We start from the raw sequence: 55,623 nt of genomic DNA, 5'->3' as shown, positions 1-55,623 counted from the left end.
GGATTAAATCTTTGGACGAACTTTAACTTTGAATCCTTCGTAAATTTTGTCATACAAAAAACTGCACCTCCAATTGTGGAATGGCTTTTTTATTTTCAAAAGTTGAATGTAATATTTTGTTCATATTCCGTTCATAAACTTTGTGTAAAATGATTGCAGCGAATATGGAAAGTTTACAGCAGGAGGAATAAAATGAAGAAATTATATAATGCAGCATTTATTTACTTAATTATAGGTTTATTATATAGATAGGAGTGGATAGTATGATAGCACTTTTATCAAGTATTGTAGCAGTTTGTATGGCGGTTGGTGTCATGTTTCTTCGCTTTAAAGCAGCGAAAAAACCGGTAACGAAAAAGAAAATTATATTACCGCCAATTTTTATGAGTACTGGCGCAATGATGTACTTCTTACCGGAGTTTCGATTAACATCGTTAGAAATAGTAGAGGCGATTAGTATAGGACTTATTTTCTCTATATTTCTTATTAAAACAACTAAGTTTGAAATAAGAAACGAACATATATATATGAAACCGTCAAAAGCATTCATATTTATTTTAGTAGGCTTATTGGCTGTACGAGTAGCGTTAAAATCGTATTTAAGTCAATCAATTGATTTAGCAGAGTTAAGCGGAATGTTTTTCTTACTTGCATTTGCGATGATTGTGTCGTGGAGAATTGCGATGTATCGCTCATATGTTAAATTGGAAAAGACAATAAAAAGAGCTGGAATTTCTAAATAGGAATTCCGGCTCTTTTTATGTTTTATACGATTGTTTTTTTAGCTTTGATTTCATTTGCTTAATTTTAAACGTATTTGAGCATCTTGTAATGCGGCTGGTGTAACGTTAAGACCATGTTGATCAACAATTTTTGTGTTTAATAAAATGGAATCTAAGCTTCCACGAAATGTTTTTGTATAGTTTTGACGCAGCATTTGTTGTTCTTGTTTTTCATCAACTGTTAATCCAGATGCTTTTTCTTTTTTTGATAATTCGTTAATACGGAATAAAATGTTTTTCATTTGATTCACCTCTAGTTTTAATTAATTACATTAGTTACTTACTAATGTATAGTTATTGTAACGTATCTTTTAATAAGTGTCAATGCTTATAAACATTCATTGTTTTGTAAGTGTGTGGGGTGATAAAGAATGAAAAAACTACAAATACTTGAAATAGGGAAGATGTTAATATACAATACCTAAGTAGGGTATATAAAGTTATTATTTTACTTTATGAGAGTAATAAGCAAAAAGGAGTATGTAATAATGAATGCAGTAATTTCAAAGAAAGAAACAATCATCTCATATACGATTGCTATTTTATTTATTTTAGCCATGGTAATAGCAGGTGTGTTATTAAATGATCCAGAAGTCATTTTGCCGGAAATAGCGGCAATGGCAATCGCTTTATGGGCATACCGTGAGCCGGGATGGCTAAGACAACCAGAAAAAATCTTTATTGCACCGTCAATAACAGCTGTAATTGGTTTTATGGTGAATCAAATGGATATAGCCTATTTAGGGAAAGTAAGCTTAACGCTTGTATTGATGATGCTGTTTTTACGTGTTATTCAGTCCAATTTAGCACCATCTATTGCGACAGGTTTATTACCATTAGTAACAAATGCGACGGAATGGTCATTTGTTATCTCAGTCTTCGTTTTGACATTTATTTTAATGATTGGTGTTCTTATTTTTAAATTGAATAACGGTATTGAGCGAAAAGTGAATATACAGTATAAATATATGACTGTATTTCTAATACTAAATTTCGTTTGGATCAGTTTATGTTGGATAACTGGTTATGAACAATTAGCGGTTATTCCGCCAATTCTAGTCGTTGTGTATGAATCACTTCAAAAACCGATGTACAATGAAAAAATGGCATTTAAACAAATAGTAGTATTAACTACATCAGCAACTGTTGGAACTTTATTGTATTTTGCAATTGATTCATGGATTGTAGTTGCTTTATTCAATATGATATTAATGCTTATTTTATTAAAAATAGTTGGAGTACGTATTCCAGCAGCGTATGCATTTCCCTTACTTCCGCTCGTATTTCCTGATGAAATGATAAAAATGTTACCAGTAGGTTCATTCATTGCAGGGGTATTTTTATTTGGTGCAGTACTATTGTATAAGAAGTGGGAGATGAAACAAAAGGGCATGCAGAAGAGTGAAATATAATTTGTAAAAAAGGTAAGTTCAAATCACTTGAACTTACCTTTTTTATTTATACCCAATATAAGGATATATCATAAATTCCGACTAAAATGAGTAGTACCCCTGCTATAAGTTGAATGTGTTTTCCTATTTTTCGGCTCTTTTTAAGTAGTGCTCCATTTAATCCAAGGTAGGAAATGATGAACATTAATATAACGATAGGGAGAGCAGTTCCTATCGAAAAGAATGTCGGAAACAAGTAACCATAATTATATGAGAAAGATAAAGGGATTAACGTTCCGAAAAATAGAACGAACATAGTCGGACAGAAAGCTAAGGAAAAGAAGAATCCAAGTAAAAATGAGCCAACCTCATTTTGTTTTCGTATAAATTTGATCGAGAAGAAACTTCTTCCTTTTATAATACCTGCCAACATTAGCCCCATTAAAATTAATAAAGGTCCAATTATTTTTCGTAACCATGGGAAATACAAAGTTAATATTTGCTGAATCTCTTTTCCTAAAAACCATACTAATAGTCCAAGTGTCGTAAAAGCTATTATTTTTCCTAAAATGAATAACAATATATGTTTCCATGCATGTCCCTTTTGTAAAGATTGATTCCCATAAAGTGTAATAGCGCTAATGTTTCCTGTTAATTGGCAAGGAGCAAGGGTACCTACAATGCCTAATAAAAATGCAAATAAAAGAGGAATTGATTTCGTAGTATTCGCGACATCCATTAAAGGAGACATGAGTTGATAACTCCACTCGCTAATTGTTGAAAACACGTTATATTCACCTTTCTAATTAAATTGAAATGCTCCTTCTTTCGTAATCTGCTTCCAAGTTTTCCCCTCATCTGTAGAAAGGAACACATTTGCTTTCATTGTAGCAAATACTATTTCAGATGAATTTTGAGGATTTTGTGATATGTACATAATTGCATCTTTAGAATCTAAAGATGGAGTTTGTATGTTTGTTTCTTCATTTGTAGCAATTGATTTCTTCGTTATCATTTGCTTATTGATAGGGGCGTAAAAAACATCTTCATTACTTAATGTAACTGCTGTCGATTCAAGTGATGTAGTGAATAGTTCAAATGTATTTCCGTAATCTGTAGATAAGTAAACACCATCTTTAGCACTTACCGCGACTACACTAGATTGATCAGGATGTACGGAAAAGGAATGAATTGTACTTGAAAGACCTTTTAACTTACTATTTTTCCAATCTTGTCCGTTGTTCGTACTGAAATAAAAACCTTGTTGTAATTTAGAATTTGGACGCTCATTGTATAAATAAATTGCTTCCGTATTATATCCAACAGCAAGGTTGTGAAAATCAGATTCTCCATAAAACGCTAGCTTCTCGAGGGTATTACCGCCATCAGAACTTTTCATTAATCCTAAAGGATTTTTTAAATTTGCACCTGGTTCAGGATGGCCGCTGGCAAAGAATCCGTTCTTTGTTGCCTGAAACCCCATATAATCATGTAGCTCAGTCTTAGTTTCAAACCATTTTCCATTTTGATAAACTTTTATACCACTGTGAGTGGCAATAGAAACTCCGGGCATATTTCCTGCATAGCCAATTCCATGAATGTGCTCGATTTTTCCAGATGTAGTTTCCTTATAGAAGTTTTGCGGACTCGTATTTACTGTTTCTGTATGTTTTCGTTGAGATTGCACCGTGTCTTTCTTCACTGGTGCTGTTTCGGCGTTGCTAGAACATCCTGTAATGATGAATAAAGAAGTAATTGCTATCCCTGTTGCTACATAATATTTCAAAGTTGTAGCTCCTTTCCTATATATGAGATTTTAAGTATATGGAATAAATGTCAAGAAATTGTGGAGTGGTATGCATCATTTAGATTGGAATGGGCTCTAGTAATGAAAATTTTCCTTTTTATATGAGTACTATCAATTGACGAAAAATTATAACAATAATAAAATGAATTGTATTGGGTAATTAGATTTACAAGTATACATAGAACGCTAGGGGGATTATTATGAAATCAACATTTTTTGCTCAAAATAGAGAACGATTAGTAAACACATTACCAGATGAATCTATTACTATTTTATTTGCTGGACAAGCACCTCATATGTCAGCGGATGCACATTATAAATTTGTGCCGAATCGAAATTTTTACTATGTAACAGGAATCGAGGAACCAAATGTTATTTTCATGTTGAAGAAGTTTGGAAATAGTGTTGAAGAAACACTGTTCATTGAAAAATCGGATCCAGTCATGGAAAAATGGGTCGGTAAAACAGTTTCTAACAAAGAAGCAGAGAAAATTTCAGGTATAAAGAAAGTTGTATATTTAGATAGCTTTGAAAAGACAATGTCAAATATACTTTTTACAGAAAATGTGAAGCATCTATATTTAGATTTAGAGCGTCGTGAGTGGAATGGTACGGAGACAAAAACGCTTGCTTTTGCTAAACATGTAAGAGAACAGTATCCACACGTTTTAGTTGGTAATGTATATCCGAATATTTGTGAATTACGAGTGTTTAAAACAGAAGAAGAAATTGAAATCATAAAAGAAGCAATTGCTGTAACGAAAGAGGGTATTTACAACGTACTTAAGCATGCAAAAGCAGACATGATGGAGTATGAATTAGAAGCTCAGTTTGATTTCACATTGAAGTCATCTGGTATTAAGCATCATGCATTCAATACAATTTTGGCAAGTGGGAAAAATGCTACAGTTCTTCATTATGAAGACAATGATGCACAAATTCAAAATGGTGATTTAGTACTGCTAGATTTAGGCGCTCAAAAAGACTACTATAACGCTGATATTAGTTATACATTCCCGGCAAATGGAACATTCTCTAGTCGCCAAAAACAAATGTATAATATTGTATTAAAAGCATTGAAAGAAACAACGAAACTCATTAAGCCAGGAGTAAAGTTTGCTGCATTAAATGAGCATACAAAAAAGGTACTAGCAGAAGAGTGTAAAGAAATTGGTTTAATTCAAGAAGACGAAGAGTTATCAAAATACTATTATCATGGTGTTAGCCATTTCCTTGGTTTAGATACGCATGATGTAGGAACATATAAAGATAGAGTGTTAGAAGAAGGCATGGTTATAACAATTGAACCTGGTCTTTATATTGAAGAAGAAGCAATTGGAATTCGTATTGAAGATGACATTCTTGTAACGAAAGACGGACATGAAAACTTGTCAAAAGATATTATTAGAGAAGTTGAAGAGATTGAAGCGTTTATGAGAGAAAACAATGTAAATATAAAAAAAGATGAAGTTGTTACGAAATAACCATTAGAAGAGGCGCTCAATTTTGGGCGTCTTTTTATTTAGCTCATTGCATATCTCCATATTTTCTTGAAAATCATTTTTTATAATGATTTTGAAAAAGAAAAAGGAGGGGTTTCCATGAAGAGATTTGTGTTAACGGCAGTTACAGTCTCTGTCATATCTTTAATTGCTGCATGTTCTGCGACCACAAATACAACAAATGATCATAAAAATATGAACGATAAAAAAACACCACAGACTGAAACGGCTACAAAACCATTGAAAGTTGAAATAGGACCAGAAGTTACTTTAATAGCGAAAGAAGAAAAGCAAAAATTAAGTAACGGTGTTATTGTTCCAGTCTGGACATTTAATGGCTCATCTCCTGGTCCAGAAATTCGGGTGAAAAAAGGCGAAAAGGTGAAAGTGACATTAAAAAATGAACTATCTGCACCAGTATCTATTCATTGGCATGGGTATCCTGTCCCAAATAATATGGATGGAATTCCAGGTGTGACGCAAGATGCGATTGAATCTGGAAAAAGTTTCACCTATGAGTTTGAAGCGAACGTACCAGGAACGTATTGGTATCATTCACATCAAGATTCTGTAAATCAATTAGATAGAGGTTTGTATGGAGCGCTCATTGTAGAAGATACAAAGGAAAAATATGATAAAGATTACACAGTAATGTTAGATGAATGGGTAACAGATAAAGAAGAGATTAATAAACAGTTAAAAGAAATGACAAAAGGGCAAAAAGGTAATAAATCTAAGGATAATGAAAATACGAAAAAGAATGAAGATAAGAACGGCATGGATCATTCCGGTATGGACATGGGCAGTGATAAAAAAGACTCTAGTAATATGACAGGAATGGACCATGGAAATATGAAGATGGAAGGCCATGATATGAGTATGTATGACTTATTCACAATCAATGGTAAAAGCGGGGATTTAGTAGAACCATTAAAAGTGAATAAGGGGGATAAAGTCCGTCTTCGACTCGTTAATGCTGGTTATCTATCACATGATATACACGTTCACGGTCATGATATAAAAGTAATTGCGACAGATGGTCAACCAATAAACGATCCAAAAGTTATAAAGGATCAAGTAATTTCAATCGCACCTGGTGAACGTTATGATATTGAATTTACTGCTAATAATCCTGGGAAATGGTATGTTGAAGACCATTCAGCAAATAAAGGTGCAAAAGGAATGAAAGCTGTTATTGAATATGATGGCAGCAAAGAGATGAAAGATAAAGCAGATGAAAAAGAAAAATTATCGAAATTAGATATGACGAAATATGGTGCTAAAAAACTAGGTAGTTTCACGTTAAATCAGCAGTATACTGCCACATATAATATGGACTTGAATACGCAAATGAATGGAAATGAAATGGTATATACAATTAACGGAAAGGTATTTCCAGACATTGACCCGATTCCAGTAAAAAAGGGTGATTTAGTAAAAGTAAAATTGGTAAATCGTTCTAAAATGGACGATCATCCGATGCATTTACATGGTCACTTCTTCCAGGTGTTGAGTAAAGATGGAAAACCGATAGAAGGTTCTCCAATTGTGAAAGATACTTTGAACCTAAAACCAGGTGAAGAATATGAAGTAGCCTTTGTAGCAGATAATCCGGGTGATTGGATGTTCCACTGTCATGATTTACACCATGCTTCCGCCGGGATGGTAACAGAAGTGAAATATACAGATTATAAATCTGATTATGTTCCAAACCCAAACATTCCTAATAAGCCAGAATAAAATGAAGCAGTTATCCTATGGATAGCTGCTTATTCATTTTCGGTGCAAGTGTCAATGTATATGTTGATCATGCCCGGGTGAAGATGGGGGAGTATGATCTGGGAATGTCACGAATACGGCAACGATAATTGCTACACTAATTGAAAGTAATAACAAAAAACGCCTTTGGATAAAAGCAGAAAAGGTTTCTGATAAAAGTTGAATTATACATGACATAGTTATTGTTATCGTAAGTAAGAGACTAATGAACAGTATACTATGAGCTTGTTGAGCATTTAACATTTCTGTAATCATTGCTCCCATCATACTTGCCATTAATCCAGAGAACATTCCTTCTAAAGCAGTAAATAGGTGAAAACGTAGACCGACTAAAAAACCGATACAACCACTAATCAAAATAGCAAGCAATGTAGAATATAATAATTCTCCTTTAAAAAGAATACCTAAATAAAAACCTATACTTAAACCCATACTCATACTAAAAGACATAATAAATACCATATACTCCATTAGGGTACCGTTACGTTTAGAAATATATGATGTAATAAGAATCGAGATACAACAAAGTGTTAAGGCAGTCGATGTGTAAGCGAACATTATGATACCTCCCTGTCCTATCGTTCATTTCATCATATGTTCGTATGGAGATTACTTATGCTTATTTATATCTGCATATTATCTGCACAATTTAATAAATGTAAGTAAGTAGGTGCTTGATTTTTTGAGCATCTTTTTTATTTGTAAGCATGAGAAAGAAATTGTTATATAATGAGTTTCTATTGTGAAGCCATAAAGAATAAGCGTATAATATTATAGTTATCCCATTACTGGGAGTAACCCGCGAATGATAAATAAGATTGTTCTTTTATCATCGCCTCTAAACAGATAGACAATGAAAGTAACACTGGAATACAGATAGGGAGTTATAAAATGAAATTAATTATTGCCGAGAAACCAGATCAAGGTTTGGCTCTTGTTTCACAATTTAAATATCGCCGGAAAGATGGATATTTAGAAGTAGAAGCGAATGAGTTATTTCCAAATGGAGCGTACTGTACATGGGCAATTGGTCATTTGACGCAGTTATGTAATCCAGAACATTATCACGCTGAGTGGAAGAAATGGTCACTAAATACGTTACCGATGATTCCAGAGCGTTTTCAGTTTGAGGTAACAAAGTCAAAGTATAAGCAATTTAACGTTGTGAAACAGTTGTTACATAACCCTCAGGTAACAGAAATTATTCACGCGGGCGATGCTGGTCGCGAAGGGGAATTAATCGTACGAAACATTATAAATCTTTGTAACGTGCAAAAGCCGATGAAACGTCTTTGGATTTCATCTTTAACGAAACAAGCTATATATCAGGGATTTAAAAATTTATTAGATGAAGCAGATACAATCAATACGTACTATGAGGCGTATACAAGGTCATGTGCGGATTGGGTCGTTGGTATGAATGCGTCACGTGTCTTTAGTATTTTGCTAAAGAAAAAAGGAATGAACGATGTATTTTCAGCTGGTCGTGTACAAACACCGACACTCGCATTAATTGTAAAGCGTGAAAAAGAAATAGAAAACTTTAAGTCTGAGCCGTTTTGGGAAGTGTTCGCAACCTTTAATATAGAAGGAAAGAAGTATGAGGGGAAATGGGAGAAGGATAGTGAATCCCGCTTAAAAGACCCTGATATGGCAAATAAAATTGCAGCATTTTGCCAAGGTAAACCGGCTGTAGTAAAAGAAATGAAAACGGAGCGTAAAGAGTTTCAGCCCCCGTTTTTATTTAATTTATCAGCACTGCAAGCGACAGCTAATAAAGCTTTTAAATTTTCACCGAAAAAGACGCTTGATATAACACAAGCACTATATCAAAAAGGGATAGTTTCTTATCCGCGTTCGGATTCTAACTATGTTACACAAGGAGAAGCAGCGACGTTCCCTGATATTTTACAGAAGTTAAGTCAGTTTGATGAATATAAAGGTTTATTGCCAGCACCAATTGAATCGATTATGAATAATAAGCGTTATGTGAATGAAAAAAAAGTTACAGATCACTATGCAATTATACCGACAGAGCAAGTTACAAATCCAAGCAAACTATCAGGTGATGAAAAGAAAATTTACGATATGATCGTAAGAAGACTGATTGCGGCGCATTATGAAGTAGCAATCTTTGACTACACAACGATTACAACTCTTGTAGACGAACGTGCTGAATTCATTTCAAAAGGAAAACAGCAAATTCAAGAAGGTTGGCGTAAAGTTATTTTCCAAGACGATAAAGATGACGAAACAATTCTTCCAATTGTCGCAGAAGGTGAACAAGGAAAAGTTGTAAAGGTGAAAGTGAAAGAAGGAAAAACACAGCCGCCGAAGCGTTATACAGAAGGACAACTTATTACGTTAATGAAAACGGCCGGTAAGTATTTAGAAAATGAAGAGCTGGAGAAAGTATTAAAGAAAACAGAAGGTTTAGGTACTGAGGCAACGCGTGCAGGTATTATTACTATGCTGAAAGACCGTAAATATATAGATGTGCAGAAGAACCAAGTGTATGCAACCGATAAAGGGAAAGTATTAATTACCGCAATCGGTGATAAAATACTAGCTTCACCAGAAATGACAGCGAAATGGGAGCAACGCCTTGCGGAAATTGGTGAAGGCACAGCATCACCAGCTACATTTATGGAACAAACGAAAAAGCTATCAGCTAAAATTATTGAAGATGCAGTGGAAATGTCAGAGAAATGGGATTTTACTGGATTACATGTTGAATCGATTGAGCGAAAAGGATCGAAATTTACAACAGGTAAAAAGGTTGGTAGCTGTAAAAAATGTGATGGCGATGTGATCGATAAGTCAACGTTTTACGGTTGTTCTAATTACAACACGACACAATGTGACTTTACAATCTCAAAGAAAATATTAAGCAAAACAATTTCGCAAAAGAATATGACAAAACTTTTAAAAGGTGAAAAGACCGATTTAATAAAAGGCTTTAAAAAAGGCGAGAAAACATTTGATGCGATGTTAGAGTGGAAAGATAATAAGATTAATTTTGTGTTTGAGAATTAAGTGGTTTCAACAAATAAAAAAATATGATAATTAAACTGTATCCTATAGAATAGACACTTAAAAAAGTCTATTCTATAGGATGTTTTTTTGAATAAGTAGTACTATATATTTTTATTTAAAATAAAATATACAATAAAAAAATCTTTGTAATTGATAAATATTTATTGTAAAACAATAAATTGTGTATTAAAATCAATATCATAATAAATCAGTGAGGTGCTTTTTATAGAAAGTTAACAACGCTGTTTTTTATTAGAGGAGGTAAAACTATGAACAATCACAATTTGATTATTGAAAATATGGATAACCCTCATGAGTTGGAGAGAATGTATAGAAAAGACCCGAAAGCTTTTAAAAAGTCATTCTCACAAGTATGGGATGAAAACCCTGATTCTCAGCTTCTAGCTGCTTGGTATGAAAGATTGAGTTTCAAGGAGACGGCAAATAAAGAAAAAATATCGCTGTTTCAAAAAGGTTTCTTATTCATGGGCATGTTAGCTATTCTAGCTGGGCTAAGCACTAGAATCATTTTCCACTTTGTCGAGCAGGAAGCAATTGCTCCAATTAACTTGGCTTTTGGTGTAATTCCCTTTATTGCTGCTTATTTTATTTACAATAATACTCCGAAAAAAAGTATTATTTACTTACTTGCAGCGTTGTTCCTAATTGCCGGGTTGTATCTTAATATATTGCCATTAAATTATAAAGACAGCAGTATCCTTGCGTATTTACATCTTCCTATATTGTTATGGGTCTTATTGGGGCTTGCGTTTACGGGAAATGAATATTCAAAAGGTAGTACAAGATTAGCATATATTAAATTTAATTTAGAATACGGTCTTCTCTATGCGAGCATGGCAGTGAGCGGAATGATACTAGCATTATTCACCATGCGATTATTTAGCTTTGTTGACTTGGATATAGGAGAGTTCTATTTTAGTAATGTTGTTTTATTTGGAGCTGCCGCTCTCGCTGTAGTGGCTGCATACTTAGTATCATTGAATCTTAAACTTGCTAAAAATATTACACCATACATATCTAAAATTTTTAGTCCTCTCGTCCTGATCACATTGTTTATTTATCTTATAACGGTAATTTGGGTCGGGAAAAATCCATTCTTGGATCGTAATTTCCTAATGGCCTTTAACGGAATACTCCTTGGTGTATTGGCTGTTACTATATTTTCTATCGTTGAGAGTGATTCAGACGAGAAAAAGAGCATTTCAGATTATATAAATTTTTCCTTAATTGTTCTGGCACTTATTATTGACACTGTCGCATTGTCAGCCATCGTATTCAGACTTTCTTCTTACGGGATTACACCTAATAGACTTGCTGTTTTAGGTGTAAACATACTGATCTGGGCAAATCTCATTTGGATTATGTTTTCCTATATGCGTTTTCTACAAAACAAATCAGGACCAACAGCTATCCAAGATGCTGTTACGAAGTATTTGCCAATCTACGGACTTTGGGCAGCTTTCGTTATATTTACTTTTCCTATAATGTTTAATTAGAAGGGTTTTGTTAATGTAACGACAAGCTAATTGTCTATAACGTATAAAATCCTTAGAGCTGATAATTATCATTACTTCTATAATTTCTCGACAATAAAAAAACGTCCTAAAGTAGGACGTTTTTTTATGTATATTGCTGTTTTTTCTTAATAAGTAACAACACTTGTGAAACACAGGCAAGTACTGGCAGTTCAATCAACGGTCCAATAACAAGTGCAAGTGCGATAAGGGGCTCGTCTGGAAAAGCTGTTACAGCGATAGCGAGTGCAACAGGTGAATTTCTTGCTAATGTTGTTAAGCTTAGACTTACTGTATCTTTATAAGATAAACGCATCATGCGACCGATAAATTGTCCTAGTACAAAATTAATGATGAAGAACAATAGAACAGGAATGAGTAATAGTAAAACGACGTTCATATTTTGTAGTAAATATTTACCTTGTGATGCAAACATCGCTACGATTGCTAAACTTAAAAATACAATTTGCGCAGGGCTGAAAAACGGAATGAGTTTATTCTCGAGTGTTTCAGTTTTTTTCAGTTTATTCATAATGAACTTTGTAGCGTGTGCAAGTACAAATGGTAAGACGATTACGATAACAATACTTTCTACTAAAACAGAAACCGCTACAGTCTTCATGACACCAGCAAATAAAAATAAATAAATGGGAAGGAGCAGTACTTGCAATATTAAATTTACAGGCAAAATTGAAGTAGAAAGTGCTACATTTCCTTTTGCTATTTCAGTAAAGATTAAGTACCAATCTGTGCAAGGGGTAACCATTAACATAATAAATCCAACCCAAAGTGCTGGATGATCAGAAAGAAATAGTGCTCCTAACCCCCAAGCGAGTAAAGGTGTCCATACAAAATTAATAGTAAGGCTCGTTCCTGCAAATTTTAAATTGCGGAACCCATTTTTTATTTCTGTCAATGGGATGCTGAGGAATAATCCATACAGCATGAAAAATAAGAAGGGGACAATAAATTGTTCTGCATACATATATATCAAATTAAATTGTCCGAGTACGATGCCGCATGTAACAGCAAAAAGAATAATAAAAGTTTGAATCTTTTCTAAAGTGCTCATGAGTAAATCCTTTCTGAATATGAATTGCCCTCTCTACATTCATTATACAAATAATAAAGTTACAATGGGTGTATGAATTGTATTTATTATTTTTAATTCGAGATATTATTTTTTATTTAAAGTTACTCGACTAAAGTAAGTGATTATATTACAATTACTTACATAAGGTAATTAAATAACAAAAAGTATTAATTGTTTTACTTAAGGTATCAATTGGAACTTTTTATCCCGCATTAATGGGCAGTAAGACCCCCACCTCAGAATTCAGCGAAAGCAAAGAAGTTAGGCGGAGATCAACTGCCCATAAAAGCCCGATTGGTTCAACTAATAATCAGTGGGGGATGAAGAACTCCCCCACTGATTAAAGTTTCACTTTATTAGAATAAGAATTTTTATGATGATGAATAATGAATATGATAAGAAAGTTTAGGTGAAGAAAATGGGATTATTTAGCTCATTATTTGGTAAAAAAGAAGAAAATAACAATGTAGAGGAGAATAAAACAATGTCAAAAGTATTATTTGTAAAAGCAAACGATCGTCCAGCGGAGCAAGCAGTTAGTTCAAGAATGTATGAAACATTTGTAAGTGCTTATAAAGAAGCGAACCCAAATACAGAAATTACGGAGTTAGATTTATTTGCATTAGATCTTCCGTATTATGGAAATGTCGCTATTTCAGGTGGATATAAACGTAGCCAAGGAATGGAATTAACAGCAGAAGAAGAGAAGGCTGTAGCAACAGTAGATCAATATTTAAATCAGTTTTTAGAAGCTGATAAAGTTGTATTTGCGTTCCCACTATGGAACTTCACGGTACCAGCGCCATTAATCACATATATTTCATACTTATCTCAAGCTGGAAAAACATTTAAATATACAGCAAATGGCCCAGTAGGTTTAGCTGGCGATAAGAAAGTCGTTGTATTAGGTGCGCGTGGTTCAGATTACTCTTCAGAACAAATGGCTCCTATGGAAATGGCAGTTAATTATGTAACGAATGTGCTTGGGTTCTGGGGAATTACAAATCCAGAGACTGTTGTAATTGAAGGGCACAATCAATATCCAGATCGTTCACAACAAATTGTTGAAGAAGGTTTAGAGACCGTTAAAAAAGTAGCGGCGAAATTTTAATTGATAGTAAATGTAAAAAACCAACATGGATGACCATGTTGGTTTTTTAGTCTATTTCTATGTTAAAAAATGTATATTTATAAAATAAAAGAAAAGTTTGAAAATAGTATTGCAAAATATTATATTTCAAACTATAATGAGGTCAAGAATAGTTGATACTTAAGTTAAATATTCAGAAAATTCAATTAGTTAAAAATGGAAATGAGATAAAAGGATTGGAATGGAGGTTATATTATGACGAACAAAGTACCGTTTTCGTTCATAGTAGTTATTGGATTAATGTTATTCGCACTATTTTTTGGAGCAGGAAATTTAATATTCCCGGCAATGCTTGGTCAATCGGCAGGAGAGAATGTATGGATTGCTAACGCTGGATTTTTAGTAACAGGTGTAGGTTTACCGTTGCTAGGAGTATTAGCATTTGGTATTTCAGGTAAAGAGGATTTACAATCGTTAGCAAGCCGGGTGCATCCAGTATTCGGAATTGTATTTACGACAATTTTATACTTAGCAATTGGTCCGTTATTCGCTATTCCTAGAACAGGCAGTGTTTCTTATGAAATTGGTATTAAGCCGTTTGTAACAGAAGGTTTCAGTTCTACAGCACTTATTCTTTTTACAATTGTATTCTTTAGCATTACTTGTTTTTTTTCGCTAAATCCCGCGAAAATTGTCGATATTGTAGGGAAAATCTTAACGCCAATTAAATTAACGTTCATTGGAATTTTAGTAGTATTTGCTTTTATTCATCCAATGGGAGAAATGCAAGCACCTGCAGAGGCGTATACATCACATGCGTTCTTTAAAGGATTCCAAGAAGGTTACTTAACAATGGATACGTTAGCATCATTCGTATTTGGTATTATCATCATAAATGCGATTAAAGAAAAGGGCGCAAAAACAAAAAAAGATATTATGATTGTTTGTGCAAAAGCAACGTTGATTGCTGCATCTATTTTAGCAATGATCTACTCAGCACTTTCATTTATGGGAGCTTCAAGTGTTGCAAAACTTGGTCATTTAGATAACGGTGGTGCAGTATTAGCAAAAGTTTCAAATTATTATTTCGGGTCATACGGTGGAATTATATTAGGAATTATGGTTATAGCAGCATGTTTAACTACTAGTGTTGGACTAGTCTCAGCTTGTTCTTCATTCTTCCATAAGCTATTCCCGAACATTTCATATAAAAAGATTGCAATTGTATTATCAGTGTTCAGTGCAGTTGTTGCGAATGTAGGTTTAACACAATTAATCGCAATTTCTGTTCCAGTATTAATCGCAATTTATCCATTAGCAATCGTATTAATTTTCCTAACACTCCTTCATCCATTATTTAAAGGACGAGCAGAAGTGTATCAAGGTAGCTTATTAATAACATTTATTGTAAGTATGTTTGATGGATTAAATGCAGCTGGTATGAAATTAGCAGTAGTGAACGATATTCTTACTAAGTTACTTCCAATGCATGAAGTTGGATTAGGTTGGATTTTACCAGCACTTATTGGCGGACTGATCGGATACGGCATTAGCATTGTGAAAGTAAAAAATGAAGTTCAACCAACAGCTAGTGAGAATAAGAAAATAGGTTAAATAAAAAAGTTATAGAACTTGTTTCTATAACTTTTTTTGTTACTATTAATAATGAAAGAAAATAAAGTAGTAGGGGAAATATAATGAAAAAAACAATTGATCATATCGGCATCGCAGTTCGAGATATAGAAAGTACGATACGTTTTTATGAAAAGGTGTTGTTAGGAACTTTAATAGATCGTTACGTAAGTGAAGCTCCTGGTGTGGAAAGCGAAGTAGCCATTCTTGAAGTGGATGGAGATAGAATTGAATTACTTGCGCCTACGAATAATACGACATCTCCAATTGCACGATTTATAAAACAAAAAGGTAAAGGTGTTCATCACGTTGCGTATCGTGTCGATGATTTAGATGTAGCTTTAGAAGAGTTAAAAGAACAAGGTATTCGAACGTTAGAGCATACACTTCGAATTAATAAGCACGGTAGAAGATTAATATATCTTAACCCAGCGGATACAGAGGGAACAATCATTGAGTATTGTGATTATCCAGAAGAGAAGTAAAGAAATTTTATGATGGAAGAAGGGTATTGCGTAATAACGTAATACCTTTTTTATTTATGTATTTCACACTTTTTTCACAAATGATTCACGATAACTTTTCTTCTTTAGGAACTTACATAAATATATTTTATGATATAATAACAATCTGCTTTAAAAATGTAAGTTGTATCCATGAAGGTAGTTACTATTGTATTGGAAGTTAAGAGGTGAGATAGAAATAAAAAGTTACACTGTATAGAAATTTTTATTTAATCAGGTTAATATTTCGTCGGAGAAGGAAACTTGGGAAGTCTAAGGAATGAAAAGATAGTGATGAGGAAGAAGTGAAATGATTGTGAAAGTAATGAGAAGGTTAGGGGCATGGCTATTAATTGCGTGTGTACTTATCATATTGATACCCAAAAGTGCATCTGCTCATGCGTACGTTGTGAAATCAAACCCTGCTGAAAATGAAACGTTGAAGAAAGCACCATCTGTAGTGAAAATTGAATTTGATGAGGATATACAAGTTTCGCATTTTAATACATTGTTTGTAAGAGATACCTCAGGTACAAGAGTAGATTTAAAAGATGCTCATATCGATAAGAAAAACAAAAAAATATTAGAAGTAGGCTTAAAAGAAAACTTGAAAAACGGACTCTACTCTATTCAGTGGAAAGTGATTTCTGCTGACGGGCATCCTATTCAAGGAGTTATTCCGTTCCGAATTGGGTCAGAGGAAGCGGGAGCAGACGATATACAAGTAGAAGAGATGGGGTATGTCCCGAAAATAGATATGATTATGGAACGTGGAGTTTTATATACAAGTTTCTCACTATTTATAGGAGTGCTATTCTTTAATCTTATTATGTATAAAGGGAATGCAACCTCGGTTCGATCAAGAAGTAAGAACATAATATGGATCTCATTATTGGGTATATTGATTAGCTTATTATTCAATCTACCATTGCAAGCGAAAATAAATGCTGATGTTTCATGGTTAGAAGCATTCGATCCATTACTATTAAAAGAAACATTACAGCTTTCTGTTTTTGGATATGTATGGATTACTCAAATGGTTCTTATTAGTTCGCTTATAATTGTTACTTATTTTGCGATGAAGTGTGAGAAGTTGTCGTCGTTTAAAGTATGGAGCATTCCAATACTATTGTTTATCGGGATACTTGTTATGAAAGCCTTTAATAGTCATGCATTTGGTTTAAAGTTTAAAGAGATTGCGGTCGTTATGGACTTTCTACATTTATTTGCAGCTTCATTATGGATTGGCGGTCTATCAACCATTATTCTTCTTTTACGTAAAGAGGATGACAAGTGGAGTATGTATTGGGATATGATTAAGCGTTTTTCGCCGTGGGCAACAGGTGCTGTCATCGTGATTTTAATAACAGGTCTTTTTAACAGTACATTCTTTATACCAACAATCCACTCGTTATTTGATACGAAGTATGGATTAGCTTTATTAGCGAAGATACTATTATTCATTTTCATGGGGATATTAGGAATTGTTCATTATGTGAAAGGAAAAATGAGAGCACAGCAAGGGTTAGGCGCTACGGTGAAAGTAGAGTTTATCGTTGGAATAATCATTTTCGTAATCGTAGCTTTTATGACAAACGTACAAACACCGCCGATGCCACCTACTGGACCTTTTACAGAGAGTAAACAATTAGATAATGGATATGAACTTACTTTACATGTAAGTCCTAATAAAGTAGGACAAAATACATTCCATATTACTTTAAAGGATGAGAACGGACAACCTGTTACTGATATGGAGCAAATTATTTTAACTACACAATCATTGGATATGAACATGGGAAAAGGTTCATTTAAAGTTTCGGCCGTGTCACCAGGAGAATATGAAGCGGAAGGTATGTATATTAATATGACAGGAAACTGGAATATAAAAGTGCATGGATTAACAAAATCTCTTGATAGCTTTGATACGGATTATAAATTTATTGTAGGCGGCAGATAAAGAGAAGGTATAGATAAAAAGGAGCTAATAGAAAATGAAACGTATAAAAAAATTTGGCACAACAATGATCGCAACAATAATTGCAATGGGGATTTTTTCGTTACCTGTTAGTGCGCACGTCACTGTGAAACCAGAAGCTTCGGACGTTAATTCTTGGGAGACTTACACGATAAAAGTACCAGTTGAGAAGAATGTAGCAACGACAAAAGTTACATTGAAAATACCGTCTGGAGTAAAGTTCCAACAGTATGAACCAGTGCCAGGATGGAAAGTGGAAGAGCAGAAAGATAATGCTGGAAAAGTTAAAACTGTAGTATGGGAAGCAACAGGAGAGGGGATTTTACCCGGTCAGTTCCAGCGATTTACTTTCGTCGCTAAAAATCCGGATAAAGAACAAAAAATAGCTTGGGATGCATATCAACAATATAAAGACGGAGAAATTGTTGAATGGACAGGCGATGAAAAAGCTGAAAAACCACATTCACTTACTACAATTGCAAAAGGTACGTCATTAACAGGGGAACATGGTGAAGTGTCTAATGTAGAAAAGAATGAAGGTACTAGTAATATGCAATTGATAGCAATTGCCCTATCTATTTTGGCGATTGTATCTTCGGTAGTTGCGTGTGTTTTTGTAGTACGTCGTAAAAGGTAAGTAAGGGTGAAAAAGAGCCTACAAACAGCAGGCTCTTTTTCATTTTTATTTCACTTCAACCTGCTGCCTTACAGCAAGTGTTTTCGGCTTTATATTTACGAAACAAATACTCACAACAATAAATAATAGTCCGATGAATAAGCTAATAGTAATGGCCTCATGTAAAAAAATTGAACTTACAATAATAGCGATTAGTGGAATGAGGAATGTATAAGCCCCAACTTTACTTGCTTCACCGGCTCCAACAAGAGTGAAGTATGCAAGCCATCCCATTGCAATTACAAAGAATGAAATAAAGAGTAGAACACTAACAAACGGTATACTCCAAGCAATACTAGACCAGCTTTCAAACTCTGATCCAAATCCAATTAAGCAAAGCCCGCCAATAATAAGCTGCAGTGTTACCATCCAAATGGAATTAACGCGGTGCCCAGTCTTCTTAATAAATACTGTTCCAAGTGCCCAGCCAATCGCGCATCCTATCGCGAGAAGGATTCCTATAATAGAAATATGTCCAGTTAAACTACTAGAGCTAATGACACCTACGCCAATAAATCCAAGAACAAGCCCGAAAATTTTTAAGCCGTACATAGATTCTTCAAGCCAAATCCATGAGAAAATGCCGAGTAAAACAGGTTGTAGAAATACAATGGCGGAAAATAACCCAGCGGGCATATATTGAAGGCCTACAGTTTGTAATCCGTAAAATATAATGATGTTAAGTAAAGAAGAAATAACGTATAAATGCCAAGTTTCTTTTAAGTGTAACTCTTTGTATTTCGGTAATGCGAAAAGAAGTAAAATGAATCCTCCAATTAAAGTTCGAACGCCTGCAAATAAAACGGGTGGTGTATAATGCAGGGCAAACTTAGATAAAGGCCAATTGATTCCCCACATGAAAACGAGAAAGGTAAGGATTATGGCCGTCTTAGTTCGAGAAAGCTGTGTCACGGTAAGACCTCCTTGTTGTTATTCATTTCACTATGATATGATATCGACTGTAATAAATAAAATGAATCTTTTTTATAAGGAGTATAAGTGATTAGTTATGACCATTACACAACTGCAAGTATTAATAAAAACTGTTGAGTTAGGTAGTTTTACGAAGGCTGCTCGGGTGTTAAATATGACGCAGCCAGCTGTAAGTCATGCGATTTCAAGTATTGAGTCAGAGTTAGGAGTTACGATTCTTATACGTGATAAACGAAAAGGGCTAATCGTTACGGATGTAGGAAACAGAATTCTTGTGCATATTAGAGAGATTTTGAACGGTGTAGAGAAGATTGAACAAGAAGTTGCGATGGAGAAAGGACACGAAGTTGGGACGATTCGAATTGGGAGTTTTCCGAGTGCTTCTGCACATTTCTTACCCAAAATGATAAACCTTTTTAAGGAGAAGTATCCGAACTTAGAAGTCGTTCTTTGTGAAGGAACGATTAAAGAAGTTGAAGATTGGTTAGTATCGAGGGTTGTTGATATAGGAATTGTCATTTTGCCTAATAAAGAGATGGAGATTGTCCCATTAACGAAGGGGAAAATGGTTGCTATCTTAAGAGATGATCATCCTCTTTTTAAGAAGGACTCTATTGCAATTAGCGATTTAGAGAATGAACCGATCATATTATGTAAGGGTGGATACGAACCACCCATTATTGATATGTTTAAACAAGCCAACGTACCACTTCGGGCTGAGTATGTAATATCGACCGTTACTACAGCTTTAAATATGATTCAAGAAGGGTTAGGTATTGCAATATTAGCCGAATTATCTTTAACGAATTTACCACAGAATGTGCAAACGAGAGAATTGGAACCACAAGTATGGAGAGAAATTGCTTTAGCTGTTCCTTCATTAAAGGATTCCTCAATCGCTGTGCAGCTATTTATTGAAGAATTTCAAGCGCTATTTGCAGAATAAAAAGAGGTGTCTCATATATCATAATGGGACACTTTTTAATTTGCTTATAAAAAATCTATGAAAAGGATTGACTTATCTTTTTGTTGTAACTATAATGATTACATCGAGGTGGTGATCACGATGAAAATTAGTAGCCGCTTTTCTATAGCTGTTCATATTTTATCTATTTTGAAAAACAATCCATCTTCACTTTGTACTTCAGACTATATAGCTGAAAGTGTAAACACAAATCCAGTAGTCATTCGTAAAATGATGTCGTACTTGAAACAAGCTGGTTTTGTATATGTAAATCGCGGTCCAGGTGGTGCGGGATTATTAAAGGATTTACACGAAATCACATTGTTAGATGTATACCATGCAGTAAATGTAGTCGAAGAAGACAAACTATTTCATATTCACGAGCAACCAAATCCAGATTGTCCAATTGGAGCAAATATTCAAGGGGTGTTAGAAGTTATATTAATACAAGCGCAATCCGCGATGGAAGAAATTTTGAGAAATATTACGATGGGGCATTTGTTTGAAACTTTGCAAGAAAAAATGAATGCTTAAATCATATTTATATTTTTTTATTATTAATGTAACTGATTTGATTACAACTATAAAGGTAAGGTGTAAAAGTATGACTGTAAAAATGAAAGTATACTCAGATTTTATATGTCCATTTTGTTTTTTAGCAAAAGGTCCATTAGATGAAGTAGCGAAAGAGAAAGATGTAGAAATTGAATGGATGCCATTTGAATTACGTCCAAGTCCATATTCAAAAATAGATCCATGGAATGAGCCAGAAAAATTAGGCTCATGGGATGCTTTTATTCTTCCAACTGCGAAGAAGTTAGGAATCGATATGCGTTTGCCGCGTGTTTCACCGCATCCATATACACATTTAGCTTTCGAAGGATGTCAATTTGCGAAAGAACGTGGACTAGGAAATGAGTATCATCACCGCGTATTCACCGCATTTTTCCAAGAAGAGCAAAACATTGAAGATATTAATGTTTTAACAAAATTAGCGGTAGAAGTAGGTCTTCCTGAAGCTGAATTTAAAGATGCTTTAGTAACTCGTAAATATAAAGAAAAGCATCAAGAAGCAATTCAGCATGCATATGATGAAGCAAATATTATGGCTGTTCCAACTGTCATGATTGGAGATGAAGTCATTCAAGGGCTTGCTAGTAAAGAAACGCTACAAAGAGTCATCGATAAAGAAATTGAAAAGGATAAAACAAATTCATTTGAAGGTATGCAATGTAATACAGATGGATATTGCTAATTCGCTTGTTATGAAATAACAAAATAAATTATAAAACAAATATTTGGAGGAATTAACATGTCAGCAACTACAACAAATTTAAAAGAAGCAATCGTGAACCGTCGTTCTATTCGTAAAGTAACAAAAAACGATGCAATTACGAAAGAAAGAATTGAAGAAGTTTTACAAACAGCTTTACACGCACCAACATCTTTCAATATGCAAAGTGGTCGTATGGTTGTATTAATGGATGGAGAACATGAAAAGTTTTGGGATATTGTTAAAGAAACACTAAGAGCCCGCGTACCAGCAGAAAACTTTGAAGCGACTGTAGAAAGATTAAAAGGTTTCCATACAGGTGTTGGGACTGTGTTATTCTTTGAAGATCAAGCAACAGTAGAAAAAATGCAAGAAAATGCACCATTATATAAAGATCAGTTCCCATTCTGGTCTCATCAAGGAAATGCAATGTTACAGCATACTGTATGGATGTTATTATCGGCTGAAGGAATTGGTGCATCCCTGCAACACTACAATCCAATCGTAGATGCTGAAGTGAAAGAAACTTGGAACATTCCAGCGGAGTGGAGCTTAGTAGGACAAATGCCATTTGGTGAGCCAAATGAACAACCAGGAGAAAGAACTTTCTTACCTACTGAAGATGTAGTGAAATTTTATTAAGAAATTTAATATATAAAAAGTTAAATAAAAGGAGAGTACGTATTAGTCATATATGTACTCTCCTTTCGTATGCAATGTTAAACTCTTACTGCAAGAACGATTTCCTTCATATGAATCGAAGTTTTTCCTTACAATTAAAAATCTGTTATGTTTATTGTTTTGTAATGACAGTAAACATCCCCGTCATGTTTGGTGAGTAATCCTTAAAATCAAATTTTTCATAGAACGATTCTTTACCTTCTGATGCAAATAAACCGACAAACGCCTTATCAGGGACATTCTCATGTAAGTATGCAACTAAACGATGCATGATTTCTTTCCCGATACCATGTTTCTGATAATCCGGATGAACTACTATATCTTGAATATAGAAATAGATAGATCCGTCACCAACAATTCGCCCCATGCCAATTATTTGTTCATTATCTTTCACTGTGATGCAGTGAATAGAATTCTTCAGTGAAGTATCTGCTACATCAAAATTCATATAATCAGTCCATCCAACAGAATCACACAAATATTTGTACTCTTCTAATGTTGGAATGTTATGTTCAAACTCATATGTTTTCAAAATGTACCCTCCAAGCCCTTAAATTTAACAAGTATATACATTCGACATTTTTTTATCTTTTCCTCTTATGTAACTGAATTCCCTTTAGCTATTGAATTTCGTCCAGTTTCCGTATTTGTATTTGTGTTAATTAATAAGAGTTTAGGGGAAAAATATAAGAAATAATCGAAAGGGAAGTGGGAAAATGAATGATGAGAAAAAGTATACAGTGGTAGGTACTGATGTTGAAGAAGTAAAACGTTTAAATGAAAATTCGGGATTATCATATAATCAAGTGAAAGAATTATTAGCGAAGCAAATGCAAAAAAAGAAGTAATGAAATTGAAATCCTTTATTTTTTCATTTAGCATTCTAATTAGAGAGAGTTATGAGGATAACTCTCTTTTTCAATACAATGGAGCAACTTTTAGAGCGGAGGAAACAGCATGAAAAAGTGGATAAAGATAACGCTGTCAATTGCTGGGAGTATCGTCCTATTGACATGTGCCGGAGGATATTACGTGTATAAAAATTATTTTCCAAAGGAACCTGAGCGTATCGTATATGATAAAGATAGAGTGTTAAAACCGATACATAATCAGTTGAAAGGGATTAACATAGATAATGTGAAGATAAAAGAAAAAGAGGTTGTAAATGCGACTGTGAACGAGCTTCAAAAAATGATTGATGATGGAAAATTATCATATGAAGAGTTAACGAGTATTTATCTTTTTAGAATACAAGAACATGACCAAAATGGAATATCATTAAATGCTGTTACAGAGATTAATCCAAATGCAATGGAAGAAGCGCGAAAGTTAGATAAAGAAAGGTCTTCAAATAAGAAATCGAACTTATACGGCATGCCGGTTATCGTAAAAGATAATGTACAAACAGAAAAGGTGATGCCGACAAGTGCGGGCACGTATGTGTTAAAAGATTGGATTGCAGATGAAGATGCGACAATCGTGAAGAAGTTGAAAGAAGAAGGTGCTTTTGTTTTAGGAAAAGCGAATATGTCTGAATGGGCAAATTATTTATCCTTTACAATGCCTAGCGGATATAGCGGGAAAAAAGGACAAAATTTGAATCCGTACGGTCCGATTACGTTTGATACATCAGGATCAAGCTCTGGATCTGCTACAGTAGTTGCGGCAGATTTTGCGCCGCTTGCAATCGGGACAGAAACGACTGGATCAATTGTAGCACCAGCGACGCAGCAATCAGTAGTTGGATTACGTCCAACACTAGGTATGGTGAGTAGATCAGGCATTATTCCGTTAGCTGAAACGCTTGATACAGCAGGGCCGATGGCAAGAACGGTAAAGGATGCGGCAACGTTATTTAACATAATGGTAAGTTATGATGAAAAAGATACTATGACAGAAAAAATGAAAGAAAAAGAAAGAATTGATTATACGAAGGATTTATCAATAGATGGATTGAAAGGGAAAAAAATAGGGGTTCTTTTTTCAATAGATCAACAAGATGAGAATAGAAAGAAAGTAGCAGAAAAGATTAGAAAAGACCTTCAAGATGCAGGTGCGATATTGACTGATGATATTCAGTTAAACAGCGAGGGTGTAGATAATCTGCAAACATTAGAATATGAATTCAAACATAATGTTAACGATTATTTTTCACAGCAAAAAAATGTACCGGTAAAATCGTTAGAAGAGATTATAGCGTTTAATAAAAAGGATAGTAATAGACGAATAAAATATGGACAAACATTAATTGAGGCGTCTGAAAAATCTGTTATAACGAAAGATGAGTTTGAAAAAGTAGTGCAAACGAGTCAAGAAAATGCAAGAAAAGAGCTAGATAGATATTTAGTAGAAAAAGGTTTGGATGCTTTAGTTATGATTAACAACGATGAAGTTCTTCTATCAGCTGTAGCTGGCTATCCAGAATTAGCGGTGCCAGCAGGATATGATAACAATGGAGAGCCAGTAGGTGCAGTGTTTGTCGGGAAGCAATTCAGTGAGAAGGAACTATTCAATATTTGTTATGCGTATGAACAGCAGTCTAAAAATAGAAAATCACCTAAATTGTAAAAGGGTAAACGAAAAAAAGAGCTCCATTGAAGTAAGTAGGTGGCTAATGTAAATAGAATCTAACAATATAAAAAGAAAAAAAGGATTCTTTCTAATTAGTAAGAAAGATTGTCTATAGAAGTTCATAAAATGTAATATATTCAATTTCCATCCACTGAAGGGGGAGGTTAAATCTTAATGAATGAAGTGAAAAATTTCTTTCGAAGTAGAGGGTTTCAACGGTTTCTCGTTTTAATAATAGTAGCGTTAGTATTATATGGATTAAAAAGTATGATCAATTTAATATTAATTACGTTTATACTGACATTTTTAATGGATCGTTTTCAACGTTTTATTTCAAAGAAATTGAAAGTGAACCGGAAAATTGTTATCGCCTGTTTGTATATCATATTAGTTTCCTTTATTGGCACGACATTATATAAATATTTACCTGTGTTAACGATACAAATTTCACAATTGATTTATCAATTTAAATTGTTTTTTCAAAACCCACCTGATAATGAAATCATTAAATATGCACTTTCGACAATTAACGGAATGGAAGTATCAAAATATATAGAACAAGGTGTAGAAGTCATATATCAATCGATTGCAAATATAGGAAAAGTCAGTTTGCAAATATTACTCTCACTTATTTTAAGTTTATTTTTCTTGTTAGAAAAAGAACGCATAATATCATTTACTTCGAAATTTAAAGATAGTAGTCTGAAGGTTTTTTATGAGGAGATTGCATATTTTGGTGAAAGGTTTGCAAGATCGTTCGGTAAAGTAATTGAAGCGCAGTTTTTAATTGCAGTTGTAAATTGTATTCTTACTGTCATTGCATTAATTGTTTTAGGATTTCCGCAGCTTCTCGTATTAGCTGTCATGATTTTCTTACTTGGATTAATCCCTGTTGCCGGGGTAATCATTTCCTTGTTTCCACTTTGTATTATTGCATATAACGTAGGCGGAGTTATGTACGTTGTATACATACTTGTGTTCATTACAGTAATCCATGCTCTTGAAAGTTATTTTTTAAATCCGAAGTTTATGTCTGCGAAAACGAATTTACCAATCTTTTATACATTTATGATTCTCATCTTTTCAGAACATTTCCTCGGAATCTGGGGGCTTATTATCGGGATACCAATCTTCATCTTTTTCTTAGATGTACTTGATGTAAATAATGAGGAAGCGATTAAAAAATAGAAAATAAACAAAAAAGCAATCCAAAATAAATTGGATTGCTTTTTATTATGCATATTAAAGAACTGGAGCCATTGTTTCTTTCAGCACTTGAACAGAGTGATCGAATTTTAATTCTTCTTCTTCGCTTAATTCTACTTCTAAAATTTCACGAACACCGCCGCGATTTAAAACAGCAGGTACGCCGATATAAACATCTTTTTGACCGTATTGGCCTTCTAAGTAAGCTGATACTGTTAATACGCTATTTTCGTCGTTTAAAATCGCCTTTGTAACACGTAGAAGTGACATACCAATACCATAGTAAGTTGCACCTTTTCGCTCGATAATATGGTAAGCTGCATCACGAACGTTTATGAAGATTTTGTCTAAATCTTCTTGCGTGTATGTGTTGTCTTTATCAAGAAGCGTTTGTAGTTTTTGAATACCGACTGATACGTGACTCCAAACAGGAAGTTCCGTATCACCATGTTCACCGATAATATAAGCATGAATGTTGTGTGGACCAATATCGAAATACTCACCTAACATATAGCGGAAACGAGCAGAATCAAGAGTTGTACCAGAACCGATTACGCGTTCTTTTGGTAAACCAGATTCTTTCCAAGTTACGTAAGTTAAAATATCGACAGGGTTAGTTGCGATTAAGAAAATACCATCAAATCCGCTATCCATAATGCTACGAACGATTTGTTTGAAGATTTTCGCGTTTTTCTCAACTAAATCTAAACGTGTTTCGCCTGGTTTTTGTGGTAATCCAGCCGTAATGACTACAAGATCAGCATCTTTACAATCTTCGTAGCTGCCTTTCCATACTCTAGTTGGAGCTGGAGCAAATGGAACTGCATGACTTAAATCCATGGCTTCTCCTTCAGCTTTTGCCTCGTTTACATCAACTAAAACAAATTCTTCAGCTACAGCTTGGTTAATCATGCAGTAAGCATAACTACATCCAACTGCTCCTGTTCCTACTAATACAACACGGTTAATCCCTTTTTTCATTTCAAAATTCCTCGCAATTTCATTGATTTTATTATGTAAGATAATACGTCTTACTTCTATAGAGTCATATCTAGTTTATTACATTTTATAAAAGATATTCAAGTATTTGAAAATGTATCCTTGCAATTTCTTGCATGAAACATAGGAAGTAAGTTAAAGGAATATAATGCAATAAAATCCTTTATCAAAGGGGAAAAGGGTATGATGCAGCCATTAACGATGGGAAAAATGCTTCATATTATTAATGTGGGGCTCGTTAAAACGAAGAATCCAAAGCAAATTATTATTGCTGGTGCAGGGATTTCAGGATTAGTTGCAGCATCGTTATTGAAAGAAGCAGGGCATAACATAACAATTTTAGAAGCAAATAATCGAATAGGCGGAAGAATATATACGATTCGTGAACCATTTAGCTCTGGTTTATATTTTAATGCAGGGGCGATGCGAATTCCTGGAACACACGAGTTAACTTTAGCTTATATTCATAAATTTAAATTACCGTTAAATCTGTTTATAAATAAAACCGCTTCAGATATTATTTATACGAATAATATTAAAACGAGATTGAGCATATTCGAAAAAAATCCAAGTATACTTGGATATCCTGTTTTAGAGAACGAAAAAGGGAAAACGGCAGAAGAGTTAATGTTAGTAGTATTAGAACCCATACTAAATTTTATAAAAAAAGATCCTAATAAAAACTGGATTATCGTTGAAAAAAAGTATAAAACATATTCGCTCGGCTCATTTTTAACTGAATATTATTCAGACGGTGCAATAGATATGATTGGGGTACTTCTTGATATGGAAGCTTATATGGGAATGTCTTTAATTGAAGTATTACGGGAAATGATTTTTTTTACTTCAACGACGAAATATTATGAGATAACGGGTGGAATGGATGTATTACCCAATTCATTTTTGCCACAGCTAAAGGATAATATTTTTATGTCATATAAAGTAGAGAAAATTATACAAGAAGATAATAAAGTAATGTTACAAGGAAATCGTGAGCAAACGTTAGAGCGATTTACTATAACAAGTGATATTGCTATTATCACAATTCCATTTTCAGCGTTACGATTTGTAGAAGTTCGGCCGTATCATTTATTCTCTTATTATAAAAGACGAGCAATTCGTGAATTAAATTATATTGCTGCAACTAAAATTGCGATAGAGTTTAAAAGTAGATTTTGGGAAAGAGTGGGGCAATGTGGCGGTAAATCTATTACAGATTTACCTATACGGTTTACATATTATCCGAGTTATGGCATTCATACACCAGGGGCAGCTACCGTTTTAGCGAGTTATACGTGGGCAGATGAGGCGTTAACATGGGATAGTTTACCGAATAGTGAACGCATTCGTTATGCATTAAGAAATTTAGCGGAAATATACGGTGACATCGTTTATAGTGAGTTTGTTACAGGGGCATCTTTTAGCTGGAGTCAAAATCCGTATTCTTGCGGCGCATTTACAGCTTTCGAACCGGGCCAAGAACTCGAGTTATTTCCGTATATTACACCACCATCTGGGAAAGTGCATTTTGCCGGAGAGCATACGACATTAACACATGGGTGGATGCAAGGAGCAATAGAGTCTGGAATTCGAGTTGCTCATGAAGTAAACGAAAAGTGAACATATATTTACAAATCACCACTCTTTTAATAAAATAATAAATATAAATCGTAATTATTACGCTTTGAATACGTTTGAAATAAAGAAATGGATGGTCGATCAAATGAAAAAAGTAGAAATTCATATATTAGGTGGCTTTTTAGGTAGTGGAAAATCAACATTATTACAAAATTTATTGTTAGCGGAGAAAAAGAAGAATAGAAAAGTTGCAGTATTAATGAATGAAATTGGTGAATACTCGGTAGATACAGATATTATTGGAAAAGAGAATGTTTTAAGAGAGCTTCTGAAAGGATGTATTTGTTGTACGCTAAAAGAAGAGCTTGAAATACAATTACATTCGTTATATCAGCAAGAAAGACCAGATGTCATTTATATAGAAACGACAGGTGTTGCGCATCCAATTGAAGTGTTAGATGCATGTGTATCACCAATTTTAGCGCCTTTCCTGGAAGTGAAATCAATTGTAGTCGTTTTAGATGCAGTAAGGTGGTTAAATCGAAGTGTATTAAGTGCAAACATTCAGCAATTATTACATGAGCAATTGAAGTTTGGTAGCCATATTTTAATTAATAAATCAGATTTACTAACAGATGCGGATAAGAACAAAGTAATTGAAGAAGTGAAAACAATAAATAATCATGCGAAATTGTTTGAAACAAAGTATTGTAATATATCTTTAGAGGATATAGAAGAAGTTGAATTTACGAATGATGGGGAACATGAGACACTACATGTAAAACAGCATTTGCATATACAAACGATGACATATCAATTTACGAAATCAATTGATCAAGATAAATTATACGAATGGCTTTCGAATTTACCAGATAGTATCTATCGTGTAAAAGGTTTTGTGAAATTTCATGGGGACAAATATCCTCACTTATTCCAATACTCGTTCGGGGTACCGACTTTATTGGAACAAGACTTCGGTTTCCCAACGAACTTGGTAGTAATAGGAGAAGGGCTAGATAAGAAACAATTGGCTGAAGGGTTAGAGAAAGTGGAACTTAATTCTAATTAAGATTAAAGGGAGCTGCCACATAAGTTGATGAAAACGACTTATGTGGCAGCTTTTTATTTTTGGTGAATAAGCATATAGATACTTGTATTCATTTTAAATAGTCACTCTTTTAGTATTTTCGTTTTCCAAGAGAAACACTTATATTAGAGCCTCTACTAATTTCAACTTTGCGACCATCTAATTCTATTGTTCGAGAGCTTGCAGTAGGATTTTTAATTAGACTGTACAGATAATCTGCTTTAGTTGGTAGTAGTGTGTTTAGGATTTTTTTCACAGGCTCGTTTAATACCGGATCATCACTTGTAATATACATTCTATATGCGCTATCATCTGAGGAAGAAAAATAAAAATACATCATGTTATCATATCCGTCTTTACCATGTTTATTATATATATATTCCGAAGAGCGTTTGAAAAACCCAGAATCAATCAGTATATTCTCAATTTCTTTATACTTATCCTCATCTTTCGCAGGAATAGAATCAGGAACAAAATAAGGACTTACATTAATTGCGCTATACATAAACTTTGCAAATTGTTCTCTTGTTACATTCAGTTTTCCGCCATATTGATAGTTTCCAATTCCGTTTGTAATACCATTACTATACAATGAACGAACAGAGTTTGTTGCCCAATGATTATTTGGAACATCATAGAAAAGGTTGTTTGTTTTTACAGGTAAATGAAACGCTTTTTGTAAGATAACAGCCATTTCATATCGAGTTAATGTATCATCAGGTCTAAACTTGTCAGTGCTATTGTCCCCTGTCATGATTCCTTTTTGAGCAACTGCTTTAATATTGTTTTCAAACATATGCCCATGAATATCAGAGAAATGTTTACTTGTAGATCCGGTATTTTCTAGTTTTAAGTATCTTGAAATAATCGCAGCTACTTGCCCACGAGTTACATTGTCCCCAAATCCAAATTTTCCGTTACCATAACCATTCATGACATTTTGTTCAGTTAAATGGTCAATCGAATCTTCAGACCAATGCCCTTTTGGTACATCGATGAAACGTTCAGTTTGTGCATGAGCATTCGTTGCACCGAATAATGTGGCGGTAATTAAGCCTGTTGCAAGTACATGTTTAAAATTCATTATGATTCCTCCTAAGTATATAAAACAATATTTTCTCACTCATATCCGTTACTTTTAAGTGATAATCACTTAACTATTATATTAGTATATTTAGTTTTTGTAAAATATGGATTTACTTTCGGAATATTGCTTAAATATATTTGGTGTTATAAGAGGGAGGGAAGTATAAAAAGTTAACTGACGGGGCGTTGATTCATTCTGATTAGGGATGTGTTATAAAATTCTTACTAATTAATAGCTGGTCAAAAGAAGACAACCTTTGTTGGGGTATAAAAAATGCTTGCAGATTTTGTCTAACAATAATAATTGTAAAATTCAGAAATATATTTATAATCAAATCTAAGAGGTGATTCAGGTGTCAGAAAAGATAATAATGGATGTAAAAAATCTAACAACAAAAGGGTTAGAAACAAGAGAGAAATTATTGTGTGCTGCAGAAGAAGTGTTTGGTAGTAAAGGATATTACGAGGCTTCTATCGTGAATATTACACAAGAAGCAAAGGTAGCGCACGGAACTTTCTATAATTACTTTCCATCTAAAAAAGATATATTTGATGAATTGATTCGCAGATTGAACCGTGAGTTACGCTTAATTATTAAAGAAGAAATGAAGGGGATATCAAGTTACGAAGAGGCACAAAGAAGAGGTTTTCAAGCATTTTTTCGATGGGTGAAAGATCGTCCTAATCTATATAACATTGTACAACAGGCGGTAGTTGTTGATGATAACTTATATAGATGGTACTATGCAAAGCTCGCAAATGGATTTTTAAAAAGTTTATCGGCTGGTATGGAAGCGGGGGAGTTTAAACAATTTGATAAAGAAACAATTGCGTATTGTCTTATGTCAATTGGGCAATTTCTAGGAATGCGATGGGGGTATTGGGAAGAGAAAGATGTTCCGGAAGATGTATTTGAAGCAGCGATGTCATTAATATTTGAAGGATTGAGAAAGAGATAAGGGAGTGGGGAAAATATGCAAGGCATTGCTTATTGGATTGAAAAACGGGCCTATTTACATCCAGATCGCATTGCCATTATTACAGATGAGGAGGAAATGACATATAAACAGTTACATGAGTATGTAAATAAAGTAGCTGCATATTTAATTTACGATTTACATGTGCAAAAAGGATAGCTATTTTATCGCAAAATAGCTTGAAATATATTGTGGTTTTATTTGCTATAGCAAAAGTAGAATGTATTGCTGTTCCACTGAATATACGGTTAACAGAAAATGAACTTATATTTCAGTTAGGGGATAGTGGAACTACAGTTTTATTTGTAGAGGAAACATTTCAAAATATGGCACTGTCAATGCAGAAGGTATCGTATGTACAAAGTGTGATTTCGATTAAAAGTTTAAAAGAAATAGAAGATAGAAAAATTGATAACTTTGAAGAGATAAATGAAAGCGCATCCTTTATTATATGTTATACCTCAGGGGCAACTGGAAAACCGAAAGGAGCTGTACTTACACAAGAAAATATGTTTTGGAATGCGCTAAATAATACATTTGCGATTGATCTAACTATTCACGATCGCTCCATTGTATTACTGCCTTTATTTCATATTGGTGGGATTGGCTTATTCGCATTTCCAACTTTATTTGCAGGTGGTGTAATCATTGTTCCGAGAAAATTTGAGCCAACTACAGCTCTTTCCATGATAGAAAAACATAAAGTGACTGTAGTGATGGGAGTACCTACAATTCATCAAGCATTAATGAATTGTGAGAATTTTAGAACTACAAATTTGCAATCAGTTCGCTGGTTTTATAACGGTGGTGCTCCGTGTCCAGAAGAGTTGATGAGAGAATTTATAAATAGAGGATTTTTATTTGGTCAAGGCTTTGGTATGACTGAAACATCACTAACCGTATTTATGCTTTCAGAAGAAGATGCAAGACGTAAAGTAGGCTCAATTGGGAAACCAGTTTTGTTTTGTGATTATGTACTTATTGATGAAGTTGGAGAGTTACTTATAAGAGGGCCAAATGTAATGAAAGAGTATTGGAATCGGCCAGATGCAACAAAAGAAACGATTCAAGATGGTTGGTTATATACGGGAGATTTAGCTAGAGTTGATGAAGATGGTTTTGTATACATTGTCGGTAGAAAAAAAGAAATGATAATTTCCGGTGGTGAAAATATTTATCCACTTGAAGTAGAGCAAGTCATTAATAAGCTTTCGGACGTATATGAGGTAGCGGTCGTTGGTAGGCAACATGTAAAGTGGGGAGAGACTCCAATCGCCTTTATTGTGAAAAAAAGTAGCAGTGTATTAACTGAAAAGGAAGTCATTGAACATTGTCGTTTATTTCTAGCAAAATATAAAATACCGAAAGAGATTGTTTTTCTAAAAGAATTGCCTAAAAATGCAACTGGTAAAATTCAAAAAACACAGTTAGCAAATCAATTGAAAAGTAGGTGAAGAGATGACGATGTACAGCACGGGTCAAAAGGCGTCATGTAGTAAAACAATAACAGAAACGGATTTTGTATTATTTGCAGGTTTAAGTGGGGATTTTAATCCAATCCATATTGATCATGAGTATGCGAAAAAGACTAGATTTAATCAAAGAATAGCACATGGTTTACTAACTTCTAGTCTATTATCGCAATTGCTTGGTATTCATTTACCTGGAAAAGGATCCGTTTATATGGAGCAAACTATTAAATTTACAGCACCAGTTTTTATAGGAGATACAATTACAGCAACGGCTACAGTACAAGAATTTATAATAGAAAAGAGAGTTTTGAAATTGTTAACGGAGTGTCATAACCAAAAAGGAGATTTAGTATTAACAGGTGTAGCTACAATGATGGTGCCAAAAGAAGGAGGAGTAGTCTAATGAATATTGGGATTGAAGCGACTGGTGTTTTCTTCCCAAAAGACGTAGAGACGGCTGCAGATCTATCTAAAAAAACAGGTATTCCTGAGCACATTATTATAGAAAAGTTTGGATTATATGAAAAACATGTCGCAGATGAAACGATGCATGCATCAGATTTAGCTATTGCTGCTGCAAAGCCAATATTATCACAAGTAGATCCTCAATCTATTGATGTAGTCATTTATTTTGGCAGTCCACATAAAGATTACCACGTATGGTCTAGTGCCCCAAAAATTCAGCATGAACTTGGATTAAAAAATGCTTATGCTTTTGAAATTATGAATGTTAGTTCTTGCTTTCCTATTGCTCTCAAAGTGGCAAAAGATATGCTCTACTCCGATAACTCAATTGAAAATATATTATTAGTAGGTGGATGTAAAGAATCTCAAATTGTAGATTATGATAATCCACGCTCGCGTTTTATGTTTAATTTCGCTGATGGCGGAAGTGCAGCTTTAGTGAAAAAAGACGCTAGAAACGGTGAAATATTAGGAAGTGCGATTATAACAGATGGTTCATTTCATGAAGATGTTCGTATTCCAGCAGGTGGATCGAAGCAGGTTGCGAGCTACGATACAGTTGAGAATCGACAGCATTATATTGATGTAATAGATCCTATTAGTATGAAAGAACGTCTAGACAGGGTTTCAACTCCTAATTTTGACAAGGTTATTCGGGAGGCGTTAAGAAAAAGTGGATTTACTCCTAAAGATATTAAAGTATTGTTACCACTGCATACAAAACGTTCTATGTTAATAGAATTGATACAGGGGCTAGGGCTAGCAGAAGAACAAGTTGTATATTTAGATCATTATGGACATATGTCAGCGCTTGATCCTTGTATTGGTCTTCATTTTGCAAATGAACAGGGGAAATTACAGGCCGGAGATATTGCAGTAGTAGTTAGTGCCGGGACTGGGTATACGTGGGCAGCGACTGTAATTAGGTGGTGAAAAATACTAGATGAATATATGGTAAATGGAGGTATTTGGAAAGAGGTGGCGAATGTAAAGGTACTTCATTAAATTTTTTTAACAAATTTGTTTGTATGATTCAAAGAAAAAGTCATAATTACGGATGGGTAACTTTGGCGTGTTTGACTCTATCAGAAAGTAAAGTATGGGGGGATCACAATGTCGATGAAAAAACGTAAATGGCTAAGAATGATGGCTACTGGTTGTGTTTTAAGTTCGTTATTAATAACGGCAGCTTGTTCAGGAAAGAAAACAAGTACAGAGGGTGACAAGACGATTAAGGTAGGTGTTCTTGCTTCATTAACGGGTCCATTAGAATCATATGGAAAACAAACAGTGAACGGATTTGAATTAGGGTTAGACTATGCAACGGGTGGGACTGGGAAAGTGGAAGGGAAGAAGATTAAGTTTGTTGTAGAAGATACGGAAACGAAAGCAGATGTAGCAGTGAAGAAAGCTACGAAGTTATTAGAAGAAGAGAAAGTTGATTTTTTAGTCGGATCGTCTAGTTCAAGTGATACATTAGCAGTTTTACCACTAGCTGAAGAATATGAAAAAATTATGGTTGTTGAACCGGCAGTAGCTGATAGTATTACCGGAAAGAACTGGAATAAATATATTTTTAGAACAGGAAGAAATTCATCTCAAGATGCAGTAGCTGGTGCTGCAGCAATTGCTAAAAAAGATGTGAAAATAGCAACGTTAGCACAAGATAATGCTTACGGTCGTGAAGGGATTGCTGCATTTAAAGCTGGAGCGAAGAAATTAGGTGCGAATATTGTAAACGAGCAATATGCTGATACGAATTCGACTGACTTCACTGCAAATATTCAAAATATCATTAGCTCAAAACCGGATTATTTATTTATCGTTTGGGCTGGGGCAAATTCACCTTGGAAACAGTTGAAAGATATGAATGTGGAAGCGCAAGGTATTAAAATTTCTACCGGTGCACCAGATATACCGGCATTAAAAACGATGGATGCGTTAGTAGGAATGCAAGGTTTTTCTGTTTATTATCATACACTCCCGAAAAATAAGGTGAATGATTGGTTAGTTGAAGAACATAAAAAACGATTTAATGGTGCGGTGCCAGATTTATTTACAGCAGGTGGAATGTCAGCGGCAATTTCTATTGTAGAAGCTTTAAAGAAAACAAAAGGTGATACAGATGTTGATACGTTAATTAAGAAAATGGAAGGAATGGAATTTGATACACCGAAAGGAAAGATGAAGTTTAGAGAAAAGGATCACCAAGCGATGCAAACACTTTATTCTATCACATTGAAAAAGCAAGATGGTGTTGATTATCCGGTGCCAGTATTAGAGCGAGAATTAACGATGAAAGAGACAGAACCACCAGTTCAAAATAAATAAACTGAATTTTCTGTTGTTTTTGTATAAAGAGGGGGATGCCCTCTTTATACGTATTTCTTTCATACTTAAAGCTTTAAAGGGAGGGATTTCGTGACACATTTGCTAGAAACGAAAAATCTTAGCGTATCTTTTGGCGAGCATCATGTTATTAAGGATGTGAATGTAACGGTACAAAAAGGAAAGCTTATTTCCATTATTGGACCAAATGGTGCAGGAAAGACAACGTTATTTAATTTACTAAGTGGACAAATTTCTCCAACAAAGGGTGAAGTATATTTTAAAGGACGAGAGATTACAAAATTATCAATTTCGGATCGAACTCGATTAGGAATCGGCCGTTCTTTTCAGCTTACAAATATATTCCCAGAGTTAACGGTACTTGAAAATGTTCGTTTAAGTGTTCAATCATTTGTTCAAGATTACTATAGTTTTTTTCCGAGTTCGGCAAAATTTAAGCAACAAGTGGGAGAGGCGAGACGTTTCTTAAAAACAGTCTTACTTCACGAGAAAGAACATGTATTAGCGAAAGATTTAGCACATGGGGAAAAACGAAAGTTAGAGCTTGCGATGTTACTAGCTTTAAAAACGGATGTATTACTACTTGATGAGCCGACGGCAGGTATATCAGTTGAGGAAGTACCGGCTATTTTACAAGTGATTGAAAATATTAAGAAACATCCAGAGAGTACAATTGTACTAATTGAACACAAGATGGATATGGTACTAGGTTTATCAGACCATCTTATCGTTTTGTTCCATGGAGAGTTATTGGCTGAAGGTTTGCCTGAAGAAATGATGAAAGATGAGCGTGTACAAAGTGCTTATTTAGGGGGATTATATAGTGGCACTATTACAAGTGAATAATATAGAGACGTATTTAGATCAGTTTCATATTTTACAAGGGGTATCTCTTGCTGTTGAGAAAGGAACGATTACTGTACTGTTTGGAAGAAATGGGGCAGGGAAGACGACGACATTACGTTCGGTTATGGGATTTCACCATATCGCACATGGTGAAATTTATTATGATCGTACACAAGTAAATGGATTATCTACACATTTAATTTCAAGGAAAGGAATAGGTTATGTACCAGAAAATCAAGGTATTTTTCACGATCTGACAGTAGAAGAAACATTCGCTCTTGCTAGGGGTAAGGGAGAAGAAGCAGAAGAGAAAATTGAGTGGATGCTTGAACTATTTCCAGATTTAAAGCAGTTTTGGCACAAAAAAAGTGGACTCTTAAGCGGAGGACAAAAACAAATGCTAGCAATTTCAAGAGCATTTATTAATAGTGATGGTTTATTACTTATTGATGAGCCGAGTAAAGGCTTGTCCCCTATTATGATAGAAAAATTAATGATAGCCATTTTGAAAATGAAGGAGAAAACAACAGTTTTACTCGTTGAACAAAACTTTATGATGGCTAGTCAAATTGGTGATTACTTTTATATTATGGATAACGGAAGAATTGTTCATAAAGGTTTTATGCATGAATTAAAAGAGGATAAGGAAATGTGTCACAAATATTTAGGAATCTCTTAACATGAATCCGAGGTGAGAAGGATGGATGTGTTAATCAATTTATTTGTAAATGGGATTTCAACAGGGATGCTCATTTTTTTATTAGCATCAGGACTTTCACTTATTTTCGGTTTAATGAGCGTTCTAAACTTCGTACATGGTGGTTTATTTGCCTGGGGAGCGTTTACAGGTGTTTGGATATTTAATATGACAGGTAGTTATGTATTAGCGTTAATTGGAGCAATTGCTATGGGGATGTTTCTTGGATTCATTTTAGAAAGATTCCTTATTAGACCGGTATATGGAAATCATGTTCGCCAGCTTCTTGTGACGCTTGGAGGAATGCTTGTACTTAGTGAATGTATTAAAGTATTTTGGGGGCCAAATCCAATTGGTGCTAAATTACCGTTATGGTTACAAGGTAGTTATACATTTGAAGGTATTATATTAATTAAATATCGTCTATTCGTAATTTTAATTGGGATCATCATTTATATTTCCTTACTATTATTGCTTAAAAAAACAAAGATAGGTCTAATGATCCGTGCAGGTGTAATGGATAAAGAAATGGTTCAAGCGCTCGGTATTAACGTAAAAGCGATATTTTCTTTCGTCTTTTTATTAGGAGCAGGGATGGCAGCGTTGGGAGGCTTCTTATTAGCACCGTATTCAGGAGTTATTTTCGCCGAGATGGGTATGCAGTATGCGATTTTAGCTTTCATAGTAGTAATCATTGGAGGATTAGGAAGCGTACAAGGTTCAGCAATCGCATCTTTAATTGTCGGATTAGCGGGTGCTTTTACAGCGTATTTTATACCGGATTTATCACTTGCAATCAATATGTTAATGTTACTATTTTTCTTAATAGTGAAGCCAAATGGACTTGTTAGTGAAAAGGGGTGAAATGGTGAACAGCACATCAAATCGAATTAAAGTATACTTCGGAGTATTTATGCTCATTTGTTTAAGTGTATTTCCATTCGTAAATGATTCACGGAGCTTGTTAATTTTGTTCACTCAAATCTTCATCTTTGCTATTTTTGCAATGAGTTTTGATGTATTGCTTGGGTATACAGGAATTGTATCGTTCGGCCATTGTATGTTCTTTGGAATAGGAGCGTATGGGGTAGCACTTTTATTTGATCGGCAAGGAGTATCCATAACGAACTTTTTAATAGGGATAGTAGCTGCAATTATCATTTCAGCAATTGTTAGTTATATAATCGGTTTGCTTTCGTTACGGCTGAAAAGTCATTTTTATGCAATGTTAACACTTGCTATTTCACAGTTGTTTTTCGTACTTGCTGAAAAATGGCGTGGACTCACTCACGGAGGGGACGGTTTTACATTTGGTGTACCAGACTTATTCCGTGATCGTTTTACGTTTTATTATGTAACACTTATATGTTTAATTGTCATTTTTATTCTGTTACGTCTTTTCACAAAATCTTCTATTGGAAAAGTATTAAAGGCAATTTCACAAAATGAGCAACGTGTGGAAGCATTAGGATATAAAGTTCTTCATTATAAAATTATTGCTAGTATTGTTGCAGGAGTAGTTGCTACGATTAGCGGTGGTTTATTTGTTATCACACTACGCTTTGTTAATACGACTGTATTTTCAATTGAAATGACATTAAATGCATTATTGATGACAATGATTGGAGGCGTTGGAACGTTAATTGGAGCAATTGCTGGAGCTGGAATTATTGAATCACTGAAATATTATTTATCAGAACTAGCCACAGCGTATCCGATTTTTGAAAGATGGACAATTATTCTTGGTTTATTGTACATTATCGTCTTGCTAGTTTTTCCGAAAGGATTAGTTGGCACGATTAAGAGACTGAAGAATGTGAAACAGAGTAAGAAGGAGAAAAGTGCAGAAGTGGAGCAAAATGTGTGAAAAATCAATTGTATAGAATATGAAAATCCCTCTTTTAAATTCGTAAAGTAGGGATTTTTATTGGTGTATGTAATTAGTTTATAGCTATTCTATTAATCAAATAGTTCATCAGGGATTTGTTTTAAAGAGTTTTCATTTGTAAAAAAATGAACAGCTAATTTCTCGATTGGAACATTTTCAATTGGTACCAATGTATCATTTCTAATCGGCAAAAAGGCTATTCCTTTTCCGTCCTGAATAAACTCTTCCATAAGCGAATAAGAATCTAATTGTTGAAGTTGACGCTGAGATAAATGATTTTCTTTTAGAAATTGTATCGTCTTATTTCTAAAGGGGCACTTTTTGTCATTACTAACGAAGAAGAGTTCCTGCGAATAGTCAATGGTACGTGTTTCTTTCGTTTTTAATAAGCCTATAGAAATTGAAGTAGTAAATACTTTTTTAAAAGCTGCGTCGGGATCATCCTCATAAGTGATGACCATATCAACTTTTTGTTGTTGCAGTAATTTTTGTAAATGACTACTATTTTCTACATATATTTGATAATTCCTGAAATTTTCTTTAATACGCTTACTTACATAATTAGTCAAAATAGATTGTGACGTCGCGATTATATAAGAAGAACCACTCGTTTTAATTTTATCTTTCGCTTCTTCTACTAAAGTTAATATTTGATTCGTGTAGCCTAATAAAATGTCACCAGAAGGTAACAAGGAAACGCCTTTGTTATCTCTATGTAGTAAAGGAGTTTCTAATTCTTGTTCTAATTTTTTGATTCGCTCAGTTACGTTTGGCTGAACATATCCTAACTCTTTAGCAGCTTTACTAATAGAACCTTCACTAGCTACAGTTTTGAATATAATAAGATCATTTATTTCCATTTATCACAGCCCCTTATACGGTATCATTATAAATGATAACAAACATAATTTATACCTATTTTACGTTAGTCAATCACCGGTTTATCATTGTGTATATAAGATAGAAAGTGAGTGATAAACATGATTGGAATGCAATATAAAGTCATTTTGCCAAAGGATTATGACATGGAGATTATTAAAAAAAGGGTAAAGGATAATGGGCATAAAACGGATGGTTTTCAAGAATTGAATTTCAAAGCATATTTAATTACTGAGGTAGGTATGGAAGGGAATTTCTATAACTGTTATGCACCTTTATATATTTGGAATGGTCATGAAGGAATGAACAAATTTATCTTTGAAGGGTATTACGATAATATTTTACAATCTTTTGGGTGGCAACAAATAAATATAGGTGTTCCATTAGTTGTTAATCTAAGTGGTGATTTTAAGAAATGTAAGTATGTTGTTGAATATGTGGGAAGTATTTCTCAAAAGAATTCATTGATTGGGACTCAATTTAATATTTTTAATAAGAATGTCCAGAATACAGAAAATTGTAAAGGGAATGTAATAGTGTATAACCCAGATAAGTGGGGATATAGTCAGTTTGAATTTTATGAAGTAAAGCCTGAAATTGAAGAGATGGAGGATATTACAATATATGAGGTTTTACACATTTCACAGTAGATGAGGAATTGAAATATAAATAAATTATTTATAAAAAATCCATTTTGAGTCAAGTAATAATGTTCAAAATGGACTTTTCTTAATTATCTTATGTATATTCAAAACAAATTACTGCTTTTCTTAATTCTTTATTAAAGAATAAGTAAATACGATCGGCACCATAAGCTTGAAAATAATATCCTGTAACAAATCCAACATATGTAAATGGATGTCCATATTCATCTTTTGGTACATATAGAAGATTCGTAAAGTCAAAAATTTCGTCTTCGTTATCGCAGTCTTCTAATAATTCTTTACCTTCTTCTGTCATAAAACGAACATCATTTAGGATACCATTTACCACGGGATAATTTAATCCCCAGCCATTTGTTTGTTTTTCGGCAAACTCTCGTTCTAATACTTCTACAGATGTAAATTCTTTTCCAAAGCTAGAATAAGGATAAATTTTTTGATTACGTTGAAAATAATCTTTACGGATTTGATAATTTCTTTCATTACTCTCGTAGGCTTGTTCTATTATGTCAGAATTATTTTGTTCGATTTCGAAATAATTCCAATCCGCTTCAAATTTATATTTTCCATTAATGACATTGAATCCTAATGTATCTGCTTTCGTAAAATTTGTGTGAAATGGTTTTATAAATTGTTTAGAAATATGCATGTTCTGCCCACCTTTATACTAGTGCTTTGTTTAATTTTATCATTTTATTTGAATTTTTTCTTATTTAAAACTTTATGATACTCATAGTTATGGGAAGAAAGAGTTCGTAAGTAAGGTAGATATCTATTGTTAAGATTTTATCATATGTCGAACAGTTGAGAGATGAAGCAAAGTAAGACTTCATACTTATACATAGCCTTACTACATTCGACACATAGCGACAATATAATGTTCGTTTATCTGTTAGTATAGTATATAGTTTTTGGGGATTTTTATCATTTTCACATTGGGGGAAGGGAATTTATGTTTAAAAAAATCGCGACAGTCACTTTAGCAGGGACGTTAGCTTTCAGTTTATCGGCATGTGATGAGAAGAAAGAAGTAGCTAAAACTGTATCAAATGATACTAAGGAAGAGCAAAGTAGTGCCAAAAAAGAAAATACGAAGAATGAAGATACAAGAGAATATAATGTTGAAAAAACTACTGAAATTAGAAATCAAAAATTAACAGTCCATAAAGTACAAATAGCACAAGCGGCAGAATATGATAAGCTGGAAAAAGGTAATGAGTTTGTTATTGTTCATGTTACAGTAGAGAATATTGGTCATCAAAAAGTTAGAATTAACCCATTGGATTTTTACCTTGAAAGAGGCGATGGAAGTATTGTGGACCATACATTTTCAACTAGCAATAAAAATATTTTTAAAATTAAAGATGTAGATCCAAACGGTAAGTTAACAGGAGCTATAACATTTGAAGCGAAAAAAGGTGATTCTAATCTTGAATTAATTTATAGACCTGATGTTATGTCTAAAGAGGAAGTAAAAGTAGAGCTTAAATGATTTATCCCGTAAAAGTCCGATTGGTGTAAACAAGGGCCTTTTATGCAAACTTATACAGGTTTTACATGAAGACGGTATGCTCAAATGAATTTACGGTACGATAAAAGAAAATAATAGATTAGATGGTGTGAATTTCAAATATACTGTTTTGAAAACGAAAAATAAATGCATGATAAGGATTGGCGTTGGAGCTTAATCCTTTTTTTATGGAGATGTAGAGAATGGCAAGTAGACCTAATACTACACGATTGATGCCTTTAGTTAAGTACAAGTAAGTTGAGTTATATAAAAAATGTAATTATTTCTTGCATTACTATCACTTGAGTGGTAAAGTGATAGTAAGATTCACGATAGGAAGTGATCAAATATGCGTGATAATACGATAGGGTCATTAATATGGTTACGTTTAATACGATTTACGAACCAAAGTAATCAGATGTCAAATGAGTTTTTAAAACGGTTTGATTTAACGACAGCTCAATTTGATGTGCTTTTGCAAATACGTACGTATCAGCCACTCACACAAATGGAGTTAGCTGAAAAGGTAACTGTTACACAAGGCGGTATTTCTCGAATGTTAACTCGTCTTGAAAAAGAAGGATATATTGTACGAAAACAAGATTGGAAAACGAAAACAATTAGTCTTACAGAGCAAGGGGAAGCAGCTTTAGAGAGAGCGTTGCCAGAGCAACTTGCATTTCAATCATCGTTTTTTGATGATGTATTAAATGAAGAAGAGCAGAAAATATTATACGAGCTGATGACGAAAGTTCATAAGCATAGTGAAAAAAAAGAATTGCCGCAAGAGTAATTTTTTTTTCACTATCAATTGACTAATCAAGTGATGGGTGATTGAAGAAAATGAATACGACTGAATTAAAGGAGAGAGCAACTATGGAAAAATACCGTATGGATACAAGTAAAGGAATAGAGTTTGGATTATATTCAATTGGGGATCATGTTTTAAATCCACATAACGGAGAGAAAATTAGTGCAGAACAAAGAATTCATGAATTAATTGAAACAGCAAAGTTAGCGGATGAATCTGGACTTGATGTATTTGCTGTCGGTGAAAGTCATCAAACGCATTTTACAACGCAAGCTCATACAGTTATTTTAGGAGCTATTGCACAAGCTACGAAAAATATAAAAATTGCAAGTTCAGCAACGATAGTAAGTACATCTGATCCGGTACGAGTGTATGAGGATTTTGCTACAATTGACTTAATTTCTAATGGACGTGCAGAAATCGTGGCTGGTCGTGGATCTCGTATTGGGGGATATAGTTTACTTGGTTATGACGTGAATGATTATGAAGAGCTATTTGAAGAGAAGATGGAACTTTTATTAAAAATTAATAAAGAGGAACATGTAACATGGAACGGACAGTTCAGAGCGCCGCTTGCACATGCATCGGTTATTCCGAGAGCTAAAAATAATAACTTACCAATTTGGCGTGCAGTTGGTGGCCCACCAGCTAGTGCGATTAAAGCAGGACGTGCGGGTGTACCAATGATGATAACAACACTAGGTGGTCCAGCTATTAACTTTAAAGGAGCAGTAGATGCTTATCGTGAGGCTGCGGCGCAAAGTGGATTTAATCCAGCAAGTTTGCCAGTTGCAACAACGAGTTTATTTTATACAGCAAAAAATTCACAAGATGCGTTTAGTGAATACTATCCTCATATTAATGCTGGTATGCTTACACTGCGTGGTGGTGGGGATCCGAAGCAACAATTTACAAATGCAGTAGATTATCGTGACGCATTAATGGTTGGTAGCCCGCAACAAATTATTGAAAAAATGCTTTACCAATATGAATTGTTTGGACAACAACGTTTTATGGCACAAATTGATTTTGGTGGTGTGCCACTTAATAAAATTGAGAAAAATATCGAATTAATTGCTACTGAAATTTTACCGGCTGTTAGAAAACATACAGCAAAATAATTTGAAAAATACCGAGAGTCTAATCGATTCTCGGTATTTTTTTATGTATTAATTTTGTTTGAAAAAATGACAAAAAAATGAATTTTTAGTCTAGAAAGAGGGCGGGTATTTTCTATTTTTGAATAACATTATTTTGTGTTTGAATTTTAGAGATGCATTTTTCTCTTGACAAAAAAATAACTGATTTCCTCATTGGTAAAGAGGACATTTTTTCATAAAAAAGTCAAGTGTATGTAGAGGGAAATGATTGTTTTATTGATACGAAAGTAATTCTTATATTTGAAAAATACATTTTAGTAATGAAAAAAATCTAATTCAAAAAAATGACAAAAGACATATTTCAGACAAAATGATGTCAATAATACGTCAAAAATCAGCTGAATTTACTATGCAGGTATATTATACAATTCGATTAACGGATAAAACACTACTGAAATAGTGAAAAGGTAAATTTTATGAGAAAGTTTTTTTGTAATTATCTTGAAAACTGAAAAATTATATTTTCTAAAAGTACATAAACAAATTTATCTTTCTATATTTCTAAGATTTGAGTTGTTTTATTCATACAACTCAATTGAAATTACGATATAAAAAATTATGAAGGAAGTGATTGTAGTATGGAAACGCTCGAATTGGCACGAATACAATTCGCATCAACAACGATTTTCCATTACTTTTTTGTTCCGCTGTCTATTGGTTTAGCTTTTATCATTGCGTTAATGCAAACGTTATACGTGGTAAAGGGACAAGAAATTTATAAGAAGATGACGAAGTTTTGGACACAAATATTCCTAGTTAACTTTGCGGTAGGTGTAGTAACTGGTATTTTACAAGAATTCCAGTTTGGCATGAACTGGTCAACATATTCACGTTTCGTAGGTGATGTGTTTGGTCCATCACTTGCAATTGAAGGCTTATTAGCATTTTTCATAGAGTCTACATTCTTAGGTTTATGGGTATTCGGTGAGGACAAATTACCGAAGCGAATTCACTTGTTATGTATTTGGCTCCTTTCAATTGGAACAATGTTATCAGCATTTTGGATTTTAACTGCAAGTGCATTTATGCAATCGCCAGTAGGATATGAAATGGCAGCAGATGGACGTGCACAGATGAATGATTTCTTAGCGATTATTCAAAACCCACAATTATGGGTACAATTCCCGCATACAATTACAGCTGCGATTGCAACTGGTGCATTCTTTATTGCGGGTGTGAGTGCATGGAAAATAACGAAAGCTCAAGAAACTGAAGTGTTTAAAAAATCGTTCCGCATTTCTATCATTGTTGGAACACTTACAACGGCGTTAGTATTATTCTTTGGTCATGCGCAAGCACAACAATTAATTAAGACGCATCCAATGAAAATGGCAGCAGCTGAAGCGTTATGGAATACGAGTGAGGATCCAGCGCCATTTACAGTATTTGCGAAAATTGATGCAGAGAAGCAAGAAAATTCGTTTGAAATTCAAATCCCTTATATGCTAAGTCTATTATCATTTGATAAATTTAGTGGTCAAGTAGAAGGGATGAATCAAATTCAAAAACAATATGAAGAAAAATATGGGCCTGGAGATTATATACCGCCAGTACACACTATGTTCTGGAGTTTTAGAGCGATGGTAATGAGTGGAACATTTATGCTTCTTCTAGGAGCATACGGATGGTTCTTATCAAGAAAAGATCGTTTAGCTGAAAAAACTTGGTATTTAAAATTAATGGTGTATGCAATTGCACTACCGTTTATCGGTAATACAGTAGGATGGATTATGACTGAAATGGGACGTCAGCCTTGGGTAGTTTTCGGTGTTATGAAAACGGAAGATGCTGTATCTCCAAATGTTACGTTCGGAGAAGTATTATTCTCTTTAGTTTCATTCACATCACTATATTTAATTATAGGTGGAATCACTATTTACTTATTCGTTCGTATTATTAAAGGACATGAGAATAAGAAAGCGAAACAGGATTCTCAAAGCCATGATCCATTTGATAAGGAGGAAGAGTATGTTATCTCTTAATGAGTTGTGGTTTATCATTATTGCAGTTTTATTCGTAGGCTTCTTTGTACTTGAAGGTTTCGATTTCGGTGTAGGTATAGTTTCAAGGTTTTTAGGGGAAAACGATTTAGAGAAAAGAATTTACTTAAATACAATTGGCCCATTTTGGCACGCGAATGAAGTATGGCTTGTTTGTGCTGGTGGAGCTATGTTCGCGGCATTCCCGCACTGGTATGCAACTTTATTTAGCGGGTTTTACATTCCGTTTGTATTTATGCTTCTTGCTTTAATTATAAGAGGGGTTTCCTTTAAATTCCGTGCGAAAATAGACAATCATAAATGGAAAGGTTTTTGGGATTGGGGTATGTTTTTAGGAAGTTTACTACCGCCTGTTCTTTGGGGAGTTGCAATTGCTAACTTTATGGTAGGTATTCCAATTGATGAAACGAAAAATGCTGTAGGTGGATTCTTACCATTACTTCATCCATTTGCATTACTTGGAGGAGTTATGTTCCTTCTGCTATGTATTGTTCACGGATTGCAATTCCTTACTATACGTACAACTGGTAAGTTAAGAGAACGTGCACGTATTGCTGCGTTGAAAATTGCACCGCTTGCAATTATAGCACTTCTTATTTTTGCCGGTGTAGGGTTATGGAAAACAGATATTTTCACTGGTCATGGTACAGAGTGGATTATGGTTCCGATTGGAGCTTTTGTAGCATTATGTGCGTCAACATTATTAAATAAAAGAAGAAGAGATGGTTGGGCTTTCGTTATGACGAGTTTAACAATCATTTTACTAAGTGCGAGTGTGTTTGCCGGCATGTTCCCACGTGTCTTAATTAGCTCGTTAGGGTCAATATACGATTTAACGATTTATAATGCAGCATCGGGAGATTATGCACTAAAACTGATGACGTATTTTTCAATTGCTATATTGCCATTTGTTTTGGGAAGTCAAATATGGAGTTTCTATGTGTTTAGACAACCTGTTAAGTCAGATAAAGATTTGGAGTACTAATGAAAAGAAAAAGAGGACTTCCGTCGTATCCTGGTAGCCGAGTTTTATATGTAGTGTTAACAATCATTAGCATTTTAGAAGCTATAAGTATTATTGGGCAAACAGTGTTTTTAGCACGGGCTATTACGTTTTTATTTCAAGGAGAAACAGTGCAATCTGTGTTAAATGAAACGGTTTATTTTGGAATCACGTTTGCAGTACGTCATATGCTAGTTCGAATTTCGCAAATATTAGTGGAACGTTTCGCTGAAAAAACAGGATCGCTACTGCGAAAACAATTAATAGAGGCGTATTTCACATTAGGTCCACGGTATGTTCAAACTGCTGGAACAGGTCATCTGGTTACCTTATCGATTGAAGGTATTGAGAAATTTAAAACATATATTGAATTAACAATTCCTAAAATGATTAGAAGTAGTATCGTACCGGGACTAATTGTACTATATGTTTTTACGTTAGATATTGAGTCTGGAATCATTTTAGTTGTAACGATTCCTATCGTAATTACATTTATGATCCTACTAGGATTAGCAGCGCAGAAAATGGCAGATAGCCAATATGAAACATATCGAGTACTTTCTAATCATTTTGTAGATACGTTAAAAGGATTAGAAACATTAAAGTATTTAGGGAAAAGTAAACAACACGAAGGAAAGATTGAAAAAGTAAGTAAAAGGTATAGAAAAGCAACGATGCGTACTTTGCGAGTTGCTTTTCTTTCTTCTTTTGCATTAGATTTCTTTACGAGCTTATCCATTGCATTTGTGGCGGTCGGATTAGGGATACGTTTAATAGATGGGACAATTGTACTATTGCCAGCCCTTACGATTTTAATTTTAGCTCCGGAATATTTTCTGCCAATTAAACAAGTTGGAGCGAATTATCATGCTACGTTAGATGGACAACTTGCAATGGAGCAAATAGAAGAGATTTTACAGCAACAAAAAGAAATAGGAACGAAAGAATCTAATGTAGGTTTAATATGGAATGCCTCTAGTAACTTGAAATTACAAGATGTAAAAGTAAAGAATAATGAATCTGAAAAAGCTATATTAGAGGGAATTGATTTTACTTGGAAAGGCACCGGCGCTATAGGTGTAATTGGTGAAAGTGGGGCAGGGAAATCGACGTTAATTGACGTATTAGCAGGATTTTTAACTCCTTCGGGTGGAAAGCTGATAATAAATGGTGTGAAAATTGACGGGTCTACTCGAGAAGATTGGCAAAAGAATATTGCTTATATTCCGCAGCAACCTTATATTTTCCCGCTTTCATTAAAAGATAACATTTGTTTCTATGAAACAAATACAACTGATGCAGAAGTGGAAAGAGTTATTAATGAAGTTGGTCTTCGTTCACTCGTTACATCGCTTCCGAACGGGATGTATGAAAGAATTGGAGAAGGTGGACGTATGCTTAGTGGCGGGCAAGAACAACGTGTCGCTATGGCGCGTGCACTTTTAAGCAAAAAGCCAATTATTTTATTAGACGAGCCTACAGCACATCTTGATATTGAAACTGAATTTGAAATAAAGCAAGCGATGTTACGTCTGTTTGAAGGTAAGCTAGTATTTCTTGCAACACATCGTCTTCACTGGATGAAACAGATGGATCATATTCTTATTTTAAATAAAGGGGAAATGATAAAAAGCGGCACGTATGAAGAACTTTTAAAGAATGAGGCATTACATTTTCAAAGGAAAGAGAGGGGATAGAGATGAGTAACTGGATTAAACCTTATATACAGCAAAATAAAGGTAGAATGACTGTAACTATTTTCCTTGGTCTTCTTGGAGTTAGTTCAGGTGCGATGTTACTTTTCATTTCAGGTTATTTAATCTCTAAATCTGCTCTTAGACCAGAAAATGTAATGGCTGTATATGTTCCTATTGTTGCAACACGTGCGTTTAGTATAGGACAAGCGGTATTTCATTATTTAGAGCGTTTAGTTGGACACGATGTCGTACTACGCATATTAGAAAAGATGAGAACGAAACTATACAGAATAGTAGAACCGCAGGCGTTATTTTTCCGCTCACGATTTCAAACGGGCGATATGTTAGGTATATTATCCGAAGATATAGAGCATTTGCAAAACCTATATTTACGTACAATATTTCCTAGTCTATTAGCGTTAGTTGTATATAGCATATTCATACTTGTTATCGGAGCATTTGACGTAGTATTTGCACTTATTGCAGCATGTATGTTGGCTATTATCGTTTTTCTTCTTCCGTTTGTATCATTACTTTTAATGAAGCAACATCATGTTACTTTAAAGCAAGGAAGAAGCCGTTTGTATCAACAACTAACAGACGCTGTTTTTGGGTTATCTGATTGGCAAGCAAGTGGTAGAAAAGATGAATTCATTGATAAGTATGTAGAGCAAAATGCTCAGTTGTTAAAAACGGAAAAAAGAATGAAGCGCTGGAATCATATTCGGGACAGTATCATTCAATTAGTAGTGGGAATCGTAGTTATTTCAATGATCATATGGACTGGAAATGAGGCAGCAAGTGAACAGATTGCATCTACCGTTATTGCGGCTTTCGTCTTAATGACGTTATCTGTGACAAATGCGTTAATTCCACTTTCAGATGCTATCGATCGAATTCCATCATATGTAGAATCTGCTCATCGTCTAAATAAAGTAGAAGCTAATGATGTTTTACAGGATGAAAAGGAATTACATGAGGATAAAGATTATGTTGCATCAAAATATATAGACATTGAATTAAATAATGTATCGTATAGTTACCCAGATAGTAATGAATTTGTATTGAAAGAAGTATCACTGCAAATAAAGGCAGGAAAGAAAATCGCCATTTTAGGAAGAAGTGGAACAGGAAAATCTACTTTGTTAAAATTGTTAGCAGGTGCGCTAAGCCCGTTACATGGTGAAGTTTTATTGAATAGTGAACATGCTCATACGAATCTTTTATCAAAATATATTTCTGTATTGAATCAAAAGCCGCATTTATTCGATACGACAATTGGAAATAATGTGCGAATCGGTAAACCAGAGGCTACGGATGAAGAGATATGGACAGCTTTAGAGAAAGCACAATTAGCTTCGCATATAGCTTCTCTTCCAGATGGATTGCAAACAAAAATGCATGAAATGGGAAAAAGGTTTTCTGGTGGAGAAAGACAACGGGTTGCTTTTGCTAGAACGCTAATGCAAGAGGCTCCAATTATTGTACTTGATGAACCTACGATCGGCTTAGATCCAAAGACAGAACTATCTTTAATAGAAACAATGTTTTCTGCAACAGAAGAAAAGACTGTTATTTGGATTACACACCACCTTGTAGGAATTGAACATGTAGATGAAGTTATATTCCTTGATCGTGGTCAAATTGTGATGCAAGGCAGTCATGAACAACTTCTGAAAGAAAACGAGAAGTATCGAAAGCTTTATGAGTTAGATAAAGGAATATAGTTTGAATAAGTAATAATTGTAAAAATAGCTACGCCAAATGGTGGAGCTATTTTTGTTTTGAAATGAATATTCTATTCTTTTTTAATGTTGGATTGCAGATGTATATGATCATTATGAATGAAAAATGAATTTCATATTATACATATAATGGAGGGGGATATACATGAAGGAGCAGTATAAAATTATTGTTTTAAGTGATGAAGTATCAGGGGTAAGGATTCAAAATGCATTAGACAAAAATAAATGTAAAACAATAGTTCATGTTGTAGACGTTTCAACTATTGTTCGTATAGAAAATTCTTTTCAATATATAGTCATTTGGAGAGTGGACGCAGAAAAACTTACAAATGAATTGATAAACAAGGGCGTGCAAAGTAAAAAAATTATTAATTTAACAAAATACATGTATGAATGGAGGAATAAATTAATTTCTATATATCAAATAAATCCGGATCTTATGTTTTTATACATGTCTATGAAAAAAGTAAAGAGTGATCCCACATATGAATTGTTTGCTACCGGTTTGTCTTATCCGCATTGTGGCATAAGTACGGAGCTCCTCTCAAAAAAGTCAATAAAATTAACACTTCCATCGCAAGATCTATACTATGATTATTTAATAGCGTCACAACTTCTATCAAACGATCATTCATTTCAATATTGTTTGATAGGAATAGCCTATTTCTCTTTTTACTTTGACATGTCGTTATCATCTGAAGCATATAGAATTCACAAAGTATATTATCCATTGTTTCAAGATGGTCATCATACTGTAGTTCATTCTCCTCTACCCACTGATGGATTCTCACATCTAGATAGTCCGAAACAACTTTTTTCTATTTTTACTTTGCATTTTGAATATATTTTATTAGACGAACTAAAAGATGAATCATTGATACTACCTTGGATAAATGCTGAATGGAATACTACTCCCCTTCATATTCCTTTTGAAGAACATGGGAAAATGAGAGCAGCTTCACATGCTAAATTGTCGTATCCTCATACTTTAGTTGAAAATAAAACGATTTTTAAAACATATTTAGAATTACTGTTAAAAAATGATATAAAGCCACTAATTGTTGTCTTCCCTGTTACTTCACATTATTTCAATTGTAGTAGTAAGAAATTAAAAGAAGATTTTTATAAAGTTATAAATGATTTTCAAGCACAATATTCTTTTCAAATCATAGATCTATTTGATTCACCATTATTTTGTGATGAAGATTTTTATGATAGTGATCATATGAATAAAAAAGGTGCAAATAAAATGTCCGCGTTATTAAATATGTTTATTCAGGAACGAAAAGTATGATATTTCGATTCATATTTGCATAAAAGTATATAGGCTCCATACAGTTAAAGTAATGTGATTTTTGCATCGCGTATACAAATAATATGCGAAGAGGTGAGAGAGTAAAATGAGAACTCATATTGAAAGAACTGTAGAGGTGGTAGATCAACTTCCGTTGGTAAGTGTGTTAATTCCTACGTATAATCGACCTCGCTACTTTGAAAAGGCATTATGTAGTGTGTTAGAACAAACGTATCCTAATATAGAAATTATAGTTGGAGATGATAGTACGAATGACGAAACAGAAAAGGTGTTACAAAAATACTTATGTAATCATTCAAATATTATTTATATAAAAAACAGGTCAACTCTCGGACAATTTGAAAATGCGCTAATGTTATTTAATGAAACGAACGGTGAGTATGTAAACTTTTTAATGGATGATGATATATTTCACGTGAATAAAATTGAAAAAATGATGAAGTATTTTTTGAATGATATAGATAATGAAATTAAGCTTGTAACATCTCATCGCCAAGTAATTGATGATAAAGGGCAAGAACTACGACATATTTATTCAACTGTCCGTTTATTTGAAAAGGATACGATTATAGAGGGAACAGAATTAGCAAATAGGGTAATTGTGGATCAAAAAAATTATATCGGAGAACCGACAACAGTTTTATTTCGTAAAAATGATTTACAAGAACCGTATGGGATTTTTGATAAGAGGCGGTATCTATGTAACGTAGATATAGCTTCATGGTTATCTTTATTAAGTAAAGGAAAAGCAGTATATATAGCAGAGACACTTAGTTACTTTCGATTACATCCAGATCAACAGTTAAATGAATCTAATAAAATGATGGATGGGTTAGAAGATTTTTCACATAGTATTATAGCAGGAAAAAAATATGGTTTCTTATCCGACGAAAAAGAATTAGACAAAGCGATAACAAATTTTCTAGATTATGCAAGAAGGATAGTTCCATCATCGATATTGTATACATTAGACTATTATCAAAAAATTAGGAGAAAGAAAATAAACATAGAAAAGAAAAAACAACATATAAATAATAATTCTCCTTTACCAAAAGTAAGTATACTTATTCCCGCGTACAATAGACCTTATTACTTGGAATTAGCGCTCAATAGCGCACTGAATCAAACATATGAAAATATTGAAATTATTATTTCTGACGACAGTACAAATAATGAAGTTAATGCTATGATTCAACCGTATTTACGTGAATATGAGTGTATTACATATGCTAAAAATGAAACTCCGTTAGTTGCTGAAAACTTTAATAAGTGTATAGAACTTGCGAACGGGGATTATATAAACTTTTTATTAGATGATGACTTATTTCATCATGAAAAGATCGATAGAATGATGAAATACTTTTTGACGTTAGAAAATATTTCATTTGTGACGTCATATCGTGAACTGATTGATGAGAATGGAGAGATATTACCACCCTCAACATTGAATATGAAAATTGCGAAAGAAACTACACTTTTTGAAGGAAAAGAATTAGGAAATTACATATTAAAAAATTTAAAAAATATAGTTGGTGAGCCGACAACTGTTCTGTTTAATCGAGATTTGTTTGAAGGGAAGTTTGGGTATTTTAAAGGAAAGGCGTATTCTTCTATTAATGACATTGCAACTTGGCTAGATATGATGAGGAAAGGAAAAGTAGTTTATATACAAGAACCTCTTAGTTATTTTAGACAACATAGTGGACAAAATCAAAAACAAATACATTTTATTTTAATGACAATTGAAGAGTGGATTGAATTAATTATAGATGGATATAATAGTGGATTTTTAAGTTCTGAGAGAGATTATAAAGAGAGTTTATCTTATTGTTTAGAAAATGCGGGATTTATAGTTAAGGATGCGGTAAGAAATGGGGAACTAGATCAAATTTATAATGAAAAGATAAAAAAAGGGTTAAACAAGCTAGTCGCTCATATGTTTGAGAAAGAATCTTGTTATTGTCAATATTGCAATCAGCAATTTGAAAAATTTTCACCTTGGCCAGCACATTATGATTTTCCGAAATATAAATTTGAGATGTGGAATAAAGATACAGGGATATGCCCAGTTTGTAGTTCAATGGATCGTGAAAGGTTGTATCGTGCGTACATTGAAATGGAAACGGACTTGTTAAGTAGAGAATACACTATGCTTCATATTGCACCTGAAGAGAAGTTAAGAGATTGGTTTAACGAGTATAAAAATATTACGTATGTATGTGGGGATATAGAACCAAAGGATCCATTAATGAAGGAAATTGACGTTACAAGCATTACATATGATAGTAATACTTTTGATGTAATTTTATGTAGCCATGTATTAGAACACGTTCTTGACGATGACAAAGCAATGCGAGAGTTATATAGAGTATTAAAGCCAAATGGATGGGGAATTATTCAAGTACCAATCGTAATGAATGTAGATTCTATTATAGAAAATAAATTAATTGTAACACCACAATTGAGAAAATTAGCTTTTGGTCAAGAAGATCATGTGAGAATTTATAATCAATCGGGATTCATTCAACGATTAATGAATGCAGGGTTTAAGGTGGAATTATATAACGTAGCTGAAAGAAAAGGAATGAAAAGTGCTAGGAAATTTGGATTATCTGAAACAGATACGCTCTATATTGTCCGAAAATGATAGGAAGGAATAGATAGATATGGAGAATATTCCTTTTTTGCGTGCTTCAACTGTACCTGTAATTGAGTATTTGGACGAATTGAAGGAAATAGATACATCTCACATATATACGAATTATGGACCTATAAATCAACGTTTTGAAGAAACAATTATGTCGGAATTTTTTCAGAACAGGGGCGCTGTTACAACGGTGGCAAACGCAACATTAGGGTTAATGGCCGCTATTCAACTTAAGAAAAGAAGGTAACTACTCAGCTTTTTCAGACAAAAAAGCAGGCCAAATACATGTTTCCGATTTGAAAACATGAAAAAAAATAC

The 55,623-nt window shown here is 33.8% G+C and carries 48 protein-coding genes and 3 pseudogenes; 40 read left to right on the top strand and 11 right to left on the bottom strand.

Features of this window, described 5'->3' with window-relative positions:
• The first annotated feature begins 263 nt into the window (after positions 1-263).
• The gene (locus JDS99_RS22440; RefSeq protein WP_088063026.1) at positions 264-743 is read left to right on the top strand and encodes a CcdC family protein; all 480 of its coding nucleotides are present in this window, start codon (positions 264-266) and stop codon (positions 741-743) included.
• 50 nt (positions 744-793) lie between these two features.
• Here JDS99_RS22440 and JDS99_RS22435 read toward each other — a convergent pair whose 3' ends face one another.
• The gene (locus tag JDS99_RS22435; protein ID WP_000789775.1) at positions 794-1,024 is read right to left on the bottom strand and encodes a DUF896 domain-containing protein; all 231 of its coding nucleotides are present in this window, start codon (positions 1,022-1,024) and stop codon (positions 794-796) included.
• 246 nt (positions 1,025-1,270) lie between these two features.
• On the opposite strand from JDS99_RS22435, the gene JDS99_RS22430 reads away from it, so the two are divergent.
• Positions 1,271-2,194: an HPP family protein gene (locus JDS99_RS22430; RefSeq protein ID WP_199695736.1), complete on the top strand. Its 924-nt coding sequence runs from the start codon at positions 1,271-1,273 to the stop codon at positions 2,192-2,194.
• 46 nt (positions 2,195-2,240) lie between these two features.
• Here JDS99_RS22430 and JDS99_RS22425 read toward each other — a convergent pair whose 3' ends face one another.
• Together JDS99_RS22425 and JDS99_RS22420 are read right to left on the bottom strand one after the other, a co-directional pair.
• Entirely contained in the window at positions 2,241-2,960 is a 720-nt protein-coding gene (locus JDS99_RS22425) for an urease accessory protein UreH domain-containing protein (RefSeq protein WP_220389180.1), read from the bottom strand.
• A gap of 15 nt (positions 2,961-2,975) precedes the next feature.
• The gene (locus tag JDS99_RS22420) at positions 2,976-3,959 is read right to left on the bottom strand and encodes a F510_1955 family glycosylhydrolase (RefSeq protein WP_199695735.1); all 984 of its coding nucleotides are present in this window, start codon (positions 3,957-3,959) and stop codon (positions 2,976-2,978) included.
• Between the two features lie 221 nt (positions 3,960-4,180).
• On the opposite strand from JDS99_RS22420, the gene JDS99_RS22415 reads away from it, so the two are divergent.
• Both JDS99_RS22415 and JDS99_RS22410 read left to right on the top strand, forming a co-directional pair.
• Positions 4,181-5,464, top strand: a complete 1,284-nt coding sequence (locus tag JDS99_RS22415; RefSeq protein WP_098133639.1) for an aminopeptidase P family protein — start codon at positions 4,181-4,183, stop codon at positions 5,462-5,464.
• Between the two features lie 117 nt (positions 5,465-5,581).
• On the top strand, positions 5,582-7,222 hold the full coding sequence (locus tag JDS99_RS22410; RefSeq protein WP_199695734.1) for a multicopper oxidase family protein: 1,641 nt from the start codon (positions 5,582-5,584) through the stop codon (positions 7,220-7,222).
• Positions 7,223-7,273: 51 nt separating this feature from the next.
• On the opposite strand, the gene JDS99_RS22405 is transcribed toward JDS99_RS22410, so the two are convergent.
• Positions 7,274-7,819 (bottom strand): hypothetical protein, encoded by a 546-nt coding sequence (locus JDS99_RS22405; protein WP_199695733.1) that lies wholly within the window; start codon positions 7,817-7,819, stop codon positions 7,274-7,276.
• A 333-nt stretch (positions 7,820-8,152) separates the two neighbouring features.
• Between JDS99_RS22405 and topB the strand changes: the two genes are divergently transcribed.
• Both topB and JDS99_RS22395 read left to right on the top strand, forming a co-directional pair.
• Positions 8,153-10,297 carry a DNA topoisomerase III gene (topB, locus tag JDS99_RS22400; RefSeq protein WP_088063034.1) on the top strand — a complete coding sequence of 715 codons (2,145 nt, stop codon included), beginning with the start codon at positions 8,153-8,155 and terminating at the stop codon, positions 10,295-10,297.
• 269 nt (positions 10,298-10,566) lie between these two features.
• Positions 10,567-11,814 carry a DUF4153 domain-containing protein gene (locus JDS99_RS22395; RefSeq protein WP_199695732.1) on the top strand — a complete coding sequence of 416 codons (1,248 nt, stop codon included), beginning with the start codon at positions 10,567-10,569 and terminating at the stop codon, positions 11,812-11,814.
• Between the two features lie 124 nt (positions 11,815-11,938).
• Here the strand turns inward: JDS99_RS22395 and JDS99_RS22390 are convergent, their stop codons facing one another.
• Positions 11,939-12,904, bottom strand: coding sequence for an arsenic resistance protein (locus JDS99_RS22390; RefSeq protein ID WP_199695731.1), 966 nt, complete (start codon positions 12,902-12,904; stop codon positions 11,939-11,941).
• 439 nt (positions 12,905-13,343) lie between these two features.
• Between JDS99_RS22390 and JDS99_RS22385 the strand changes: the two genes are divergently transcribed.
• The 5 genes from JDS99_RS22385 to JDS99_RS22365 all read left to right on the top strand — a co-directional run bounded on the left by JDS99_RS22385 (position 13,344) and on the right by JDS99_RS22365 (position 18,765).
• A complete protein-coding gene (locus tag JDS99_RS22385) occupies positions 13,344-14,036 on the top strand; it encodes an FMN-dependent NADH-azoreductase (protein WP_199695730.1) in 693 nt (230 codons plus the stop codon).
• 234 nt (positions 14,037-14,270) lie between these two features.
• Positions 14,271-15,629 (top strand): branched-chain amino acid transport system II carrier protein, encoded by a 1,359-nt coding sequence (brnQ, locus tag JDS99_RS22380; protein WP_199695729.1) that lies wholly within the window; start codon positions 14,271-14,273, stop codon positions 15,627-15,629.
• An 83-nt stretch (positions 15,630-15,712) separates the two neighbouring features.
• The gene (locus tag JDS99_RS22375; protein ID WP_073518019.1) at positions 15,713-16,132 is read left to right on the top strand and encodes a VOC family protein; all 420 of its coding nucleotides are present in this window, start codon (positions 15,713-15,715) and stop codon (positions 16,130-16,132) included.
• Positions 16,133-16,460: 328 nt separating this feature from the next.
• Positions 16,461-18,110, top strand: coding sequence for a copper resistance CopC/CopD family protein (locus JDS99_RS22370; protein WP_199695728.1), 1,650 nt, complete (start codon positions 16,461-16,463; stop codon positions 18,108-18,110).
• A 34-nt stretch (positions 18,111-18,144) separates the two neighbouring features.
• Positions 18,145-18,765 carry a YcnI family copper-binding membrane protein gene (locus JDS99_RS22365; protein ID WP_199695727.1) on the top strand — a complete coding sequence of 207 codons (621 nt, stop codon included), beginning with the start codon at positions 18,145-18,147 and terminating at the stop codon, positions 18,763-18,765.
• A 45-nt stretch (positions 18,766-18,810) separates the two neighbouring features.
• On the opposite strand, the gene JDS99_RS22360 is transcribed toward JDS99_RS22365, so the two are convergent.
• Positions 18,811-19,716, bottom strand: coding sequence for a DMT family transporter (locus JDS99_RS22360; RefSeq protein ID WP_000192802.1), 906 nt, complete (start codon positions 19,714-19,716; stop codon positions 18,811-18,813).
• Positions 19,717-19,813: 97 nt separating this feature from the next.
• Between JDS99_RS22360 and JDS99_RS22355 the strand changes: the two genes are divergently transcribed.
• The 4 genes from JDS99_RS22355 (at position 19,814) to JDS99_RS22340 (ending at position 22,616) form a co-directional block, all read left to right on the top strand.
• Positions 19,814-20,683 carry a LysR family transcriptional regulator gene (locus tag JDS99_RS22355; protein WP_199695726.1) on the top strand — a complete coding sequence of 290 codons (870 nt, stop codon included), beginning with the start codon at positions 19,814-19,816 and terminating at the stop codon, positions 20,681-20,683.
• Between the two features lie 120 nt (positions 20,684-20,803).
• Positions 20,804-21,235 (top strand): Rrf2 family transcriptional regulator, encoded by a 432-nt coding sequence (locus tag JDS99_RS22350; protein WP_199695725.1) that lies wholly within the window; start codon positions 20,804-20,806, stop codon positions 21,233-21,235.
• Positions 21,236-21,305: 70 nt separating this feature from the next.
• Entirely contained in the window at positions 21,306-21,956 is a 651-nt protein-coding gene (locus JDS99_RS22345) for a DsbA family oxidoreductase (RefSeq protein WP_147786320.1), read from the top strand.
• Between the two features lie 57 nt (positions 21,957-22,013).
• Positions 22,014-22,616: a nitroreductase family protein gene (locus tag JDS99_RS22340; protein WP_076536822.1), complete on the top strand. Its 603-nt coding sequence runs from the start codon at positions 22,014-22,016 to the stop codon at positions 22,614-22,616.
• 151 nt (positions 22,617-22,767) lie between these two features.
• Here JDS99_RS22340 and JDS99_RS22335 read toward each other — a convergent pair whose 3' ends face one another.
• Complete coding sequence (locus JDS99_RS22335) at positions 22,768-23,187, bottom strand: GNAT family N-acetyltransferase (RefSeq protein ID WP_199695724.1); 420 nt, start codon at positions 23,185-23,187, stop codon at positions 22,768-22,770.
• 184 nt (positions 23,188-23,371) lie between these two features.
• Here JDS99_RS22335 and JDS99_RS32430 point away from each other — a divergent pair, with 184 nt between their 5' ends.
• From JDS99_RS32430 to JDS99_RS22325, 3 genes are all read left to right on the top strand, one after another.
• On the top strand, positions 23,372-23,503 hold the full coding sequence (locus JDS99_RS32430) for a hypothetical protein (protein ID WP_000997338.1): 132 nt from the start codon (positions 23,372-23,374) through the stop codon (positions 23,501-23,503).
• 109 nt (positions 23,504-23,612) lie between these two features.
• Positions 23,613-25,223, top strand: coding sequence for an amidase family protein (locus JDS99_RS22330; RefSeq protein WP_199695723.1), 1,611 nt, complete (start codon positions 23,613-23,615; stop codon positions 25,221-25,223).
• A gap of 177 nt (positions 25,224-25,400) precedes the next feature.
• Positions 25,401-26,414 carry an AI-2E family transporter gene (locus JDS99_RS22325; protein ID WP_199695722.1) on the top strand — a complete coding sequence of 338 codons (1,014 nt, stop codon included), beginning with the start codon at positions 25,401-25,403 and terminating at the stop codon, positions 26,412-26,414.
• A 54-nt stretch (positions 26,415-26,468) separates the two neighbouring features.
• Here the strand turns inward: JDS99_RS22325 and JDS99_RS22320 are convergent, their stop codons facing one another.
• Positions 26,469-27,413, bottom strand: coding sequence for an L-lactate dehydrogenase (locus JDS99_RS22320; RefSeq protein ID WP_000715320.1), 945 nt, complete (start codon positions 27,411-27,413; stop codon positions 26,469-26,471).
• Positions 27,414-27,614: 201 nt separating this feature from the next.
• Here JDS99_RS22320 and JDS99_RS22315 point away from each other — a divergent pair, with 201 nt between their 5' ends.
• Positions 27,615-29,051: a flavin monoamine oxidase family protein gene (locus tag JDS99_RS22315; protein WP_199695721.1), complete on the top strand. Its 1,437-nt coding sequence runs from the start codon at positions 27,615-27,617 to the stop codon at positions 29,049-29,051.
• A 103-nt stretch (positions 29,052-29,154) separates the two neighbouring features.
• Complete coding sequence (locus JDS99_RS22310) at positions 29,155-30,078, top strand: CobW family GTP-binding protein (RefSeq protein ID WP_088063048.1); 924 nt, start codon at positions 29,155-29,157, stop codon at positions 30,076-30,078.
• A gap of 109 nt (positions 30,079-30,187) precedes the next feature.
• Here the strand turns inward: JDS99_RS22310 and JDS99_RS22305 are convergent, their stop codons facing one another.
• On the bottom strand, positions 30,188-31,180 hold the full coding sequence (locus JDS99_RS22305) for an S-layer homology domain-containing protein (RefSeq protein ID WP_199695720.1): 993 nt from the start codon (positions 31,178-31,180) through the stop codon (positions 30,188-30,190).
• A 355-nt stretch (positions 31,181-31,535) separates the two neighbouring features.
• On the opposite strand from JDS99_RS22305, the gene JDS99_RS22300 reads away from it, so the two are divergent.
• From JDS99_RS22300 to JDS99_RS22260, 9 genes and pseudogenes are all read left to right on the top strand, one after another.
• Positions 31,536-32,141: a TetR/AcrR family transcriptional regulator gene (locus JDS99_RS22300; RefSeq protein WP_116442951.1), complete on the top strand. Its 606-nt coding sequence runs from the start codon at positions 31,536-31,538 to the stop codon at positions 32,139-32,141.
• Between the two features lie 15 nt (positions 32,142-32,156).
• Positions 32,157-33,613, top strand: a pseudogene (locus JDS99_RS22295) (o-succinylbenzoate--CoA ligase).
• Between the two features lie 4 nt (positions 33,614-33,617).
• Positions 33,618-34,034 (top strand): MaoC family dehydratase, encoded by a 417-nt coding sequence (locus JDS99_RS22290; RefSeq protein ID WP_088608633.1) that lies wholly within the window; start codon positions 33,618-33,620, stop codon positions 34,032-34,034.
• A complete protein-coding gene (locus JDS99_RS22285) occupies positions 34,034-35,029 on the top strand; it encodes a 3-oxoacyl-ACP synthase (protein WP_088608632.1) in 996 nt (331 codons plus the stop codon). Before JDS99_RS22290 ends, JDS99_RS22285 begins: the two co-directional genes overlap by 1 nt.
• Before the next feature lie 180 nt (positions 35,030-35,209).
• Complete coding sequence (locus JDS99_RS22280) at positions 35,210-36,427, top strand: substrate-binding domain-containing protein (RefSeq protein ID WP_088608631.1); 1,218 nt, start codon at positions 35,210-35,212, stop codon at positions 36,425-36,427.
• Between the two features lie 90 nt (positions 36,428-36,517).
• Complete coding sequence (locus JDS99_RS22275; RefSeq protein WP_137012957.1) at positions 36,518-37,291, top strand: ABC transporter ATP-binding protein; 774 nt, start codon at positions 36,518-36,520, stop codon at positions 37,289-37,291.
• Positions 37,269-37,970 carry a branched-chain amino acid ABC transporter ATP-binding protein gene (locus tag JDS99_RS22270; RefSeq protein ID WP_088063052.1) on the top strand — a complete coding sequence of 234 codons (702 nt, stop codon included), beginning with the start codon at positions 37,269-37,271 and terminating at the stop codon, positions 37,968-37,970. The genes JDS99_RS22275 and JDS99_RS22270 overlap by 23 nt, the downstream gene beginning before the upstream one ends.
• 21 nt (positions 37,971-37,991) lie before the next feature.
• Positions 37,992-38,852, top strand: a complete 861-nt coding sequence (locus tag JDS99_RS22265; RefSeq protein ID WP_199695719.1) for a branched-chain amino acid ABC transporter permease — start codon at positions 37,992-37,994, stop codon at positions 38,850-38,852.
• A gap of 49 nt (positions 38,853-38,901) precedes the next feature.
• Complete coding sequence (locus tag JDS99_RS22260; RefSeq protein WP_131933559.1) at positions 38,902-39,855, top strand: branched-chain amino acid ABC transporter permease; 954 nt, start codon at positions 38,902-38,904, stop codon at positions 39,853-39,855.
• 92 nt (positions 39,856-39,947) lie between these two features.
• On the opposite strand, the gene JDS99_RS22255 is transcribed toward JDS99_RS22260, so the two are convergent.
• Positions 39,948-40,736, bottom strand: a complete 789-nt coding sequence (locus JDS99_RS22255) for a LysR family transcriptional regulator (RefSeq protein WP_088063055.1) — start codon at positions 40,734-40,736, stop codon at positions 39,948-39,950.
• Between the two features lie 120 nt (positions 40,737-40,856).
• On the opposite strand from JDS99_RS22255, the gene JDS99_RS22250 reads away from it, so the two are divergent.
• Positions 40,857-41,405 (top strand): DUF4865 family protein, encoded by a 549-nt coding sequence (locus JDS99_RS22250; protein ID WP_088063056.1) that lies wholly within the window; start codon positions 40,857-40,859, stop codon positions 41,403-41,405.
• Positions 41,406-41,493: 88 nt separating this feature from the next.
• Here the strand turns inward: JDS99_RS22250 and JDS99_RS22245 are convergent.
• Positions 41,494-42,048, bottom strand: a pseudogene (locus JDS99_RS22245) (siderophore biosynthesis protein); the annotation flags it as partial.
• 321 nt (positions 42,049-42,369) lie between these two features.
• Between JDS99_RS22245 and JDS99_RS22240 the strand changes: the two are divergent.
• From JDS99_RS22240 to JDS99_RS22195, 10 genes and pseudogenes are all read left to right on the top strand, one after another.
• Entirely contained in the window at positions 42,370-42,909 is a 540-nt protein-coding gene (locus JDS99_RS22240; RefSeq protein WP_199695718.1) for a DUF4352 domain-containing protein, read from the top strand.
• A 367-nt stretch (positions 42,910-43,276) separates the two neighbouring features.
• Complete coding sequence (locus JDS99_RS22235) at positions 43,277-43,720, top strand: MarR family winged helix-turn-helix transcriptional regulator (RefSeq protein ID WP_001205523.1); 444 nt, start codon at positions 43,277-43,279, stop codon at positions 43,718-43,720.
• Between the two features lie 83 nt (positions 43,721-43,803).
• Positions 43,804-44,859 carry an LLM class flavin-dependent oxidoreductase gene (locus JDS99_RS22230; RefSeq protein ID WP_199695717.1) on the top strand — a complete coding sequence of 352 codons (1,056 nt, stop codon included), beginning with the start codon at positions 43,804-43,806 and terminating at the stop codon, positions 44,857-44,859.
• Between the two features lie 617 nt (positions 44,860-45,476).
• A complete protein-coding gene (cydA, locus tag JDS99_RS22225) occupies positions 45,477-46,880 on the top strand; it encodes a cytochrome ubiquinol oxidase subunit I (RefSeq protein ID WP_000448888.1) in 1,404 nt (467 codons plus the stop codon).
• Positions 46,867-47,883, top strand: a complete 1,017-nt coding sequence (gene cydB / locus JDS99_RS22220; RefSeq protein ID WP_000950075.1) for a cytochrome d ubiquinol oxidase subunit II — start codon at positions 46,867-46,869, stop codon at positions 47,881-47,883. Before cydA ends, cydB begins: the two co-directional genes overlap by 14 nt.
• Positions 47,883-49,598 (top strand): thiol reductant ABC exporter subunit CydD, encoded by a 1,716-nt coding sequence (cydD, locus tag JDS99_RS22215; protein WP_087982922.1) that lies wholly within the window; start codon positions 47,883-47,885, stop codon positions 49,596-49,598. The genes cydB and cydD overlap by 1 nt, the downstream gene beginning before the upstream one ends.
• Before the next feature lie 2 nt (positions 49,599-49,600).
• Positions 49,601-51,325 (top strand): thiol reductant ABC exporter subunit CydC, encoded by a 1,725-nt coding sequence (cydC, locus tag JDS99_RS22210; protein WP_199695716.1) that lies wholly within the window; start codon positions 49,601-49,603, stop codon positions 51,323-51,325.
• Between the two features lie 163 nt (positions 51,326-51,488).
• Positions 51,489-52,637 (top strand): hypothetical protein, encoded by a 1,149-nt coding sequence (locus JDS99_RS22205; protein ID WP_199695715.1) that lies wholly within the window; start codon positions 51,489-51,491, stop codon positions 52,635-52,637.
• A 106-nt stretch (positions 52,638-52,743) separates the two neighbouring features.
• On the top strand, positions 52,744-55,305 hold the full coding sequence (locus JDS99_RS22200) for a glycosyltransferase (RefSeq protein ID WP_199695714.1): 2,562 nt from the start codon (positions 52,744-52,746) through the stop codon (positions 55,303-55,305).
• 19 nt (positions 55,306-55,324) lie between these two features.
• Positions 55,325-55,549: pseudogene (locus tag JDS99_RS22195) on the top strand (DegT/DnrJ/EryC1/StrS family aminotransferase); the annotation flags it as partial.
• Between the last annotated feature and the right edge of the window lie 74 nt (positions 55,550-55,623).

The organism is Bacillus cereus group sp. N6, assembly GCF_016483705.1.
GTDB lineage: Bacteria > Bacillota > Bacilli > Bacillales > Bacillaceae_G > Bacillus_A > Bacillus_A wiedmannii.
Note: the sequence above shows the minus strand (reverse complement) of the source record. Positions and strands in the feature narration are given on the sequence as shown.

What these genes read in the sequence shown, in the direction of transcription:
- JDS99_RS22440 (WP_088063026.1), top strand. Translation starts at nt 264, where the DNA reads ATGATAGCACTTTTATCAAGTATTGTAGCAGTTTGTATGGCGGTTGGT.
- JDS99_RS22435 (WP_000789775.1), bottom strand. Translation starts at nt 1,024, where the DNA reads ATGAAAAACATTTTATTCCGTATTAACGAATTATCAAAAAAAGAAAAA.
- JDS99_RS22430 (WP_199695736.1), top strand. Translation starts at nt 1,271, where the DNA reads ATGAATGCAGTAATTTCAAAGAAAGAAACAATCATCTCATATACGATT.
- JDS99_RS22415 (WP_098133639.1), top strand. Translation starts at nt 4,181, where the DNA reads ATGAAATCAACATTTTTTGCTCAAAATAGAGAACGATTAGTAAACACA.
- JDS99_RS22410 (WP_199695734.1), top strand. Translation starts at nt 5,582, where the DNA reads ATGAAGAGATTTGTGTTAACGGCAGTTACAGTCTCTGTCATATCTTTA.
- JDS99_RS22405 (WP_199695733.1), bottom strand. Translation starts at nt 7,819, where the DNA reads ATGTTCGCTTACACATCGACTGCCTTAACACTTTGTTGTATCTCGATT.
- topB (WP_088063034.1), top strand. Translation starts at nt 8,153, where the DNA reads ATGAAATTAATTATTGCCGAGAAACCAGATCAAGGTTTGGCTCTTGTT.
- JDS99_RS22395 (WP_199695732.1), top strand. Translation starts at nt 10,567, where the DNA reads ATGAACAATCACAATTTGATTATTGAAAATATGGATAACCCTCATGAG.
- JDS99_RS22390 (WP_199695731.1), bottom strand. Translation starts at nt 12,904, where the DNA reads ATGAGCACTTTAGAAAAGATTCAAACTTTTATTATTCTTTTTGCTGTT.
- JDS99_RS22385 (WP_199695730.1), top strand. Translation starts at nt 13,344, where the DNA reads ATGGGATTATTTAGCTCATTATTTGGTAAAAAAGAAGAAAATAACAAT.
- brnQ (WP_199695729.1), top strand. Translation starts at nt 14,271, where the DNA reads ATGACGAACAAAGTACCGTTTTCGTTCATAGTAGTTATTGGATTAATG.
- JDS99_RS22375 (WP_073518019.1), top strand. Translation starts at nt 15,713, where the DNA reads ATGAAAAAAACAATTGATCATATCGGCATCGCAGTTCGAGATATAGAA.
- JDS99_RS22370 (WP_199695728.1), top strand. Translation starts at nt 16,461, where the DNA reads ATGATTGTGAAAGTAATGAGAAGGTTAGGGGCATGGCTATTAATTGCG.
- JDS99_RS22365 (WP_199695727.1), top strand. Translation starts at nt 18,145, where the DNA reads ATGAAACGTATAAAAAAATTTGGCACAACAATGATCGCAACAATAATT.
- JDS99_RS22355 (WP_199695726.1), top strand. Translation starts at nt 19,814, where the DNA reads ATGACCATTACACAACTGCAAGTATTAATAAAAACTGTTGAGTTAGGT.
- JDS99_RS22350 (WP_199695725.1), top strand. Translation starts at nt 20,804, where the DNA reads ATGAAAATTAGTAGCCGCTTTTCTATAGCTGTTCATATTTTATCTATT.
- JDS99_RS22345 (WP_147786320.1), top strand. Translation starts at nt 21,306, where the DNA reads ATGACTGTAAAAATGAAAGTATACTCAGATTTTATATGTCCATTTTGT.
- JDS99_RS22340 (WP_076536822.1), top strand. Translation starts at nt 22,014, where the DNA reads ATGTCAGCAACTACAACAAATTTAAAAGAAGCAATCGTGAACCGTCGT.
- JDS99_RS32430 (WP_000997338.1), top strand. Translation starts at nt 23,372, where the DNA reads ATGAATGATGAGAAAAAGTATACAGTGGTAGGTACTGATGTTGAAGAA.
- JDS99_RS22330 (WP_199695723.1), top strand. Translation starts at nt 23,613, where the DNA reads ATGAAAAAGTGGATAAAGATAACGCTGTCAATTGCTGGGAGTATCGTC.
- JDS99_RS22325 (WP_199695722.1), top strand. Translation starts at nt 25,401, where the DNA reads ATGAATGAAGTGAAAAATTTCTTTCGAAGTAGAGGGTTTCAACGGTTT.
- JDS99_RS22320 (WP_000715320.1), bottom strand. Translation starts at nt 27,413, where the DNA reads ATGAAAAAAGGGATTAACCGTGTTGTATTAGTAGGAACAGGAGCAGTT.
- JDS99_RS22315 (WP_199695721.1), top strand. Translation starts at nt 27,615, where the DNA reads ATGATGCAGCCATTAACGATGGGAAAAATGCTTCATATTATTAATGTG.
- JDS99_RS22310 (WP_088063048.1), top strand. Translation starts at nt 29,155, where the DNA reads ATGAAAAAAGTAGAAATTCATATATTAGGTGGCTTTTTAGGTAGTGGA.
- JDS99_RS22305 (WP_199695720.1), bottom strand. Translation starts at nt 31,180, where the DNA reads ATGAATTTTAAACATGTACTTGCAACAGGCTTAATTACCGCCACATTA.
- JDS99_RS22290 (WP_088608633.1), top strand. Translation starts at nt 33,618, where the DNA reads ATGACGATGTACAGCACGGGTCAAAAGGCGTCATGTAGTAAAACAATA.
- JDS99_RS22285 (WP_088608632.1), top strand. Translation starts at nt 34,034, where the DNA reads ATGAATATTGGGATTGAAGCGACTGGTGTTTTCTTCCCAAAAGACGTA.
- JDS99_RS22280 (WP_088608631.1), top strand. Translation starts at nt 35,210, where the DNA reads ATGTCGATGAAAAAACGTAAATGGCTAAGAATGATGGCTACTGGTTGT.
- JDS99_RS22265 (WP_199695719.1), top strand. Translation starts at nt 37,992, where the DNA reads ATGGATGTGTTAATCAATTTATTTGTAAATGGGATTTCAACAGGGATG.
- JDS99_RS22260 (WP_131933559.1), top strand. Translation starts at nt 38,902, where the DNA reads ATGCTCATTTGTTTAAGTGTATTTCCATTCGTAAATGATTCACGGAGC.
- JDS99_RS22255 (WP_088063055.1), bottom strand. Translation starts at nt 40,736, where the DNA reads ATGGAAATAAATGATCTTATTATATTCAAAACTGTAGCTAGTGAAGGT.
- JDS99_RS22250 (WP_088063056.1), top strand. Translation starts at nt 40,857, where the DNA reads ATGATTGGAATGCAATATAAAGTCATTTTGCCAAAGGATTATGACATG.
- JDS99_RS22240 (WP_199695718.1), top strand. Translation starts at nt 42,370, where the DNA reads ATGTTTAAAAAAATCGCGACAGTCACTTTAGCAGGGACGTTAGCTTTC.
- JDS99_RS22235 (WP_001205523.1), top strand. Translation starts at nt 43,277, where the DNA reads ATGCGTGATAATACGATAGGGTCATTAATATGGTTACGTTTAATACGA.
- JDS99_RS22230 (WP_199695717.1), top strand. Translation starts at nt 43,804, where the DNA reads ATGGAAAAATACCGTATGGATACAAGTAAAGGAATAGAGTTTGGATTA.
- cydA (WP_000448888.1), top strand. Translation starts at nt 45,477, where the DNA reads ATGGAAACGCTCGAATTGGCACGAATACAATTCGCATCAACAACGATT.
- cydB (WP_000950075.1), top strand. Translation starts at nt 46,867, where the DNA reads ATGTTATCTCTTAATGAGTTGTGGTTTATCATTATTGCAGTTTTATTC.
- cydD (WP_087982922.1), top strand. Translation starts at nt 47,883, where the DNA reads ATGAAAAGAAAAAGAGGACTTCCGTCGTATCCTGGTAGCCGAGTTTTA.
- cydC (WP_199695716.1), top strand. Translation starts at nt 49,601, where the DNA reads ATGAGTAACTGGATTAAACCTTATATACAGCAAAATAAAGGTAGAATG.
- JDS99_RS22205 (WP_199695715.1), top strand. Translation starts at nt 51,489, where the DNA reads ATGAAGGAGCAGTATAAAATTATTGTTTTAAGTGATGAAGTATCAGGG.
- JDS99_RS22200 (WP_199695714.1), top strand. Translation starts at nt 52,744, where the DNA reads ATGAGAACTCATATTGAAAGAACTGTAGAGGTGGTAGATCAACTTCCG.